General features: G+C 71.6%; 39 protein-coding genes, 3 tRNA genes and 1 pseudogene. 7 read left to right on the top strand and 36 right to left on the bottom strand.

The features are described 5' to 3' along the window. The first annotated feature begins 70 nt into the window (after positions 1-70). The gene (locus ACSNOK_RS02930; RefSeq protein ID WP_436778938.1) at positions 71-298 is read left to right on the top strand and encodes a hypothetical protein; all 228 of its coding nucleotides are present in this window, start codon (positions 71-73) and stop codon (positions 296-298) included. A gap of 79 nt (positions 299-377) precedes the next feature. Beyond that, positions 378-815: a DUF7674 family protein gene (locus ACSNOK_RS02925; protein WP_436778934.1), complete on the top strand. Its 438-nt coding sequence runs from the start codon at positions 378-380 to the stop codon at positions 813-815. Positions 816-895: 80 nt separating this feature from the next. On the opposite strand, the pseudogene ACSNOK_RS02920 reads toward ACSNOK_RS02925, so the two are convergent. The 10 genes and pseudogenes from ACSNOK_RS02920 to ACSNOK_RS02875 form a co-directional block, all read right to left on the bottom strand. Beyond that, positions 896-3,217: pseudogene (locus tag ACSNOK_RS02920) on the bottom strand (ComEC/Rec2 family competence protein); the annotation flags it as partial. A 716-nt stretch (positions 3,218-3,933) separates the two neighbouring features. Then, entirely contained in the window at positions 3,934-4,782 is an 849-nt protein-coding gene (locus ACSNOK_RS02915; protein WP_436778933.1) for a helix-hairpin-helix domain-containing protein, read from the bottom strand. A 591-nt stretch (positions 4,783-5,373) separates the two neighbouring features. Further along, entirely contained in the window at positions 5,374-6,219 is an 846-nt protein-coding gene (locus tag ACSNOK_RS02910) for a DegV family protein (protein WP_436778932.1), read from the bottom strand. A 96-nt stretch (positions 6,220-6,315) separates the two neighbouring features. After that, positions 6,316-7,101, bottom strand: coding sequence for a hypothetical protein (locus tag ACSNOK_RS02905; protein ID WP_436778931.1), 786 nt, complete (start codon positions 7,099-7,101; stop codon positions 6,316-6,318). A gap of 431 nt (positions 7,102-7,532) precedes the next feature. Beyond that, positions 7,533-10,409, bottom strand: coding sequence for a leucine--tRNA ligase (gene leuS, locus ACSNOK_RS02900; RefSeq protein ID WP_436778930.1), 2,877 nt, complete (start codon positions 10,407-10,409; stop codon positions 7,533-7,535). Between the two features lie 342 nt (positions 10,410-10,751). After that, a complete protein-coding gene (locus ACSNOK_RS02895) occupies positions 10,752-12,719 on the bottom strand; it encodes a S53 family peptidase (RefSeq protein ID WP_436778929.1) in 1,968 nt (655 codons plus the stop codon). A 245-nt stretch (positions 12,720-12,964) separates the two neighbouring features. After that, positions 12,965-13,037: transfer RNA gene (locus ACSNOK_RS02890), tRNA-Ala, on the bottom strand. Positions 13,038-13,231: 194 nt separating this feature from the next. Beyond that, on the bottom strand, positions 13,232-13,465 hold the full coding sequence (locus tag ACSNOK_RS02885) for a hypothetical protein (protein WP_004944425.1): 234 nt from the start codon (positions 13,463-13,465) through the stop codon (positions 13,232-13,234). 4 nt (positions 13,466-13,469) lie between these two features. Next, positions 13,470-13,667, bottom strand: a complete 198-nt coding sequence (locus ACSNOK_RS02880) for a hypothetical protein (RefSeq protein WP_436778928.1) — start codon at positions 13,665-13,667, stop codon at positions 13,470-13,472. A gap of 69 nt (positions 13,668-13,736) precedes the next feature. Continuing rightward, positions 13,737-15,227: an MFS transporter gene (locus ACSNOK_RS02875; RefSeq protein ID WP_436778927.1), complete on the bottom strand. Its 1,491-nt coding sequence runs from the start codon at positions 15,225-15,227 to the stop codon at positions 13,737-13,739. A gap of 111 nt (positions 15,228-15,338) precedes the next feature. Between ACSNOK_RS02875 and ACSNOK_RS02870 the strand changes: the two genes are divergently transcribed. Continuing rightward, the gene (locus ACSNOK_RS02870; protein WP_436778937.1) at positions 15,339-16,262 is read left to right on the top strand and encodes a helix-turn-helix transcriptional regulator; all 924 of its coding nucleotides are present in this window, start codon (positions 15,339-15,341) and stop codon (positions 16,260-16,262) included. Positions 16,263-16,394: 132 nt separating this feature from the next. On the opposite strand, the gene ACSNOK_RS02865 is transcribed toward ACSNOK_RS02870, so the two are convergent. The 7 genes from ACSNOK_RS02865 to ACSNOK_RS02835 form a co-directional block, all read right to left on the bottom strand. Further along, positions 16,395-16,467: transfer RNA gene (locus tag ACSNOK_RS02865), tRNA-Ala, on the bottom strand. 136 nt (positions 16,468-16,603) lie between these two features. Continuing rightward, positions 16,604-17,260, bottom strand: coding sequence for a histidine phosphatase family protein (locus ACSNOK_RS02860; protein ID WP_436778936.1), 657 nt, complete (start codon positions 17,258-17,260; stop codon positions 16,604-16,606). Further along, positions 17,257-17,697, bottom strand: a complete 441-nt coding sequence (gene rsfS / locus ACSNOK_RS02855; RefSeq protein WP_436778926.1) for a ribosome silencing factor — start codon at positions 17,695-17,697, stop codon at positions 17,257-17,259. Before rsfS ends, ACSNOK_RS02860 begins: the two co-directional genes overlap by 4 nt. 165 nt (positions 17,698-17,862) lie before the next feature. After that, a complete protein-coding gene (locus ACSNOK_RS02850; protein ID WP_436778925.1) occupies positions 17,863-19,794 on the bottom strand; it encodes a LytR C-terminal domain-containing protein in 1,932 nt (643 codons plus the stop codon). Between the two features lie 40 nt (positions 19,795-19,834). After that, complete coding sequence (gene nadD / locus ACSNOK_RS02845) at positions 19,835-20,446, bottom strand: nicotinate-nucleotide adenylyltransferase (RefSeq protein WP_436778924.1); 612 nt, start codon at positions 20,444-20,446, stop codon at positions 19,835-19,837. 62 nt (positions 20,447-20,508) lie between these two features. Further along, complete coding sequence (locus tag ACSNOK_RS02840; protein WP_436778923.1) at positions 20,509-20,670, bottom strand: hypothetical protein; 162 nt, start codon at positions 20,668-20,670, stop codon at positions 20,509-20,511. A gap of 133 nt (positions 20,671-20,803) precedes the next feature. Beyond that, positions 20,804-20,983, bottom strand: a complete 180-nt coding sequence (locus ACSNOK_RS02835) for a hypothetical protein (RefSeq protein ID WP_436778922.1) — start codon at positions 20,981-20,983, stop codon at positions 20,804-20,806. Between the two features lie 92 nt (positions 20,984-21,075). Between ACSNOK_RS02835 and ACSNOK_RS02830 the strand changes: the two genes are divergently transcribed. Continuing rightward, positions 21,076-22,206 (top strand): M48 family metallopeptidase, encoded by a 1,131-nt coding sequence (locus ACSNOK_RS02830; RefSeq protein ID WP_436778921.1) that lies wholly within the window; start codon positions 21,076-21,078, stop codon positions 22,204-22,206. An 18-nt stretch (positions 22,207-22,224) separates the two neighbouring features. Here ACSNOK_RS02830 and ACSNOK_RS02825 read toward each other — a convergent pair whose 3' ends face one another. The 5 genes from ACSNOK_RS02825 to proB form a co-directional block, all read right to left on the bottom strand. Continuing rightward, positions 22,225-23,313, bottom strand: a complete 1,089-nt coding sequence (locus tag ACSNOK_RS02825) for a hypothetical protein (protein WP_436778920.1) — start codon at positions 23,311-23,313, stop codon at positions 22,225-22,227. A gap of 166 nt (positions 23,314-23,479) precedes the next feature. Continuing rightward, entirely contained in the window at positions 23,480-24,118 is a 639-nt protein-coding gene (locus ACSNOK_RS02820) for a hypothetical protein (RefSeq protein WP_436778919.1), read from the bottom strand. A 101-nt stretch (positions 24,119-24,219) separates the two neighbouring features. Next, positions 24,220-25,515 carry a glutamate-5-semialdehyde dehydrogenase gene (locus tag ACSNOK_RS02815; protein WP_436778918.1) on the bottom strand — a complete coding sequence of 432 codons (1,296 nt, stop codon included), beginning with the start codon at positions 25,513-25,515 and terminating at the stop codon, positions 24,220-24,222. 72 nt (positions 25,516-25,587) lie between these two features. Then, a complete protein-coding gene (locus tag ACSNOK_RS02810) occupies positions 25,588-26,094 on the bottom strand; it encodes a hypothetical protein (protein ID WP_436778917.1) in 507 nt (168 codons plus the stop codon). A gap of 410 nt (positions 26,095-26,504) precedes the next feature. Continuing rightward, complete coding sequence (gene proB, locus ACSNOK_RS02805) at positions 26,505-27,674, bottom strand: glutamate 5-kinase (protein WP_436778916.1); 1,170 nt, start codon at positions 27,672-27,674, stop codon at positions 26,505-26,507. A gap of 294 nt (positions 27,675-27,968) precedes the next feature. Between proB and ACSNOK_RS02800 the strand changes: the two genes are divergently transcribed. After that, positions 27,969-30,017 carry a hypothetical protein gene (locus ACSNOK_RS02800; protein ID WP_436778935.1) on the top strand — a complete coding sequence of 683 codons (2,049 nt, stop codon included), beginning with the start codon at positions 27,969-27,971 and terminating at the stop codon, positions 30,015-30,017. Between the two features lie 241 nt (positions 30,018-30,258). Here ACSNOK_RS02800 and obgE read toward each other — a convergent pair whose 3' ends face one another. From obgE to ACSNOK_RS02730, 14 genes are all read right to left on the bottom strand, one after another. Further along, positions 30,259-31,698 carry a GTPase ObgE gene (gene obgE, locus ACSNOK_RS02795; protein WP_436778915.1) on the bottom strand — a complete coding sequence of 480 codons (1,440 nt, stop codon included), beginning with the start codon at positions 31,696-31,698 and terminating at the stop codon, positions 30,259-30,261. A 128-nt stretch (positions 31,699-31,826) separates the two neighbouring features. Next, complete coding sequence (gene rpmA, locus ACSNOK_RS02790) at positions 31,827-32,081, bottom strand: 50S ribosomal protein L27 (RefSeq protein WP_004950923.1); 255 nt, start codon at positions 32,079-32,081, stop codon at positions 31,827-31,829. Between the two features lie 14 nt (positions 32,082-32,095). Further along, positions 32,096-32,416, bottom strand: a complete 321-nt coding sequence (gene rplU, locus ACSNOK_RS02785) for a 50S ribosomal protein L21 (protein WP_004950921.1) — start codon at positions 32,414-32,416, stop codon at positions 32,096-32,098. Positions 32,417-32,778: 362 nt separating this feature from the next. After that, on the bottom strand, positions 32,779-36,678 hold the full coding sequence (locus ACSNOK_RS02780; RefSeq protein WP_436778914.1) for a DNA-directed RNA polymerase subunit beta': 3,900 nt from the start codon (positions 36,676-36,678) through the stop codon (positions 32,779-32,781). A 123-nt stretch (positions 36,679-36,801) separates the two neighbouring features. Further along, positions 36,802-40,284: a DNA-directed RNA polymerase subunit beta gene (gene rpoB / locus ACSNOK_RS02775; RefSeq protein ID WP_436778913.1), complete on the bottom strand. Its 3,483-nt coding sequence runs from the start codon at positions 40,282-40,284 to the stop codon at positions 36,802-36,804. Positions 40,285-40,989: 705 nt separating this feature from the next. Continuing rightward, positions 40,990-41,376, bottom strand: a complete 387-nt coding sequence (rplL, locus tag ACSNOK_RS02770; protein WP_436778912.1) for a 50S ribosomal protein L7/L12 — start codon at positions 41,374-41,376, stop codon at positions 40,990-40,992. A gap of 107 nt (positions 41,377-41,483) precedes the next feature. Continuing rightward, the gene (gene rplJ / locus ACSNOK_RS02765) at positions 41,484-42,014 is read right to left on the bottom strand and encodes a 50S ribosomal protein L10 (RefSeq protein WP_004950401.1); all 531 of its coding nucleotides are present in this window, start codon (positions 42,012-42,014) and stop codon (positions 41,484-41,486) included. A gap of 300 nt (positions 42,015-42,314) precedes the next feature. After that, entirely contained in the window at positions 42,315-43,211 is an 897-nt protein-coding gene (locus ACSNOK_RS02760; protein WP_436778911.1) for a DUF1396 domain-containing protein, read from the bottom strand. A gap of 157 nt (positions 43,212-43,368) precedes the next feature. After that, a complete protein-coding gene (locus ACSNOK_RS02755) occupies positions 43,369-44,337 on the bottom strand; it encodes a hypothetical protein (protein WP_436778910.1) in 969 nt (322 codons plus the stop codon). Positions 44,338-44,514: 177 nt separating this feature from the next. Beyond that, on the bottom strand, positions 44,515-45,231 hold the full coding sequence (rplA, locus tag ACSNOK_RS02750) for a 50S ribosomal protein L1 (protein ID WP_436778909.1): 717 nt from the start codon (positions 45,229-45,231) through the stop codon (positions 44,515-44,517). 80 nt (positions 45,232-45,311) lie between these two features. After that, positions 45,312-45,746 (bottom strand): 50S ribosomal protein L11, encoded by a 435-nt coding sequence (rplK, locus tag ACSNOK_RS02745; protein WP_004941595.1) that lies wholly within the window; start codon positions 45,744-45,746, stop codon positions 45,312-45,314. 159 nt (positions 45,747-45,905) lie between these two features. Further along, complete coding sequence (gene nusG, locus ACSNOK_RS02740) at positions 45,906-46,757, bottom strand: transcription termination/antitermination protein NusG (protein WP_436778908.1); 852 nt, start codon at positions 46,755-46,757, stop codon at positions 45,906-45,908. A 95-nt stretch (positions 46,758-46,852) separates the two neighbouring features. Continuing rightward, entirely contained in the window at positions 46,853-47,140 is a 288-nt protein-coding gene (gene secE, locus ACSNOK_RS02735; protein WP_004941601.1) for a preprotein translocase subunit SecE, read from the bottom strand. A 102-nt stretch (positions 47,141-47,242) separates the two neighbouring features. After that, positions 47,243-47,315: transfer RNA gene (locus tag ACSNOK_RS02730), tRNA-Trp, on the bottom strand. A gap of 249 nt (positions 47,316-47,564) precedes the next feature. Here ACSNOK_RS02730 and ACSNOK_RS02725 point away from each other — a divergent pair. Then, positions 47,565-48,812, top strand: coding sequence for a pyridoxal phosphate-dependent aminotransferase (locus ACSNOK_RS02725; protein WP_436778907.1), 1,248 nt, complete (start codon positions 47,565-47,567; stop codon positions 48,810-48,812). A 141-nt stretch (positions 48,813-48,953) separates the two neighbouring features. Then, positions 48,954-49,982 carry an adenosine deaminase gene (locus ACSNOK_RS02720; RefSeq protein ID WP_436778906.1) on the top strand — a complete coding sequence of 343 codons (1,029 nt, stop codon included), beginning with the start codon at positions 48,954-48,956 and terminating at the stop codon, positions 49,980-49,982. Positions 49,983-50,120: the final 138 nt, after the last annotated feature.

Below are 50,120 nucleotides of genomic sequence, written 5' to 3'. Positions count from 1 at the left end.
GTGTATAAGAGACACCTCCCCCGCCGCGCCCTCCGACTCGCCCACGGTCCCGGCGCGCCCGTCCCGCTTCCTGCTGGTGCTGCCGGACCGGGAGGCCGCCGAGGAGGCGGCCGAGCGGTGCGCCGCCGAACACCCGCTGGACGAATCGCCGCAGATCGTCCGCGAGGCGCTGGCCGGCGAGGACGACGCGGAGGACGCCCAGTGGCTGGTCGTACTGGAGGACCCGGACGGCGCGCTGGACCCGGCCGCGCTGCGAGCGCTCGCCGAGGAGTACGAGGGCTGGGTCGAGACGGACTGACCGTCCTCCCCGCCGGCGCCCGCCGCACGGAAGGACACCGCCGGAACCGGACGACGCGCTGAAGGGAAATGGGGACGGAATGTCGACACCCGCATGGTGGGAGGACTTCGTCGCGGCCAGTGCCGTGCTCGCGGTTCGCGACCGGACCCAGGTCGGAGAATGGCGCGGAGAACCGCCGACCGGCGAGTGGGGTCTCCCCGTGGAGGCCGACGAGGACGACGTTCCTCCGCTGACCACGCGCCTGGGCGGCCTCGCACGATCATTCGCCGAGCACGCTTCCCGCATGGACCCGCGGGAGCGGAGGCGGGCGCTCGACGTGCTGGAGGAGGTCCTGACGACCGGCGGTGAGAAGGACGCCACGGCCGTGGTCACCGGCTTCTTCGAGGCGCTGCTCATGGCGGCGGACCGCGGGTTCGACCTGCGGTCGGTGTGGGACGACCTGGGTCCCGAGTCCCGTTCGGCCTGCCTGACCCTCGACGAGTTCTGGGGCACCGAGTCCTCCGACCGGATGCGCTGATCACCGCACGGCCTCCTCTTCGGGTGGTTCGGTCGAGGGGTACGACGGCCCGGTCGGGACGGTCCGGTCCGCCTCCTCCCCCGCCCCGGCGGCCGGCTTCCCGAGTCCGTGCCGCCCAGAACGGCGTCGGCCGCGTCCGTCACCGCCACCGGCCCGTCCCGGTCCGTCCGGAGCACCACGGCCCCCTCCGTCCGGAGGGCGGTGAGCGTACGCCGCGCGGGGTGCCCGTACGGGTTGTCCGCTCCCGCCGAGACGACGGCCAGCCGAGGCCGCGCCCGGTGCAGCAGCTCGGGGTCCTGATGGGCCGAGCCGTGGTGTGCGACCTTCAGGACGTCCACCGCGGGCAGCTCCGGATGCCGTTCCAGGAGGGCGTGCTGGGCGGGTGGTTCCAGGTCGCCGAGCAGCAGGAGGGTCAGTTCCGCCGTGCGGACGAGCAGGGTGACGCTGGCGTCGTTGGCCCCGGCCTCCGCCTCGGCCGCCTCGCCCGGGGCCGGCGGCCACAGCACCTCCCAGGACAGCGGACCGAGACGGCCGCGTTCCCCGGGTGCCGCCGCGACGACCGGAACGCCCGCGCGGCGCGCCTCACGGCGGACGAACGCGGCCTGCCCGGGCGGCTCCTCGAACGGGGTGCCCTCGATCGTCCCCACCGTCCTGCCGCGCAGCACGCCGGGCAGCCCGTCCACGTGGTCGGCGTGGTAGTGCGTCAGCAGCAGGATCGGCACGGCCCGCACCCCCAGGACGCGCAGACAGCGGTCGACGGCGCTCGGTTCGGGTCCGGTGTCCACGACGACGGCCGCGCCGTCGCCCGCCGCCAGCACCAGGGCATCGCCTTGCCCCACGTCGCAGGCCACGAACCGCCAGTCGGGCGGCGGCCAGCCGGTGATGACGCGGGTCAGCGGAGCCGGCCGGAGGACTGCCACGGTGAGGAGCAGCGCGCAGAGCGCGCCGCACCATCGCCGTCGACGTCGGTGCCACTGCGGGTGCCGGTGCCGTCGCGACTGCCGGGCGGCCCGGCGGACCGCGTACCAGAGCGCCGCGACGGCCGCGGCCATCAGCGCCGCTCCCGGCACGCCACCCGGCCAGGCCGCCTCGGCTCCGGGCAGGGCCGCTCCGGTCCGGGCGACGGCGGCCGTCCAAGAGGCGGGCCAGCCCGCGAGCCAGGCGAGGGCGTGCGCCACGGCAGGGGCGAAGGGGGCGGTGGCGAGGGCCGCGAACCCCAGGACCGTGGCCGGTGCGACCGCGAGCTCGGCGAGCAGGTTGCAGGGGACGCCGACCAGGCTCACGCGTGACGACAGCAGCACGATCACCGGAGCGCAGACGGCCTGGGCCGCGGTGGTCGCCGCGAGCGCTTCCGCGAACCGGCCCGGCACGCCGCGCCGACGCAGCGCGGCGCTCCAATGCGGGGCGACCGTCAACAGCGCACCGGTGGCCAGCACGGACAGCAGGAACCCGTAACTCCGCGCCAGCCAGGGGTCGTAGAGAACCAGCGCCAGGACGGCCGCCGCGAGGGCGGGCAGCAGCCCGCGGCGGCGACCCGTGGCGAGGGCGAGCAGGGCGACCAGGCCACAGGCCGCGGCCCGGAGCACGCTCGGCTCCGGCCGGCACACCACGACGAACCCCAGCACGAGCAGCCCGCCCGCCACGGCCGTCACTCGCAGCGGAACGCCCAGCCGCCCCGCCAGTCCCCGCCGTTCGGCCCGCGCCGCCAAGTGGGCCGGTCCGATCAGCAAGGCGAGCAGGATGGTCAGGTTGCTTCCCGAGACGGCGAGAAGGTGGGTGAGGTCCGTCGCGTGGAAGGCCTCGTCGAGGTCGGGCGGGACGCGGGAGGTGTCCCCGACCACCAGCCCCGGCAGCAGCGCCCGCGCGTCCGGCGGCAGCCCGTCGGTGGCCTCGCGCAGACCGGCGCGGAGCCGCGCGGCCGCCCGCTGGAGCCCGGTCGGCCGCCCGATCACCTGGGGCGGGCCGTGCCGCACGCGGACGACGGCCGCGATCCTGTCGCCGTCGTGGGCGGGCGGCGCCAGCCGCCCGGTCACCCGTAGCCGAGTGGACGGCAGGACGCCCAGCCAGTCCGGCCGGACGAGGAGCAGGACGGGCGTCCGAACGGCGGTCGTGGTCACCCTTCCCCGCCGGGTGACCACAACTCGGGTCGCCTCGCCTTCCACGGTCACGGCAGGCACGGCCCGCGCCGCGCCGCGCACATGCGGCCGGACCGCCCGGGGGTCCTTGGTCACCGTGACGTCCAGCGTCGCCTCCGCGTACGCCGCCGCCAGCCCCGGCACCGGCCCCCGCCTGCCGTCCGCCGCCCGCAGCGCACCGACCACGGCACCGGCGACAGCGCAGAGCAGCGCGGCGGCGGTGGCCGCGGCGACCGCCGCACCCCATCGGCGCGCGACGGCGCGCAGCCGGGCGCGATGCGCGGGGCGGGACTGAGGCGGGGCGGCCACGGACCGCGCGCCCCGGTTCCGATACGCGCGCCTTCGCGGGCGCGCCGGGCCGTGGACGGCGACTGCCCCGGGGGCGACTCCCCTCAGGTGTGCTGGCCCGCAGGGGCAAGAGACCCCGTCCCCGCACGGCGCATGGTCGAGCGGCGTTGCCGTACCGGGTGATGTGGGCGCGTCCGGGTGCGTCGGGTCGTAGCGGCCCGCCGGTCCGTGCGGATCGCCGGATCCGTCGACGGGTGCGCGTCTGGAGGGGAGTCGGGGCTGATCCGGCCGCGCCGGCCCTTCGCTTGGTGTTCGGGGAGCGGCAGGGCGGGACGGCCGGTCCGGACGGGGCGTTGCCTGGCGAGGCCGGTCGTCGGTGCGGGGGGACGGAAGAGTGTGGTGTGAGAGGCGGGTGACGGTCGGAGGCCGGGGTGTGAGTGGCGGTGAGGGTGGGGGCGGGGCGCTCTCCTTTCGGTATTTCACGGCGATGCCGGCCGCCACGGCGGCGAGGAGCAGGGCCGCTGCGCACAGTGCGGTCACCGTGGCCGGATCCGCGGTCAGCGCGGCGGCGGCGCCGGCCCAGGCCGCGAGTGCCGGCACCATCAGCCGGAGGTCGGCGGGCACGGCGGCCGGGCTCCCGGCCCGGGACGGTGGCGCGTCCGGCGGGTCCGTTCCCCGGCGGCGCAGGGCTGCTTTCACGGCTGGACCAGCGGGCGGAGGTCGGTGAAGCGGCGGGCTCCGATGCCGTTGACCCGGCGGAGGTCGGCCACCGAGCGGAAACCGCCGTGCTCGGTGCGGTAGTCGACGATGTGCTGGGCCAGGACCGGGCCCACGCCTGGCAGCGCGTCCAGTTGTTCCACCGTCGCCGCGTTGAGGCTGAGCGGCACGTTCGCTCCCGTTCCCGCCGCGATCCCCGGTGTGCTGAGGCCCTTCGGCGGTCCCGAACCGGGGCGGCTCGACGATGGGCCGGGCGGCGGGCCGGCGCCCGGGGACGCTCCTACGAGGATCTGCTCGCCGTCCGCGAGCACCCGTGCCCGGTTGAGTCCGGTCATGTCGACGCCGGGGCTCGCGCCGCCCGCCGCTTCCAGCGCGTCGACGACGCGGGAGCCGGCCGGCAGTCGCTGGATGCCGGGGCGCCGCACCTTGCCGGAGACGTCCACGACCACTCCCCCGGGGCCCGGGCCGGCCGGAGGGACCTGCCGGGCGGCGGTCGCCGGGTCCGGCGGTGGCGCGCCCGGCCGGGCGCGCGCCGATGGCAGGGGTGCCGCCACGGGAGCTTCGCGGGTGGGCGCCGGGACGGTCTTCGGTCTGCCCGTCCAGAAGTGGAAGGCGGCGAAGAGGCCCGCGGCGGCGAGAACGACCGCGAGGGCGGCGACGGTTCTCGGCTCGATGCCGCATCGGAGCTGGACCCAGAGGGGCAGCCTTTCCTGGAGCGCGAGGCGCCAGCGGGTGGCGCGCGGGAGGGAGCCCGCAGCGGGCTCCTGCCCCGGCCGGGGTTCGGGGAGAGGGGTGCTGCCCGCCCTTGCCCGTGGCCGCTCCGTCACCCCGATGTGCGTTCCCCGCCCCGGGCCGACTCCCGCTCCCCACCCACCGCGGACGCGGTGGGAAGGGCGGCCCGGCGGACGGTCCGGGCGGGGGCGGAGAGTCGCCTTCCGGGAGGCGGCGGTCTGGGATGAGGCTACGGACCCCGACGAGAGCGCGGTCTCCGACGAGGGTGCCGACCGCACCGGGGGTGCCATTCCCGCATGGGGTGCTGTATCCACCCGAGATGCCGTTCCCAACGGCGTCGGCATCCCCGTCCCCGTCGGCGCCCCCGAATCCCTCGTCGCTGCGGTTGCCTCCGGCGCTACGCTCCCTCTCCGCGCCGCGGTCCCCATCAACGCCGAAACGCGGGAGCGCAGGGCGGCGTCCGGGGTGGGGGCGGCAGCGGGGGATGTCGTGGCCTCAAGCGTTGTCGTCGTCATGGCAGATGACGGTAGGGAGGTCGGCTCAATGCTGCTGATCTCGTCGGAAACCGGTGGACAAGCGGGGAGTTGTGGATAACTCCGTCACTCGATCGGCGGACACGGAAGCCGCCTTTCCATCGTTTCGGCCCGGTCGCTGATCGACCGCGTCCCCCCGAAGAGCCGTCCGCTCTACCTCGCCGACACCACCACGCCCAGCAACCCCGGCCCCGTGTGCGCCCCGATCACCGCGCCGACCTCGCTCACATGCAACTCGCCCAGGTTCGGGACCCGTTCGCGGAGGTGGTCCGCCAGCCGGGCCGCCCCGTCGGGGGCGGCGAGGTGGTGGACGGCGATGTCCACGGGGGTCGACCCGGCGTGGGTGAGGGCGATTTCCTCCAGGCGGGCCACGGCCCGGGAGGCGGTGCGGACTTTTTCGCGCAGGTCGATGCGGCCGTCGACAAGTTGCAGCAGGGGCTTGACGGCCAACGCCGAGCCCAGCAGGGCCTGAGCCGCACCGATGCGGCCGCCCCTGCGCAGATAGTCGAGGGTGTCGACGTAGAAGAAGGCGGCCGTGCCCGCCGCCCGCTTCTCGGCCGCGGCCACCGCCTCGTCGAGCGTGCCGCCGGCCGAGGCCGTGTCGGCGGCGGCCAGAGCGCAGAAGCCGAGGGCCATCGCCACCATGCCGGTGTCCACGACCCGGACGGGGACGGGCGCCTCCCGCGCCGCGAGCAGCGCGGCGTCGTAGGTTCCGGAGAACTCGGCGGAGAGGTGAAGGGAGACCACCCCGTCGGCACCGGACTCGGCCGCCGCGCGGTAGGCGGCGGCGAAGACCTCTGGTGTGGGCCGGGACGTCGTCACCGGCTTGCGTTTCTGCAGGGCGTGGGCGACCGAACGGGCGGAGATCTCGGTGCCCTCTTCGAGGGCCGTGTCGCCCAGCACCACCGTCAGCGGCACGGACGTGATGCCGTGTCGCTCCATCGCCTGTTGAGGCAGGTAGGCCGTGGAATCGGTGACGATCGCGACATGGCGGGACATGAACCGGAGGTTACCCGCCCGGCGGCGACGCAAGCAGCCCGGGCCGGGATGGTGATCGTTTCGGATCGCGGAGGCGGCCCTCCGCGCACCCGCGGGTCAGGTCGTGCTCTCGGGGTGTCCGTTCTTCTGCCACTTCTCCCAGGGGCGGGCGTCCTGCCGCCACACATCCCGCCCCGCTATCGCCGGCCGCTCGGCCGCGGACTCCGTCTGCCCCTCCTGCGCCTGCTTCCCTTCCTCCCCTACCTTCCCTTCCTTCCCCTCCGGCCCCCGCCCCGGTGCGGTTTCCGCCTCCGGCGCCGTGCGGCTCGGCCGCGCCCCGACAGCCTCGTCGGCGTCCACCGGCGCCCAGTGGCGCAGCGCGCCCGCCTCCATCCGGATCTGCTCGCTGAGATCCGCCAGGTCGTCGTCCGCGAACTGGCGCGCGCGGTCCTGGGCGGCCCAGCGCAGCGAGTCCGCCGCGTGCCGGATGCGCTCGGTCCGTTCGCGCATCTCGGGGAGGCTGGCGTCGATCCGGCTCCGGTTGGGCTCGGTCTCCAGCCGCCGGAGATCGTCGTCCAGCTCGTGGCCATGGGCGCTGAGGCGCTCGAAGAGGGCCAGCGACTCGGAGAGCGACGCGTCCTCGGGCGCGCGCAGGCGCAGCGCCTCCTGCGTGGCCCGCATCGTCGTCCGCAGGGAGAGCCGTAGCTGGGCCACCTCGCCCGCGGCACCCGGCGCGGTGTACTGGCGGGCCTTGAGGCGGGTGTCCTCCACCGTGCGGCGGGCCTGGGTCACCGTGCGGTCCACGCCGCGCTTGACCGCTTTCACGGTGCGGACGGTCGCGACCACGGCGAGCGCGACGAGGACCGCGAAGATCAGAGCGACGATCACGGCCGCGGCTTCCATGGGCGCTCCTCGACGGGCTGCTCGGCGACGGACCGGTGGACGGGGAGGCGGACGGACGCGACGGCAGGCCGGCCGACGGCTCCCTCCGACCGGTTCACGGGTTCATGAGGCACCTCTCCACGGTAAACGGCGCGGGCAGGCCGTGGGTTCCCTTGGAACCCCCAACCTGCCCGTAGGGGAAACCCCCGATACCGTTCGCCGGCGACCGTCCGGCCGACGCCCGCAGCCGCCCACGCCCGGGCCGGATTCACCCCGGCACACGGCCGGATCCCCCCGCACCCACGGTCGGATTCACCCCCGCCCGGGCCCGGAACCACCCGCATCCACAGCCGAATTCAGCCCCGCCCGGGCCCGGATCCCCCCGCACCCACGGCCGGATTCACCCCCGCCCGGGGCCGGACTCGCCCGCGCCCCGGACCGGGAGCCCTCCGCTACGCCGGAACGATGTTCACCAGCTTCGGCGCCCGCACGATCACCTTGCGGATCCCCGCCCCGCCCAGCGCCGCGACCACGGCCGGGTCGGCCAGCGCCACCCGCTCCAGCTCCTCGTCGGAGATGGACGGGGCGACCTCCAGCCGCGCCTTGACCTTGCCCTTGATCTGGACGACGCAGGTCACGGCCTCGTCGACCAGGTACGCCGGGTCGGCGACCGGGAAGTCCTGGTGCACCACCGAACCGTCGTGGCCCAGCCGGCGCCACAGCTCCTCCGCGATGTGCGGGGCCAGCGGCGCCATCAGCAGCACCAGCCGCTCCGCGACCGAGCGCGGCACCTCGGCCAGCTTCGTGACGTGGTTGTTCAGCTCGGTGATCTTGGCGATGGCGGTGTTGAACCGCAGGTTGGCCATGTCCTGGCCGACACCGTCGATCGTCTTGTGCAGGACGCGCAGCGTCGCCTCGTCCGGCTCGGCGTCGACGACGGTGACCTCACCGCTGTTCTCGTCGACGACGTTCCGCCACAGGCGCTGCAGCAGCCGGTACTGGCCGACGACGGCGCGGGTGTCCCAGGGGCGGGAGACGTCCAGCGGGCCCATCGCCATCTCGTACAGGCGCAGGGTGTCGGCGCCGTACTCGGCGCAGATCTCGTCCGGCGTGACGGCGTTCTTCAGGGACTTGCCCATCTTGCCCAGCAGCCGGGAGACCTTCTCGCCCTGGTACCAGTAGGCGCCGTCGCGCTCCTCGACCTCGGCGGCCGGCACGGCGATGCCCCGGGCGTCGCGGTAGACGTACGCCTGGATCATGCCCTGGTTGAACAGCTTGTGGAACGGCTCGGCCGAGGAGACGTGCCCCAGGTCGAACAGCACCTTGGACCAGAAGCGGGCGTACAGCAGGTGCAGCACGGCGTGCTCGGCGCCGCCGACGTACAGGTCGACGCCGCCGTGCGGCTTGTCCTCGCGCGGGCCCATCCAGTAGCGCTCGGCCTCGGGCGAGACCAGCCGCTCGCTGTTGTGCGGGTCCAGGTAGCGCAGCTCGTACCAGCAGGAACCGGCCCAGTTGGGCATGGTGTTGGTCTCGCGGCGGTAGCGCTTGACGCCGTCGCCCAGGTCCAGCTCGACGTTGACCCAGTCCGCGTTGCGGGACAGCGGGGTCTCCGGCTCGGTGTCCGCGTCATCCGGCTCGAAGGTGCGCGGGGCGTAGTCCTCGACCTCGGGCAGCTCCAGCGGCAGCATCGACTCGGGCAGCGCGTGGGCGACGCCGTCCTCGTCGTAGACGATCGGGAAGGGCTCGCCCCAGTAGCGCTGGCGGCTGAACAGCCAGTCGCGCAGGCGGAAGTTGACGGTGCCCTCGCCGATGCCCCGCTCGGTCAGCCAGGCGGCCATGCGGGTCTTGGCCTCGGGCACGACCAGCCCGTCCAGGGAGATCCCGGGCCCGGCAGAGTTGACGATCTCGGCGTCGTAGGAGTCGAAGGCGTCGGCCCACTGCGCCGGGTCGGTGCCCCGGTCGTCCGACGGCTTGACGACGCAGCGCATGGGCAGGTCGAAGGCGCGGGCGAAGGCAAAGTCGCGGCTGTCGTGCGCGGGGACGGCCATGATGGCGCCGGTGCCGTAGCCCATCAGGACGTAGTCGGCGACGAAGACGGGGATCCGCTCGCCGTTCGCCGGGTTGACGGCGTACGCCCCGGTGAAGACGCCGGTCTTCTCCTTGGCGTCGGCCTGCCGCTCGACGTCGGACTTGGCGGCGGCCTCCTTGCGGTAGGCGGCGACGGCCTCGGCCGGGGTGGCGTGCCCGCCGGTCCAGTCCTGGTGGGTGCCCTCGGGCCAGCTCGCCGGAACGACCGAGCCCTCGGTGACCAGCGGGTGTTCCGGGGCCAGCACCAGGTAGGTGGCGCCGAACAGGGTGTCGTGCCGGGTGGTGAAGACGGTCGCCTTCGCCTCCGGGCGGCCGTCGATGGCGAAGTCGACGTGGGCGCCCTCGCTGCGGCCGATCCAGTTGCGCTGCTGCAGCTTGATGGCCTCGGGCCAGTCCAGCGCGTCCAGGTCGTCCAGCAGGCGGTCCGCGTAGGCGGTGATCCGCATGTTCCACTGGCGCAGCTTGGACTTGAAGACGGGGAAGTTGCCGCGCTCGGAGCGGCCGTCGGCGGTGACCTCCTCGTTGGCCAGCACGGTGCCCAGGCCCGGGCACCAGTTGACGGGCGCGTCGGAGGCGTACGCCAGGCGGTGCTCGCCCAGCACGTCGGCGCGCTCGGCGGCGCTCAGCTCATTCCAGGAGCGCCCGTCGTCCAGGGAGCGCTCCCCGCTCTCGAACTGCGCCACCAGGTCCGCGATCGGCCGGGCCTTCTTGGCGTCCTCGTCGAACCACGCGTTGAAGATCTGCAGGAAGATCCACTGGGTCCACTTGTAGTACTCGGGGTCGATCGTCGCGAACGACCGCCGCTTGTCGTGGCCCAGGCCCAGCCGGCGCAGCTGGGCCTTCATGTTCTCCATGTTGGCCTCGGTGGACACCCGCGGGTGGGTGCCGGTCTGCACCGCGTACTGCTCGGCGGGCAGGCCGAAGGCGTCGAAGCCCAGGGTGTGCAGGACGTTGTGGCCGGTCATCCGGTGGTACCGGGCGGTGACGTCCGTGGCGATGTAGCCCAGCGGGTGGCCGACGTGCAGGCCCGCGCCCGACGGGTACGGGAACATGTCCATGATGAACTTGCGCGGCCGGGCCACGACCTCGGGGTCGCCGGCCAGCTCGCCGTCCGGGTTGGGCGCCTCGTACGTCCCGTTCGCGTCCCAGAAGTCCTGCCAGCGTGCCTCGATGTCGGCGGCCAGCGCGGCCGTGTAGCGGTGCGGGGCAGCCACCTCGGCGGCGGTAGTGGTCTCGCTCATCGTCCTCAAAGCTCCATCGATCGTCGTCTCTGCCTGCGGTCGCGTTGCGGTCCCCGGAATCCCCTAGGGGTCCGGAAACGAAAAATCCCCTCGCACAGGAGGGGACGCCGCGCCGATGCCGACCTGACCGGTCGGGATTGATCAGCGCGGCTCGCTAAGCAGGAGGCGTACGGCACGCATGGAGTCAGGTTACCGCAGGGGCCCCTGGCCCCGCACAGAGCCCGGGAGCCGGTGCGGCGGGCCCGGGGACCCTGCGGGCGGCCCGGGCCCTCGGCGCCCCGCCAACGGGCCGGAGCCGCCGCCCCCGGCGAGGAGCGACGGCGTCCGGCCGCGCGGCGCGCCCTAGCGCCGGTGCCCCGGCACGTACGACGTCACGTAGTCACGCCCCGGCGAGCCCACGCCCGTCACGTCGTCGTAGCCGACGGTCGCCGAGAGCGAGCCGTCGTCGCCCATGCTCCGCAGCGACACGGTGGTCCCGCCCTTGGCGTCGACGCCGTTGACGAAGTCGACCCGGACGTTGCCGATGCCACGCCCCTTGCCGAGCGGGTGGTCGGTGACGTCGTGGTACGCGGCGGTGCCGTAGCGGTCGTAGATGCCCGGGTTGGCGAAGCCGATCGGCACACCGTGCCGGGCCTGCTGGGCCAGCGCCTGCACGCCCGCGATCACCGGGGCGGCGAGCGAGGTCCCGCCGATGCGGTACTCGCCGTACTTCACGGACTTGTCCGGGAAGGTCTGGGTCTGGCCGACCAGGAAGCCGGTGGTGGAGTCGGCGACCGCCGCGATGTCCGGTCCGACGCGCATCGGCTTGGCCGCGCCGCCGGCCTTGGCGAGCGCGTCGGGGACGACGCCGCGCTGGTAGTACGGCTGCTCGAAGAGCTTGCTGGTCCCGCCGCCGGCCCCACCGGTGTACTCGCCCGGGAACCCGCTCCAGGTCCGCCCGTCCTTCGACAGCGGCGCCTTGTGGGTGCCCCAGCCGGTCTCCCACAGGTAGCGGTCGCCCTTGCCGACGGCCAGCGAGGTGCCGCCGACGGAGGTCACCCACGGCGAGTTGGCGGGGGTGTCGACCGTCTTCTCGCCGTGCTTGTGGCTGTTGTCGCCGTCGTCGCCTGAGGAGAAGTAGAAGCCGATGCCCTCGACGGCGCCCTGCTGGAAGACGTGGTCGTAGGCGGCGGCGATGTCCGGCGTCTCGTGGGTCTCGATGTCGCTCCAGGAGTTGGAGACGATGTCGGCCAGCCGGTTGTCGACGATCGTGTGCAGGGAGTCGATCAGGTCGTCGTCCTGGCAGGAGGCGCCGGCCACGTAGACGATGTCCGACTCCGGGGCCACCGCGTGCACGGCCTCGATGTCGAGGGTCTCCTCGCCGTACCAGCCGGCCGCGTCGCACTCGTCGGGCGAGCCGTGCTTCCAGTCGGCGGGCAGCACCTGGGAGAACTGGCCCTTGCGGTACGGCTTGTCGCCGTTGCGCTTGGCGTACCGCTCGATGTCCTTGACGATCGTCGGCGAGGCGTACGCGTCGGTGATCGCGACGGTGACGCCCTTGCCGGTGAACTTCCCGGCGCCGTACGCGGCCCGGAGCTGCTTGCCGGTGTAGCCCTTGATCGCGTACGGGGCGTGGCCGCCGTAGGCCGACGGCAGGCTCTTGTTCACGTTGGAGCCGTAGTACGTCGAGAAGGGGCCGGAGTTGACGAAGGCGGCGCTCGGGCCGGGCAGGGTCTCGTCGCGGTGGGCGCGGCGCGGGGCGTCGTTGAGGCCGACGACGGTGAGGACCGCGCCATGCAGGGAGGCGGGGACGGAGGCGGTCGAGGACGGCGCGTGGTACGTACGGCCGTCCTTGACATAGTCGTGCAGCCGGGTGCCGAACGCCTTCCCCACCGCGGCGGCGTCACCGGTGACGGTGACGTAGTGCTCGTTGGCGCCGGTCACCTTGAGGCCCGCGGACTTCAGCCATCCGGTGACCTCGGCTATCTGCCCCTTGGTCGGGCCGAAACGATCCTTCGCCTGGCGTGCCGTCAGGTACCGCCCGTACGAGGCGGACCGGGGGTCGGAGACGGCCCGGGCGTAGGCGGCGAGCCCCTTGGCGTCGCGGCCGGCGAGGTAGACGCGGGCGGTGACGGCCTTCTTCGCCGAGGTGGTGCCCCGGTCGGCGGCGACCGTGGCCCACTCGGGCTTGGTGCCGGCCAGCGATTGCCGGGCGGGCGGCCCGCTGTCGGCGCCGGCGGCGGGCGCGCCGAGTGCCAGCGCTCCGGCCACCAGGGGCAGCGCGGCGGCCAGGGCCAGGCCCGCGCGCGCTCCGGAACGGCGAGATCTCATAAAACCCCCTGCGAAGCGATGAGTCGCGTGTGGTCGTGTGTGACGGCCGGGTCGGAAGCGGCACGCACACGGGACGTCACTCTTTCGGCGAACAGTTCATGCAGGGGGCATGCGTTCGCCAACAAGCAGGCAAGGAAAGGTCATGAACATGCAAGAACGCGCACAAGCCAAGGAGGTACACGCACACACGGAGGGACGCACAACGACAAGCGGGCCGCCCTTTCGGACGACCCGCTCACCTTCTGTGGAGCTAAGGAGAATTGAACTCCTGACCTCCTGCATGCCATGCAGGCGCTCTACCAACTGAGCTATAGCCCCTTGTTCTCTTGTCCGCCGCCCGGGCTTTCCCGCCGTTTCCGGCCGGTTCCCCCTGGCGACATCGACTACATTACACGGACCCCCCTGCCATCTGCCAAATCGGTGGTTCCCCCGGTCGGTTTTGCCCGATTTGCCCGGGGATTCGGCTGCTCACCCACCCACCAGGCCGCCCCCGGGCACCTCTCCCACCGCTTTCACGCGGTGGCGAACGAGTAGAACCGCTTCAGGGCGCAGTGCTCGTCGAGCAGCCGCCCGTAGATCGGCTCCCCCTCCAGTTCCCGGTAGGTCTCGATGGGGTCGCCTTTTATGATCAGCGCCCGTGCGCACTCGACGCACCAGTACTGGTAGTCGGCGTTGATCGGTTCCATGTCGCGAACGATGGGCGTCCCGCTGCCGCACCAGTCGCATTTCCGGCTGTGTGCACCCATTCACTCAGCTCCAGCTGTGGCCGCAGGCCGTGCAGACGTACGAAACACCGCCGTTGTCGCCGAGCACCTGGGCCACATGAGCGGATCCACAAGCCGGGCACTGGAGGGCGGTCACTCCGGGAATCCGGGGGATCCCGGGAGGCCCGAACGGTCGGGCGGATCCGGGAAGGACGTCGGTCGTCGCGAACACGCACCCCGGCATGTCAGCTTCCCTCCCCTTCACCCCGTCCGCGCCCGGCCGTCCGATTCTGCCACGGGGAAGGGGCCCGGGTCAGCGCCCCCGGCGCGGCAAGGCCGTCCCCACCGCGGCCACCGCGGTCCCGGCCAGCGCCAGCGAGGTGATCCACACCCCGTGCGCAGAGGAGGTCACCGCCCCGCCGCCGGCCTCGGCGAGGTAGACGGCGCCGTAGACGGCCACCCCGGTGAGCAGGCCGAGCTGGCTGGTGGTGGTGAGCAGGCCGCTGGCGTCCGCGGCGTGCTCCGGCCGCACCCCGGCCAGCGTACGGCCGAGCGTCGGGCTGAAGGCGAGACCGAGCCCGCCACCGCCGCCGAACAGCACCGCGTACAGCCACAGGCCGCCGTCCCCGCCGTCGCGCAGGACGAGCCCGGTGCCCGCGAAGGAGACCGCCGCCAGCAGCAGCCCGGCCGTGGGCAGGGCGCCGTGCCAGCGCGCGGGCAGCCTGCGCCAGTTGAGGCCGACGCCGCCGAAGGCCACCGCCGTGGGCAGGAAGGTCAGTCCGGTGCGCAGCGGCCCGAAGCCCAGTCCGCTCTGCAAGTGGAGGGAGAGCGACAGGAGGACGCCGGCGTTCATCGCCATGGTGAGGCCGAGCCGGGCCACCGCCGGCGGCATCCCCGGCGCCCACAGCACCGCCGGAGCGATCAGCGGTGCCCCGCCGCGGCGGGCCAGCCGCGACTCGTACCCGGCGAAGACCGCCGCGAACGCGGCGCACAGCCCGAACGACAGCCAGGTCCACAGCGGCCAGCCCTGCTCCTCACCCAGCACCATCGGCACCGTGAAGCACATGACCGCCGCCGCGAGGAGCACCAGGCCGGGCAGGTCGAGCGCCCGCGTACGCTCCCCGGCGCGCGCCTCGTCGCGGGGCATCAGCCGGATGCCCAGCACGAGGAGGAGCAGTCCGATCGGCACGTTGACCAGGAAGACGGGCCGCCAGCTCCAGCCGAACAGGTCCGCGTCGACCAGCAGGCCGCCGACGATCATCCCGATCGCGGCGCCGGAGGCGATCACGGCCGAGAAGAGGCCGAGCGCCCGCGCTCGCGCGGGGCCGTCGTAGGTCCGCTGGATCAGGCTCAGCACCTGCGGCAGCATCACGGCCGCCCCGGCGCCCTGGACGAAGCGGAAGGCGATCAGCGCGCCGGTGCCGCCGGCCACTCCGCAGAGCAGCGAGGCCAGGGTGAACAGGGCCAGTCCGGCGAGGAACACCCGCCGGTGGCCGTGGCGGGCGCCGAGCCGGGCACCGGTGATCAGCAGCACCGCGTAGCCGATCGTGTAGCCGGCCACGACCAGTTGCAGCCCGGCTCCGGACGCGTGCAGTTCGGACCGGATGGTCGCGGTGGCGACATTGACCACGAACGAGTCGAGGATGGCCATGAACTGGCCGAGCAGCACGATCAGCAGCAGCCAGCCGGACCGTACGGGCCGGCCGGCACGGCTCTCGCCGGCGCCGTTGTCAGTGGGGTCCGCTTCACTGGGTGCGGGGACGGATGGCGTACGAGACGTACGGGGGGACGGGATCGTGGACATGCCATACAGGCTGGGTTCGGGCGGGTACGGGTGGCGAGAGCCCGCCGACGCTATTACCGACAGCACCTGGCGACGCTCCGCCACCGCGACGACCATGGGGGCGTGACGACGATGGCGACACTGAACGGACGCAGGCGAACGGAGCTGGCCGCCTTCCTGCGCGGTCGGCGGGCCAGGGTGAGACCGGCCGACGTGGGCTTCCCCGAGGGCCTCCGCCGGCGCACCCCCGGCCTCCGGCGCGAGGAGGTGGCCCAGCTCTCCGGGGTCGGCATCACCTGGTACACCTGGCTGGAGCAGGGCCGCCCCATCAACGCCAGCGTGCAGGTGCTCGACGCCATCGCGCGCACGCTGCGCCTGAACGAGAACGAGCGCGAGCACCTCTACCAGCTGGCCGAAGTCCCGTACGCGCCGCGGCGGGTGGCCGACGCGGACGCGGTCGACCCGGCGGTGCAGGCCGTCGTGGACGCCCTCGGCCCGAACCCGGCGGTCGTGTACAACGCCCGCTACGACGTGCTGGCCACCAACGCGCCCTACCGCACCCTCTTCCCGCTGGTGTACCTGACGGCGGACTGGAAGGCCAACGTCCTCTGGCAGCTCTTCACCCGTCCCGAGTGCTGCAGCCCGGTGGTGAACCGCGAGGAGGAACTGCCGCTGCTGGTGGCCACGTTCCGCGGCGCGTACGGGCGGCACGTCGGCGAGCCGGCGTGGGAGGACTTCCTGCGCCTGCTCACCACGTCGAGCGAGGAGTTCCGCCGGCTCTGGGAGGCCGGGGACGTCGTCCCGCCGGGCCGCAGGACGAAGGTCATGCGGCATCCCTCGGTGGGCGAGCTCCGGCTGGTCTCCACCTCGCTCGCGCCGGCCGAGGCCCCCGAGACGCGCGTCGTGGTCTACACCCCGGAGGACGCGGAGACCGCCCGCCTCCTGGCGTCCCTGGCGGCGCTGGAGGATCCGCTGGTCGGCTGCCCGGAGCACGGGATGCGGCTGTCGGAGATACGGGGCCGGCTGGCGGAGAAGGAGCCGCAGGCGGTGTCGTGAGCGCAGGGGCGCGATTTCGGCCGGGCACGCCGCCCACCCGCCGCCTCCCCCGGGGAAAGCCCCGCGCGAAAGGCGTCCGGACAAAGCAGAGATCCCGCCCGGTCTTGCCGACCGGACGGGATCCCTTTCCTGTGGAGCTAAGGAGAATTGAACTCCTGACCTCCTGCATGCCATGCAGGCGCTCTACCAACTGAGCTATAGCCCCGCTGTTCTCGGTTCCCCCAGAGGTTTTCCCCCGCGTTCCCCGCGAACAAGAAGAACTTTAGCCTGCCACCTGCCCGAATGGGAAATCGGGCCCGGTGGCGGGCCCACGCCTCCGGAATGGGCCCCCGCCGGACGCCTCAGTCGTCGTCGCCGAGGACCGGCTCCGGCAGGGTGCCCGCGTTGTGCTCCAGCAGCCGCCAGCCGCGCGCGCCCTCGCCCAGGACGGACCAGCAGCAGTTGCTGAGGCCGCCAAGCGCCTCCCAGGAGAGCGGGTCCAGCCCGAGCAGCCGCCCGATCGTGGTGCGGATGGTGCCGCCGTGGCTGACGACGACGAGCGTGCCGCCGTCCGGCAGCCGCTCCGCGTGGGACAGGACGACGGGGGCCGCCCGGTCGGCGACCTCGGTCTCCAGCTCGCCGCCGCCGCGCCGCACGGGCTCGCCGCGCTTCCAGGCCGCGTACTGCTCGCCGAACCGCTCGCTGATCTCCTCGTGCGTCAGGCCCTGCCAGGCCCCGGCGTACGTCTCGCGCAGCCCGGGGTCGCTGACGACCTCCAGGCCGGTCAGCACCGCCAGCTCGGCGGCGGTGCCGGCGGCGCGCCGGAGGTCGGAGGCGATGACGGCGTCCGGCTTCATCGCCGCCAGCAGCCGGGCCGCCCGGCGCGCCTGGGCGACGCCGGTCTCCGTCAGCTCGATGTCCGTGGTGCCCTGGAAGCGGCGCTCCACGTTCCAGGCCGTCTGGCCGTGCCGCCACAGGACGATGCGGCGGCCGCGGCCGCCTCCCCTGGTGCCGTTCAGCTCAGCTCACCGTCCCGCCCGTCGGCGGCCTCCTGGGCGCGGGCGTGCTCGGCGGCCTTGCCCCGGGTGGCCACCGCGTCGGCGGGCAGGTCCATCTCCGGGCAGTCCTTCCACAGCCGCTCCAGGGCGTAGAAGACGCGCTCCTCGCTGTGCTGGACGTGCACGACGATGTCCACGTAGTCCAGGAGCACCCAGCGCGCGTCACGGTCGCCCTCGCGCCGGACCGGCTTGGCGCCCAGCTCCTTGAGCAGCCGCTCCTCGATCTCGTCGACGATCGACTTGACCTGGCGGTCGTTGGGGGCCGAGGCCAGCAGGAAGGCGTCGGTGATCGACAGCACGTCGCTGACGTCGTAGGCGACGATGTCGTGCGCGAGCTTGTCGGCGGCAGCCTGCGCGGCGGCCTGGATGAGCTTCTCGGAGCGGTCCGTGGCGGTCACTGGCCATGCTTTCGATAGGGGGTGGGTACGCCCTCAAGGGTCTCACGACCGGCCGGGGCTCCTCCGGGCCTTTTCCGGCGCCCTCCCGCAGGCACCCCCGCCCGCACACCCCCGCGCGCACGCGGGCGCCCGCCCGGAAGCGGGCGCCGGGACCGCCCCGCGCGCTCAGCCCTTGTAGTTCCTGCCCAGCACCACGGTCACGTCCGCGTTGGCCGCGACGTCCGACGGCCGTCCCTTCCGTACCGCGCCGGCCGGCAGCCCCAGCGTCTTGGCGACCTCCTGGGCGTCCGCGGCCCGCTTGTCGTCCGCGTAGTACACGGCGGAGGAGCCCGCCGCGGCGGCCGTGCCCGCGTCGAGGTAGGTGTAGCCGCCGTTGACGAGGGCGACCCGGGCCGCCCCGGCGCCGGCGGTACCGCCTGTGGCGTTCTTCACGCTGACCCGCGGGGTCGTACCGGCGCCCGCGCTGCCCACGGCGCCGCCGAGCACCTCCTTGACCACGCCGTCCGCCTCCTCCCCGCCGAGCGTGCCGTCAGGCCGTACGGGCAGCACGGTGGTGCGGTACGCGCCCGCCTTGGCGCGCGCCGCAAGCTGGGCCAGGGAGGCGCCGAGCTGGGGGACGGAGAGCGAGGGGTCGGGGATCTGTGCCAGCGCCTCGACCGTGGCGGTCGCCGCCTTCGGGTCGGGGGACATCTTCTTCAGGACGGCCTGCATGACCTGTCCGAACCGGTTGAGCTGCCGGTCGGGGGCCTCGCCCGGCACCCGGTGGGTGGCGTAGGCGACGGCCGCCTGGCCGTTGAGACTCTGGCCGGCGCCCCGGCGGACCAGCGGGTCGTCGCCCGCCTTGGGCCCGGGGACGTCGGTGTCGACGTCCACGGTCACGCCGCCGACGAGCTGGACGAGGTTCTCCAGGTAGGGGGTGTCCAGCCGCCAGCTGCCCTTGATCCGCGAGCCGAGCAGGGTGTTCAGGGCGTCGCGGGTGCCCCCCGTCCCCGCCTCGCGGACGGACTTGCCGAGGGTCGTGGCCCCGCCGCCCTCGTCGGCGACGGCGAGCGAGTTGGGCAGCAGGACGGCGGTGGCCTTCCCGGTCGTCGCGTTGTCGACGAGCAGGGCCGTCGAGCTGCCGCCGCCCTTGGTCTGCCGCAGGTGGACGACGATCACGTCGCGCTTCTGGCCGGCGGCGGCCGTGGCGCCGCCCTTCCCGTCGCCGCCGGTGAGGAAGAGATAGCCGAGCACCCCGCCCAGGACCAGCACGAACGCCACGGCGAGCGCCACGTAGCGGTTGCGGCCTCGGCGCTTGCGCTCGTCCCGGCGCTCGGTGCGGCTCTCACTGAACTTCAGCCAGTCGATGACGTCCTCGGCGTCCTCGTCCGGCGCCTCGACGAAGGAGAACTGCTCGGTGTGGTACGCCGGGGCCGCCGGCTCGTCGTCGGGAGCCTGCCGCGGCTCGGGGACGGCCCTGGCCGGCGCCGCGCCCTCCGTGCCGCCGGAGCTCTCCGTACGTCCGGCGCGGTCGGCACGGCCGGCCTGCCGGGGGACCCGCTCCTGCGCGACGGCTTGGTCCTGGGGGGCGTGGGTCTCGGCCTGGACGGGAGCCTGGGTGCGGACGTACCCCTGCCCCTGGCCGTGTTCGTGCCCCTGCGCCCGGAAGGACGGCCCCTCGCCGAACGGCCCCTGAACGGGCTGCTCTTGGTAGCTCCCCGTCCCGTGACCCGGCTGCTGCTGCTCATGCGGCTGCGGGTACGAGGGGTACTCCTGCGCCTGCGGGTATCCGCCGGCCCCTGCGACCGCGTACGGGTCGTAGCCGTACCCCGGCTCGTACCCCTGCGGCCGCCCGGCGCCCTGCCCGAAGCCTCCCTGCTCAAGGCCGCCTTGGCCGAAGCCGTCCGTCCCGAGGCCGATCCCCTGTCCCCCACCGGTGTCCAGTCCGCCGAGCGGCCTGCCGTAGGCGTCGTACGCCATCCGCGGATCGTCCGGGCTGTGGACCGGGCCGCCGTAGGCGTCGTAGCCGTACACCTGCGGCTGCTGTCCGTACGGATCCCGGGCGTGGGGGGCGTGCCCGTGGGGATCGTGCGCGTACGGGTCCTGGCGGTCGTTCAACGGTGCCCCTCGGTGGCGCTGGAGCCGGTTCGGCCGGATGTCAGCCGTCGTGACGGTACAGCTTGCGCTTGGCGATATAGCGCACGACACCGTCCGGCACCAGATACCAGACGGGCTCGCCCTCCGCCACGCGCGCGCGGCAGTCGGACGAGGAGATGGCGAGGGCCGGGACCTCGACGAAGGAGACCCGGTCGTCCGGCAGCCCCGGGTTGGCCAGTATGTGCCCGGGGCGGGTGACGCCGATGAAGTGGGCGAGCGAGAACAACTCGTCCGTGTTGTGCCAGGTGAGGATCTGCGCGAGCGCGTCCGCGCCGGTGATGAAGAACAGGTCCGCGTCGTCGTTGAGGGCGCGCAGGTCCCGGAGCGTGTCGACGGTGTACGTCGGCCCCCCGCGGTCGATGTCGATCCTGCTGACCGAGAACTGCGGGTTGGACGCCGTGGCGATGACCGTCATCAGGTAGCGGTCCTCGGCCGGGGACACCGCCTTGTGGCTCTTCTGCCAGGGGCGCCCGGTCGGGACGAACACCACCTCGTCCAGGTGGAACTGCGAAGCGACCTCACTCGCGGCGACCAGGTGGCCGTGGTGGACCGGATCGAACGTCCCGCCCATGACGCCGAGCCGCCGCTTCGCGGGCTCTGTCTGCTCTTCCATGCGTGCAGACCCTACTGGGCACGGCGGTACGCCGGCCCTGCGGGGAGTGCGCTCCGGTCCGGTCAGCGGTCCCGGTTGAAGCGGGTGGTCACGTAGAGCAGGAGGAGCAGGATGAGGAGCGCGGAGCCGCCGGTGACGTAGGGGCTCAGGCTCTCGTGGGTGTCGACGTGCTCGCTCTCGGAAGCGAACGTGACCAGGGCCGAGTGGGCTGAGGTGAGGGACATCGTCGGCAGGACCTCTCCGGAGGCGATCGGTTGGAGACTTCCGCCACATCGTATGCGGACGTGGTCGTCGCGCTCACGCCGACTCCGCGCGGCGGCCGGGACGGAGCCCGGGGCGGGGGCCGGCCGGCGGGGGTCAGCCCTTCTTGCGGTACCCGCGCAGGAGCAGCCACGCGGTGAGCGGCACGCCGATCAGGGCGACGATGACGACCGTGCGCAGCACCGGCCCCGGCCCCTGGTCGTGGGCGGAGACGGCCAGCGGCCCGGTGAACGCCGGGGAGGCCGCGAGGTGGGTGAAACCCTGGAGAGCGGACATGCCTCCACGGTAGCCCTGTCGGTGGCACCGCCTAGGGTGGGGTCCGTCAGCCGGGGGACGGGCCACGATCGAGCCCAGTTGAGGGGGTCGCCATGAGTGACAGCAACGCCGCGAACGGCTCCGGCCGCGCGGAGGGGGGCGGGGAAGGACGCGTACCGGGCCGCGACCGGAGGCGCTTCCCGGACATCTCGTCCCGGGCGTACGAGCATCCCGCGGACCGTTCCGCCCTGGTCGCGCTGCGCAAGCTGAGCGGTTTCGACACCGTCTTCAAGGCCCTGAGCGGCCTGCTGCCGGAGCGCAGCCTGCGGTTGCTGTTCCTGTCCGACTCGGTGCGGGTGAGCGAGCAGCAGTTCCCGCACCTGCACACGATGCTCCTGGACGCCTGTTACATCCTTGACCTGCCCAAGGTCCCGCCGATGTACGTCACGCAGGACCCGCAGCCCAACGCCATGTGCGTCGGCCTGGACGAGCCGGTCATCGTGGTGACGACGGGCCTGGTCGAGCTGCTGGACGAGGAGGAGATGCGGGCGGTCGTGGGCCACGAGGTGGGCCACGCCCTGTCGGGCCACTCGGTCTACCGGACGGTCCTGCTGTTCCTGACGAACTTCGCGCTGAAGGTGGCCTGGATCCCGCTGGGCGGCATAGCCGTCACCGCGATCGTGACGGCCCTGCGCGAGTGGTTCCGCAAGTCGGAGCTGTCGGCGGACCGGGCCGGGCTGCTGGTGGGCCAGGACCTCCGGGCCTCGCTGCGCGGCCTGATGAAGCTGGCGGGCGGCAACCACCTGCACGAGATGAACGTGGACGCCTTCCTCGCCCAGGCCGAGGAGTACGAGGCGGGCGGCGATCTGCGGGACTCCGTCCTGAAGATCATGAACGTGCTGCCGCGCAGCCACCCGTTCGCCACCGTCCGGGCGGCCGAGCTCAAGCGCTGGGCGGAGAGCCGGGACTTCCAGCGCCTCATGGACGGCCATTACCCGCGGCGCGCGGAGGACAAGGACGCCTCCGTGTCCGACTCCTTCCGCGAGTCGGCCAACCACTACGCGGAGACGGTGCGGTCCAGCAAGGACCCGCTCATGGGGCTCGTGCGGGACATCGCGGGCGGCGCCAACGACCTGGGCGGCCGGCTGCGGGACACCTTCACCGGCCGTGCCGCCGGCCGCCCGAAGAACGAACCGCGCGACGAACCGCGGGACGAGCCGCGCGGCGGGGGTCCGCAGGGCTGACGGATCGGGTCCGGCGGATCACCGTCCCGCCGGGGCCAGGGCGCCCGGCGCCAGCACGCCGCAGAGCCCGCCCGCCGGCCGGCCCGTCGCGTACGGGTCGGTGACGGGCTGGCGGCCGGCGTCGGCCGTCCGGCCGGCCAGGACGGGCCGCAGGTAGGCGGCGTCGTCCGCGCCGCAGGACTCCGGCCCCGCCTCCACCGTGCTCTGCAGCACCTGCAGGTGGTGGTCCTGGAGGTCGTCCCGGTCGAAACGGAAGCGGATGATCCGGCGGACGGTGAACAGCGAGGTGTCCTCCGACCCGGCCTTCGCCGGACCGGCCGCCGCCGGGCGGACCGCGTAGACGAAGGTGTGGTCGGCGGAGACCTCCAGCGCGGCCGGCGAGACCTCGGTGAGGGAGAAGGCGCCCTGCACCCGGGCGGGCGCGTCGTCCACGGCCACCTGGGCGGGGTCGAAGCGCACCAGCCAGCCGGTGATCGCGTGCCGCCCGTCGGCCGCCGGCCGCGCGAGGCTGCGGTCGTACTGGTCCTGCTGCGCGGGCGCGAGCAGCGGGCGCACCGCCCGGCCGTCGCCGCCGCCGAGCACCTCCCGGTCCAGCGCGGACTTGACGGTGTACTCCTTGGCGGTGGCCAGGGCGGCCATCACCAGCCCCTCGGAGAAGTTCTGCGTGCGCCGCACGGCGGGCAGCGTGACGCCGTCGGCGCCCTCCCCGAAGTGCCGGGCCGGGCTGGCGGCGAAGAGCCGCGCCGCGGAACCGCCGGGCACCGTCCCGCGCGGGGCGAGCGGTATCACGGTGGTCTGCAGCGGCTCGGCGGACGGCGGCCTGGGCTCTTTGTAGGGGTGGCGCAGCCCCATGTAGACGGCCGTGCCGAAGGCCAGCGCGATCAGCAGGACGAGGAGCAGCAGTTGGCGGGAGGCGCCGAGCCGGGCCCAGGCGTGCCGGGTGCGCACGGCCGGGGCGTGGTCGCCCAGCCGCTCCCTGGCCGAGAACTCCTGGAGGCGGGCAGCCCGGACGAACGATTCGTCGAAGACGACCGACCGGTACTCTTCGTCACCACCTCCCGGGGCACCCTCGGGCGGCCCCTCAGGCGGGTCTCCAGGCCCTTCCATACCTTCAGGGTAGGTCGCCGGGCCCGTCCGTAAACGCGCCGGTACACGACAACTTCCGGCGGCGGCCCAGGGGCGCGCCGACCGGGCGCGTGAGGCCCGGGCCAAGGATGTCGCCGCAGGCCACCCCGGCCATGATCACTCAGGGTGACGGAGGGCGGGCCGGCGGTCAGCCGTGCCGCAGGGCCGCCGGGGCCGTGGCCGCCGACGCCGCGGAGGCGGCGGGAGCCCGGGGGTCCGCCGCGGCGTCCGGCCGGCCCGCGTGCGGCAGGGACCCCTGCCGCCGCGGTGGCGCGTCGACGCCGGTGGTGGCGGGCGGCGGCGCGGGGTTCCTGCGGTCGCCGGAGGACGCCCCCCGGTAGACCGCCGCGAACGCCAGGGCCACCGCGCCGATGCCCAGCAGGACGCAGAGCACCCAGGCCACCGGCCGGTACCAGCGCGGGCGGCCCCGGTAGGGCCCGCGGCGGCTGCCGTAGCGGCCGTAGGGCCCGTAGGCGTCGTCCGGGTCGAGGTCGTGGGTGAGCGTCCGCCAGGCGCCCGGTCCGCCGCCGGTGCGGCGGCGGGTCCGCCCGTCGGCACGCCGCCCGTACGCGTCGTACCCCTCGTACCCGTCGTCCTCGCCCGGTCCGCCGCCCGAGCGGGCCCGGGCGGCGAGCACGCGCTCGGCCGCGCTGGGCTCGTGCACCACGGCGGCCCGCACGAACTCCTCGTCGAAGACCACCGCGGCGAACTCGTCCTCGCCTCCGCGGTGGTGGCTGTCGGGCTCCTCGCCGTCCGGGAACGGCTTGCCCCCCACGTCGTCCGGCACGCCCCCAGCGTAGACCCGAAGCGGTCAATCCGCGCGGGCGGTACGGGAATTAGGGCCGCCGCACCCGCCCGGAACCCGGCCCGTCGCCGCCCCGCCGCAGGTCAGCCCCGGATGTGTCCGTCACCCGTGACGATGTACTTGGTCGAGGTGAGCTCGGGCAGCCCCATCGGTCCGCGCGCGTGCAGCTTCTGGGTGGAGATGCCGATCTCCGCGCCGAAGCCGAACTGACCGCCGTCCGTGAACCGCGTCGACGCGTTGACCGCGACCGTCGTGGAATCCACCAATCGGGTGAACCGGCGGGCCGCCTGCTGCGAGGTGGTGACGATCGCCTCCGTGTGTCCGGAGGACCACTGCCGGATGTGCCGCACGGCGTCGTCCAGCGAGTCCACCACCGCGGCCGCGATGTCGTAGGAGAGGTACTCGGTCGCCCAGTCCTCCTCGGTGGCGGGCACCACGGTCGCCTTCGTCCCGCCGGCCAGCTCCCGCACCCGCTCGTCGGCGTGGACCGTCACCCCGGCCTCCGCCAGGGCGTCCAGCGCGGCCGGCAACAGGCGCTCGGCGATGTCCCGGTGGACGAGGAGGGTCTCGGCCGCGTTGCACACGCTGACGCGGTGCGCCTTGGAGTTGACGAGCACCCGGACCGCCGTGTCGAGGTCGGCGTCGGCGTCCACGTACACATGGCAGTTGCCGGTGCCCGTCTCGATCACCGGGACCGTGGACTCCTCGACGACGGTCCGGATCAGCGAGGCGCCGCCGCGCGGGATCAGCACGTCGACCAGGCCGCGGGCGCGCATCAGCTCCTTCACGGACTCCCGGCTCTCCCCCGGCACCAGCTGCACGGCGTCCGCGGGCAGCCCCGCGCCCGCCACGGCCTCGCGCACGACGGCCACCAGGGCGGTGTTCGACGCGTACGCCGAGGAGGAGCCGCGCAGCAGGACCGCGTTGCCGGACTTCAGGCAGAGCGCGGCGGCGTCCACCGTCACGTTCGGCCGGGCCTCGTAGACGATGCCGACGACACCGAGCGGCACCCGGACCTGCCGCAGGTCGATGCCGTTGGGCAGAGTGGAGCCGCGCACCACCTCGCCGACCGGATCGGGCAGGCCCGCCACACTGCGCACGTCGGCGGCGATGGCCAGGACGCGCTCGGGAGTGAGGGTCAGCCGGTCGACGACGCCCTCGGCGGTGCCGGCGGCGCGGGCCCGGGCGACGTCCTCGGCGTTGGCGGCGACGATCTCGTCGGTCCGGGCCTCCAGGGCGTCGGCGACGGCGAGCAGCGCCGCGTCCTTGGCCGCGCGTGGCAGCGGCGCGAGCTCGGCGGCGGCGGTACGGGCACGGACCGCGGCACGGAGCACAGGGGACTCGGGGAGGGTGCTGGAGGTGGGGGTGTCGCTGCTCATGGGCACGCAGCTTAGTTGCGGCGGGCCCCGTCCCGCGCGGACCGTTCGCCCCTCGGACGGGCGCCCGCCGCGTCAGAACGGGTGCACCCCCACCGGCGCGGCCGGCAGCGGGCCGCAGCCCTCGGCCACCCGCTGGTGGTACGTCTCGCGGTCGATGACCTCCAGCCCGACGATCTCCCACGGCGGGAGGCGGGCCGTCGAGCGGTGCTCGCCCCAGAGCCGCAGGGCGACGGCGGCCGCGTCGTGCAGGTCGCGGGCCTCCTCCCAGTACCGGATCTCGGCGTGGTCGTTGGCGTAGCGGCTGGTCAGCAGGAAGGGGTGGTCGTGGGCGAGCTGCTCCAGCGCCCGCCGCACCTCGCCCAGCGGCGCCTCGGCCCCCGAGACGCTGAGGGTGACGTGCCACAGCCGGGACCCGCCGCTCGCGCCCGCCGCGGCGCCGTCCGGGCGGTCCGTGCCGGTGTCCTCCCCCGTGCCGTGTGCCCCGACGCTGGTCAGGACGGGCTCCTCCCCCGCAGCCCTCGGGATGCGGGAGACCGATCCCCCACCTCGGGGCGAGGCCCCTGGGCGCCCTCGTCTCACCGGCGGCCTCCCTGTCTGGCCGGCCCCGTGCGCGTCCGCGACGGAGCCGAGTCGTGCTGGTTCTCCCGCGCGCCGGATCCCCGTCCGGGACGCCGCCCGCCCGCGGCGGCCCCCTCCGGTTCGGACCCGGCCCCGGATCCGGATACGGCCCCTGAGCCCGGCGCGGACCCGGCCCTTAAGAGTTGACCAGCCCACGGACGGCCGCGGGGTGGTTTTACGGAAAGGCCGGAGGAAAGGCTGGACTTACCTCGGGACGGCCCTCCGCGCGGGCCCGGATGCCGTACCTTTCCCCGCTACTGCCCGCGACATCCTCTCCCATGCCTCCGCTTCGCCGGCCGCTTCCGTCCGAAGCCCTGACGCCCGTCAGGGAAAGGGGACGGCTCAAGGTGGCCGTGAGGGAAACGGACGGCTCAGGGCCGCAGGACGACCAGATCGTCGCGGTGCACGACCTCGCGCTCGTAGCCGGGTCCGAGCTCGCGGGCCAGGTCGCGGGTGGAGCGGCCGAGCAGCTGCGGGATCTCCCCCGCGTCGTAGGCGACCAGCCCGCGGGCCACCGCGCGGCCCGCGCCGTCCCGCAGCTCGACCGGGTCGCCCGCGCTGAACTCGCCCTCGACGGCCGCGATGCCCGCCGGCAGCAGCGAGCCGGTGCCCTGGACCACCGCGCGCACCGCGCCGTCGTCCAGGGTGAGCGCGCCGCGCGGGGTGGAGGCGTGCGCCAGCCACAGCAGCCGGTCGGCGGAGCGGCGGCCGGTGCGGTGGAAGAGGGTGCCGGTGGGGCGGCCGAGGAGGGCGTCGGCGGCGTGGCTGGCGGAGGTGAGGACGACGGGGATGCCCGCGGCGGCGGCGATCCGGGCGGCCTCGACCTTCGTCACCATGCCGCCGGTGCCGACGCCGGCCTTGCCGGCGCTGCCGATGGAGATCCCCTCCAGGTCCCGCGGCCCGGCGACCTCGGCGATCCGCGAGGTGCCCGGGGTGCTGGGGTCGCCGTCGTAGAGGCCGTCCACGTCGGAGAGGAGGACGAGCAGGTCGGCGCGGACGAGGTGGGCGACGAGCGCGGCGAGCCGGTCGTTGTCGCCGAACCGGATCTCGTCCGTGGCCACGGTGTCGTTCTCGTTGACGACCGGGACCGCGCCCAGGGCCAGCAGCTCGTCCAGCGTCCGGCGGGCGTTGCGGTAGTGCGCGCGGCGGCTGGTGTCGTCGGCGGTCAGCAGCACCTGCCCGACGCGGCGGCCGTAGCGGGCGAACGACGCGGTGTAGCGGGCGACCAGCAGCCCCTGGCCGACGCTGGCGGCGGCCTGCTGGCGGGCCAGGTCCTTCGGCCGCCGGTCGAGGCCGAGCGGCGCGAGGCCGGCGGCGATGGCGCCGGAGGAGACGAGGACGATCTCCTTGCCCGCCGTGTCGCCGAGCACCCGGGCCAGGACGTCGACGAGCGCGTCAACCCGGTCGGCGTCCAGTCCCCCGCCCGCGGTGGTGAGAGAGGACGAGCCCACCTTGACCACGATCCTGCGGGCGCCGGTGACGTCCGGCCGGATCCCCCCGTCCGTCCCGGTCTCCGTCTCCTCCGCAGTCCCTGCCCGCACTGTGCTCCGCACCTCTGCTCTCGCCCGTCGGCCCTGCCGTCTCCACTGGAAACGGCCAATCTACCGTCTGACGATTGTGGTCGTTCGACCCTATTTTGTGCCGGTTGCCATGACCGAAGATTGCTCCTGGCCCAGCGGCCGTCATACGGTCGGTTGCGGCCGTTGTCCCGACCGTTGTCCCATGACGTGTCCGACCCGGTCCATCCCGATCCTTCAGTTCTCCTGCCAGGAGCCCGCCCAGTGCCTGCCGGAACAGTCCCCCGCCGAGCCGTACAGGCCGCGGCGCTACTCGCGATGCTGGTGTCGTTCGTACTCCAGCTCGTGGGCGCGCTGCTGCCCAACGTGCCGCTCTTGATCGCCACCTCGGCGGCGGGCCTCGCGCTCGATCTCTATCTGCAGCACCGCGACCCCGGTCTGCTCGCCCTGCTCGGCAAGGTCCGGTTCGACGTCATGGTGCGGCAGCTGCTGCGCGACATGGTGATCATGCTGGGGCTGCTGCGGCTGCACGACGACGGCTCGCTGCGCGACTACGCGCCGGTCTTCGTCGGCGTCGTCCTCTTCTACGCGGCCCACCTCGGCTGCCAGGCGGTCGCCATCCTGGTCCGCCGCTCGCGCACCCTGCCGTTCGTCACGCGCAACATCGACGCGTCGGGTCTGCACCTGACCGCCGCCCCGCCGCGCATCCTGGCCCGCCAGCACGGCCGCCGCCTGGTCCGCTTCGCCGTCCCGGCGACGCTGGGCCTGCTGGTCACCGTGGGCACCGGCAAGGCCGCGGGTGCCATGGCCGGCGTCGGCGTGGCCCTGCTGCTGGCCCTCGGCGGGCTGCTCTACCTCGCGAGCTGGCTGCGTCCGGCCAAGCGGATCGCCACCGAGGAGCAGGCCATAGAGTGGCTCGACCGCTGGCTGGCCGACTACCGGCCGACCGTCGGCATGTACTTCTCCGGCGGCACCAGCTCCGCGTACCAGGCGAACATGTGGCTCTCCACGCTCGCCCAGCTCGACGGCAACCCGATCATCGTGCTGCGCGAGCGCTTCATGGTGAAGAAGATCGACGCCACGGACATCCCGATCGTGTGCATCCCCAAGGTCCACCACCTGATGGCCCTGGAGAAGTCGACCCTCAAGGTGCTGCTGCACCCGTCGAACTCCGGCAAGACCTCCCAGGTCCTGCGGATGCCGTCGATCAAGCACGCGTTCATCAACCACGGCGAGAGCGACAAGCTCTCCAGCTGCAACCCGTACTCCAAGGCGTACGACGAGATCTGGGTCGCCGGCCCGGCCGCGCGCGAGCGCTACCAGCTCGCCGACATCGGCGTGGACGACCGGGACGTGGTCGAGGTCGGCCGCCCGCAGCTGTCCCCGATCCGGCCGTACGCGGGCCCGCCGGTCCGCCCGTACACCACCGTGCTGTACGCCCCCACCTGGGAGGGCTGGGACGGCAACCCGGGCAACACCTCGGTCATGCTGGCCGGCGAGAACATCGTCCGCGAGCTGCTCGCCGACCCCGCCGTCCGGCTGCTCTACAAGCCGCACCCGATGACCGGCTCCGTCGACCCGCGCGCGGGCGAGGCGAACCGGCGCATCAAGGAGATGATCCGCGAGGCCAACGAGCGGCGCGAGGGCCCGCGCCCCGGCCCGGAGGCCGCCGCCGAACTGGAGCGGCTGACGGCCGAGCTCCAGGCGCTCACCACCAGCACCTTCCGTCCCAGCGTGGACGAGACGGAGCGGATGCTCGTCCAGACCGCCCCCGAGCCGGGCCGGGCCGCGGCGGTCGAGGCCGCCACGGCCGCCTGGGAGGCGGCGTACTGGGCCTCGCTGCCCGAGTGGGAGCACCAGATCGTCACCGGCCCGCGGCCGGCGCTGTACAGCTGCTTCAACCAGGCCGACGTCCTGATCAGCGACGTCTCCAGCGTCGTCTCGGACTACCTGATCAGCGAGAAGCCGTACGCCGTGGCCAACACCAGCGGGATGAGCGAGGAGGAGTTCCTCGCGAACTTCCCGACCGTCACCGCGGCCACGATCCTGACGCCCGACGGCTCCGGCGTCCGCGCGCTGCTCGCCGCGGTCCGCGACCCGCGCCTGGACCGCCTCGCCGAGGCGCGCGCCCAGCTCAAGGTCCAGCTGCTCGGCCCGTCCGACCCGCCGTCCCTGGTCCGCTTCAACCAGGCGGCCCTGGACCTGGCCCGCGCGGCCGACGAGCGCGCGGCGCGGGTCGCGGCGCGGGCGGCGGCTTCGGAGATTCCGGGCCAGCGGGAGGGCGCGGGCGCCCTTCTCCCGGGCGAGGAGCCGTCCCCGGCCGCCGGGGGCGGGGGCGACTGGTTCAGCCCCGCACAGGGCCGCTGACGCGGTTCTCACGTGCGTGAGGGCGGGACCGGGGTGTGGTTGCCCCGGTCCCGCCCTTTCTCCGTTTCTCGCGGGGGGGCGAGCCCCCGCACACCCCCGGGCGGACTGATTCAGCCCGTCCGGCGTTTGAGGACGAGCGGCGAAGCCGCGAAAGCGGGGTCTGGGGCGCAGCCCCAGGAAACGGCGAAGGGGCGGGCCCGGGGCACAAACCCCCGACCCACCCCACAGAGCGCCGCACCCGCTACGCGAACGGATCGAACCCCCGATACTCCTGCTCCGCCTCGTCCCGCTCCGCCTGCCGATCCCGCCGCCGCTGCGCCGCGGGCCGCGGCGCCTCAAGCCGGTGGTCCTCGCCACGACGACCGAGCATCTCCGCACCGGCGGCCATCGTCGGCTCCCAGTCGAAGACGACCGCGTCCTCCTCGGAGCCGATGGCGACGCCGTCGCCCGCGCGGGCCCCGGCCTTCATCAGCTCGTCCTCGACTCCGAGGCGGTTGAGGCGGTCGGCCAGGTAGCCGACGGCCTCGTCGTTGTTGAAGTCGGTCTGCCGCACCCAGCGCTCCGGCTTCTCGCCGCGCACCCGGTAGATGCCGTCGTCCTCCAGCGTGACGGTGAAGCCCGCGTCGTCCACGGCCTTCGGCCGGATGACGATCCGCGTCGCCTCCTCCTTCGGCTTGGCGGCGCGCGCCTCGGCGACGATGCCGGCCAGGGCGAACGACAGCTCCTTGAGGCCCTGCCGGGAGACCGCCGACACCTCGAAGACGCGCAGGCCGCGCGCCTCCAGGTCGGGGCGGATCATGTCGGCGAGGTCCTGGCCGTCGGGGATGTCGACCTTGTTGAGGACGACGATCCGCGGCCGGTTCTCCAGGCCGCCGTACTCCTTGAGCTCGGCCTCGATGACGTCGAGGTCGCTCAGCGGGTCGCGCTCGGACTCCAGCGTGGCCGTGTCCAGCACGTGCACCAGCACCGAGCAGCGCTCGACGTGCCGCAGGAACTCCAGGCCCAGCCCCTTGCCCTGGCTGGCGCCGGGGATCAGGCCGGGGACGTCGGCGATGGTGTAGACGGTCGAGCCGGCCGTCACGACGCCGAGGTTCGGGACGAGCGTGGTGAACGGGTAGTCGGCGATCTTCGGCTTCGCGGCGGAGAGCACGGAGATCAGCGAGGACTTGCCTGCGCTCGGGTAGCCGACGAGCGCCACGTCGGCGACGGTCTTGAGCTCCAGGACGATGTCCTGGAGGTCGCCGGGCTCGCCGAGCAGCGCGAAACCGGGCGCCTTGCGGCGGGCCGAGGCCAGCGCCGCGTTGCCGAGGCCGCCGCGGCCGCCCTGGGCGGCGATGTAGGTGGTGCCCTGGCCGACGAGGTCGGCGAGGACATTGCCGCGCTTGTCGAGCACGACGGTGCCGTCCGGCACCGGCAGGACCAGGTCCTGGCCGTCCTTGCCGGAGCGGTTGCCGCCCTCGCCGGGCTTGCCGTTGGTGGCCTTGCGGTGCGGGCTGTGGTGGTAGTCCAGGAGCGTCGTGACGGACTGGTCGACGACCAGGATCACGTCGCCGCCACGGCCGCCGTTGCCGCCGTCCGGGCCGCCGAGCGGCTTGAACTTCTCACGGTGCACGGAGGCGCAGCCATGGCCTCCGTTACCCGCGGCGACATGCAGCTCGACGCGGTCCACGAAGGTGGTCATAGCGGGTTGCCTCCGATACGTAGGTGGGGGTGTGTCTGTTGTAACGCGGCGAGGGCGGCCCCGCTTCCCCACAGGGGAAGGGAGGTCCGCCCTCGCTGTATCGCTCTACGGAAGCCGTGATCGGAAGATCAGGCGACCGGAACGATGTTGACGACCTTGCGGCCACGGTGGGTGCCGAACTGCACCGCACCGGCGTTCAGCGCGAACAGGGTGTCGTCGCCACCGCGACCGACACCGGCACCCGGGTGGAAGTGGGTGCCGCGCTGGCGGACCAGGATCTCACCGGCGCTGACGACCTGACCGCCGAAGCGCTTCACGCCGAGCCGCTGAGCGTTGGAGTCGCGACCGTTCCGGGTGGACGATGCGCCCTTCTTGTGTGCCATGTCTCCTCAGTCCCTTACTTCGCGGCCGTCGGGATGCCGGTGATCTTCAGCGCGGTGTACTGCTGGCGGTGACCAATCCGCTTGCGGTAACCGGTCTTGTTCTTGTACTTCAGGATGTCGATCTTGGCACCCTTGTGGTGGTCCACGATCTCGGCCTGAACCTTGATGCCCGCCAGGACCCACGGGTCGCTGGTGACGGACTCGCCGTCGACGACGAGCAGCGTCGAGAGCTCGACCTGGTCGCCCACCTTGCCGTCGGAAATCTTGTCAACCTCGACGATGTCGCCGACAGCAACCTTGTGCTGACGACCACCGCTACGCACGACTGCGTACACGCGGATCTCACTCTCGCTAGTAATCGGGACCTCTGATGCCAGCCGCTCAGACGGGCGGAGCCCGTGCTGTCCGAGTGGACGAGCGGCCTCTCCCGGCGGACCGGGAGGGATTTGCTCAGGGGTAGGCGTACAGACGCCGAATGGCAAGGTTACGGGGCCCAAAGCAGGGGGTCAAACCGGGCCCCACCCCCAGCCCGTCCGGCGTTTGAGGACAGCGCGCGAAGCGCGCTTCGGGGGTGCGGGGGCGTAGCCCCTGCGAGAAACGGCGAAAGGGCGGGACCGGGGCACCCAACGCCGCAGGGCGGCCACCCCGTGAGGGATGACCGCCCTGCGAAACCGCGAACCGCGAACCGCGAACCGAATTACTGGTTGTACGGCCCGTAGTCGTAGTCCTCCAGCGGAACCGCCTGACCCGACCCCGTCCCGAAGGGCGAGTAGTCGATGTCGTCGTACCCGACGGCCGAGTACATGGCGGCCTTAGCCTCCTCGGTCGGCTCGACCCGGATGTTCCGGTAACGGGACAGACCCGTACCGGCCGGGATGAGCTTACCGATGATCACGTTCTCCTTGAGGCCGATGAGCGAGTCGGACTTGGCGTTGATCGCCGCGTCCGTCAGCACTCGGGTCGTCTCCTGGAAGGAGGCGGCCGACAGCCAGGACTCCGTGGCCAGCGAGGCCTTGGTGATACCCATCAGCTGCGGACGGCCGGAGGCCGGGTGGCCGCCTTCCTGGACCACACGACGGTTCTCCGCCTCGAAGCGCGAGCGCTCCACGAGCTCGCCCGGCAGCAGCTCCGCGTCGCCGGACTCGATGATCGTCACGCGGCGCAGCATCTGCCGGATGATGATCTCGATGTGCTTGTCGTGGATCGACACGCCCTGCGAGTTGTAGACCTTCTGGACTTCGCCGACCAGGTGGACCTGGACCGCGCGCTGACCGAGGATCCGCAGCACGTCGTGCGGATTGGTGGCACCCACGGTGAGCTTCTGGCCCACCTCGACGTGGTCGCCCTCGGACACCAGCAGACGGGCACGCTTCGAGATCGCGTAGGCGGTCTCGTCGGAGCCGTCGTCCGGCGTGACGACGATCTTCTTGGTCTTCTCGGTCTCCTCGATGCGGACGCGGCCGGCCGCCTCCGAAATCGGGGCGACACCCTTGGGCGTACGGGCCTCGAAGAGCTCGACGACACGGGGCAGACCCTGGGTGATGTCGTCACCGGCCACACCACCGGTGTGGAAGGTACGCATCGTCAGCTGGGTACCGGGCTCACCGATCGACTGGGCGGCGATGATGCCCGCCGCCTCGCCGATGTCCACCAGCTTGCCGGTCGCCAGCGAGCGGCCGTAGCAGTAGGCACAGGTGCCGACCGCGGACTCACAGGTGAGGACCGAGCGGGTCTTGACCGTCTCGACGCCGTGGGCGACGAGCTGGTCGATGAGCACGTCACCGAGGTCGACGTTGGCCGGCGCGATGACCTTGCCGTCGACGACGACGTCCTCGGCCAGCATGCGGGCGTACACCGAGGTCTCGACGTCGTCGGCCTTGCGCAGCACGCCGTTGGCGTCCTTGGTCGCGATCGTCAGCTTGAGGCCGCGGTCGGTGCCACAGTCCTCCTCACGGATGATCACGTCCTGGGAGACGTCCACGAGACGACGGGTCAGGTAACCCGAGTCGGCGGTACGGAGGGCGGTGTCCGCGAGACCCTTACGGGCACCGTGGGTGGAGATGAAGTACTCCAGCACGGAGAGACCCTCACGGAACGACGCCTTAATGGGCCGCGGAATGGTCTCGTTCTTCGCGTTCGACACCAGACCACGCATACCGGCGATCTGCCGCATCTGCATCATGTTTCCTCGGGCACCCGAGTCAACCATCATGAAGATGGGGTTCGTCTTGGGGAAGTTCGCGTTCATCGCCTCGGCGACCTCGTTGGTCGCCTTGGTCCAGATCGCGATGAGCTCCTGCGTGCGCTCGTCCTTGGTGATCAGACCGCGCTCGTACTGCTTCTGGACCTTCTCGTCCAGCGCCTCGTAGCCCGCGACGATCTCCTTCTTCGCCTCAGGCACGACGACGTCGGAGATGGCCACGGTGACGCCGGAACGGGTCGCCCAGTGGAAGCCGGCCGCCTTCAGGTTGTCGAGCGTCGCCGCCACGATGACCTTGGGGTAGCGCTCGGCCAGGTCGTTGACGATCTCGGAGAGCTGCTTCTTGCCCACCGAGTAGTCGACGAACGGGTAGTCCTCGGGCAGCAGCTCGTTGAAGAGCGCGCGGCCCAGGGTGGTGCGCAGACGGAACGAGTCCCCCTGCTGCCACTCCGGCTCGCCCTCCTCCGCGGCCGGCGGGGTCCAGCCACGCGGCGGGACGGTGCCGATCGGGAAGCGGATGTCGACCTTCGCCTGGAGCGAGAGCTCCCGGGCGTCGAACGCCATGATCGCCTCGGCGACGGACGCGAACGAGCGGCCCTCGCCCTTGACCTCGCGCTCCTCTTCGTCCGTGGTGAGGAAGAAGAGGCCCAGCACCATGTCCTGGGTCGGCATGGTGACCGGACGGCCGTCGGCCGGCTTGAGGATGTTGTTCGAGGACAGCATCAGGATGCGGGCCTCGGCCTGCGCCTCCGCGGAGAGCGGCAGGTGGACGGCCATCTGGTCACCGTCGAAGTCCGCGTTGAACGCGGTGCAGACGAGCGGGTGGATCTGGATGGCCTTGCCCTCGACCAGCTGCGGCTCGAAGGCCTGGATGCCGAGGCGGTGCAGGGTGGGCGCACGGTTCAGCAGAACCGGGTGCTCCGCGATGACCTCTTCGAGGACGTCGTACACGACCGTGCGGCCGCGCTCGACCATGCGCTTCGCGCTCTTGATGTTCTGCGCGTGGTTCAGGTCGACCAGGCGCTTCATCACGAACGGCTTGAAGAGCTCCAGCGCCATGGCCTTGGGCAGACCACACTGGTGCAGCTTCAGCTGCGGGCCGACGACGATGACGGAACGCGCGGAGTAGTCCACACGCTTACCGAGCAGGTTCTGACGGAAACGGCCCTGCTTACCCTTCAGCATGTCGCTGAGGGACTTCAGCGGACGGTTGCCGGGGCCCGTGACCGGGCGACCACGACGGCCGTTGTCGAAGAGCGCGTCGACGGCCTCCTGAAGCATGCGCTTCTCGTTGTTCACGATGATCTCGGGGGCACCGAGGTCAAGGAGTCGCTTGAGGCGGTTGTTGCGGTTGATGACGCGGCGGTACAGGTCGTTCAGGTCGGAGGTCGCGAAGCGGCCACCGTCCAGCTGCACCATCGGACGCAGGTCCGGCGGGATCACCGGGATGCAGTCCAGCACCATGCCGCTGGGGCTGTTGCGGGTCTGCAGGAAGGCGGAGACGACCTTGAGGCGCTTGAGCGCACGGGTCTTCTTCTGGCCCTTGCCGGTACGGATGATCTCGCGGAGGCGCTCGGCCTCCTCGTCGAGGTCGAAGGACTCCAGGCGCTTCTGCAGCGCGGCGGCGCCCATCGCACCCATGAAGTAGGTGCCGAAGCGGTCGCGCAGCTCGCGGTAGAGCAGCTCGTCGCCCTCAAGGTCCTGGACCTTGAGGTTCTTGAAGCGGTTCCAGACCTCGTCGAGACGGTCGATCTCGCGCTGCGCACGGTCGCGCAGCTGCTTCATCTCACGCTCGGCACCCTCGCGCACCTTGCGGCGCACGTCGGCCTTGGCACCCTCGGCCTCCAGCTCGGCCAGGTCGGACTCGAGCTTCTTGGCCCGGGCCTCCAGGTCGGCGTCGCGGCGCTGCTCGATCTGCTGGCGCTCGACGGAGACGTGGGCCTCCAGCGAGGGCAGGTCGCGCGTACGGCGCTCCTCGTCCACCCACGTGATCATGTAGGCGGCGAAGTAGATGACCTTCTCGAGGTCCTTCGGGGCGAGGTCGAGCAGGTAGCCCAGCCGCGACGGAACGCCCTTGAAGTACCAGATGTGGGTGACGGGGGCGGCGAGCTCGATGTGGCCCATCCGCTCACGGCGCACCTTGGCGCGCGTGACCTCGACGCCACAGCGCTCACAGATGATGCCCTTGAAGCGGACACGCTTGTACTTGCCGCAGTAGCACTCCCAGTCCCGGGTGGGGCCGAAGATCTTCTCGCAGAAGAGCCCGTCCTTTTCCGGCTTCAGGGTGCGGTAGTTGATGGTCTCCGGCTTCTTGACCTCGCCGTGGGACCAGGTTCGGATGTCGTCCGCGGTCGCCAGGCCGATCCGCAGCTCGTCGAAGAAGTTGACGTCGAGCACTTTGTCGTCAATCCCTCTTTCAGGGTTCGTGCCCTCTCGCACTAGCGAGGTGTGGGCTCTACATCAGTGGTCTGGGGGTCCGGGGACGACCGGGGCCTCACAGGGAGGCCCCGGTCAGACCCGTCAGACCTCTTCGACGCTGCTCGGCTCGCGCCGGGACAGGTCGATACCGAGCTCCTCCGCCGCGCGGAAGACGTCCTCGTCGGTGTCCCGCATCTCGATGGACATGCCGTCCGAGGACAGCACCTCCACGTTGAGGCAGAGGGACTGCATCTCCTTGATGAGCACCTTGAAGGACTCGGGGATGCCGGGCTCGGGGATGTTCTCGCCCTTGACGATCGCCTCGTAGACCTTCACTCGGCCGGTGACGTCGTCGGACTTGATGGTCAGCAGCTCCTGGAGGGCGTACGCGGCGCCGTATGCCTCCAGCGCCCACACCTCCATCTCACCGAAGCGCTGGCCACCGAACTGAGCCTTACCACCCAGCGGCTGCTGGGTGATCATGGAGTACGGACCGGTCGAACGGGCGTGCAGCTTGTCGTCGACCAGGTGGTGGAGCTTGAGGATGTACATGTACCCGACCGAGATCGGGTCCGGGAACGGCTCGCCGGAGCGGCCGTCGAACAGCCGGGCCTTGCCGGACGGGAGCACCATGCGCTCGCCGTCGCGGTTGGGCACGGTGTGCTCGAACAGGCCGGCCAGCTCGTCCTCGCGGGCACCGTCGAAGACCGGGGTCGCGACGTTGGTGCCCGGGGCGACCTCGTCGGCGCCGATCGCCTTGAGGCGCTCCATCCACTCCTCGCTGCCCTGGACGTTCCAGCCCTGGCTGGCGAGCCAGCCGAGGTGGATCTCCAGGACCTGTCCCGGGTTCATTCGGGACGGGACACCCAGCGGGTTGAGGATGATGTCGACCGGGGTGCCGTCCTCCAGGAACGGCATGTCCTCGACCGGCAGGATCTTGGAGATGACGCCCTTGTTGCCGTGACGGCCGGCGAGCTTGTCACCGTCGGTGATCTTGCGCTTCTGGGCCACGTAGACGCGGACCAGCTGGTTCACGCCCGGAGGAAGCTCGTCGCCCTCCTCGCGGTCGAAGACGCGGACGCCGATGACCTTGCCGATCTCGCCGTGCGGGACCTTCAGCGAGGTGTCACGGACCTCACGCGCCTTCTCACCGAAGATCGCGCGGAGCAGGCGCTCCTCGGGGGTCAGCTCGGTCTCACCCTTCGGGGTGACCTTGCCGACGAGGATGTCGCCGCCGATGACCTCGGCACCGATGCGGATGATGCCGCGCTCGTCGAGGTCGGAGAGGACCTCCTCGGAGACGTTCGGGATGTCCCGGGTGATCTCCTCGGGGCCGAGCTTGGTGTCACGGGCGTCGACCTCGTGCTCCTCGATGTGGATCGAGGAGAGGACGTCGTCCTGCACGAGGCGCTGCGACAGGATGATCGCGTCCTCGTAGTTGTGACCCTCCCACGGCATGAACGCCACGAGCAGGTTCTTGCCGAGCGCCATCTCACCGTTCTCGGTGGACGGACCGTCGGCGAGCACCTGGCCGGCGACCACGCGGGCGCCCTCGTCCACGACGACCTTCTGGTTGAAGGACGTGCCCTGGTTCGAGCGGGAGAACTTGGCGACCCGGTACGTGTTGTACGTGCCGTCGTCGTTGGCGACCGTGACGTAGTCCGCGGAGATCTCCTGGACCACGCCGTCCTTCTCGGCCTTGATGACGTCGCCGGCGTCGACCGCGCAGCGGTACTCCATGCCGGTGCCGACCAGCGGCGCCTCCGCCTTGATCAGCGGAACGGCCTGGCGCATCATGTTCGATCCCATGAGCGCGCGGTTGGCGTCGTCGTGCTCGAGGAACGGGATCATGGCGGTCGCGACCGACACCATCTGGCGCGGCGAGACGTCCATGTAGTCGACCTCGGCCGGCGCGATGTAGTCGATCTCGCCGCCACGGCGGCGGACCAGCACACGGGCCTCGGCGAACCGCAGCTCGTCGGTGAGCGGGGCGTTCGCCTGCGCGATGACGAAGCGGTCTTCCTCGTCGGCGGTCAGGTAGTGCACCTCGTCGGTGACCTGGCCGTCGACGACCTTGCGGTACGGGGTCTCGACGAAACCGAACGCGTTGACGCGGCCGTAGGACGCGAGCGAGCCGATCAGACCGATGTTCGGGCCTTCGGGGGTCTCGATCGGGCACATGCGGCCGTAGTGCGACGGGTGGACGTCTCGGACCTCGAAGCCGGCCCGCTCACGCGAGAGACCGCCCGGACCCAGCGCCGACAGACGGCGCTTGTGGGTCAGACCCGACAGCGGGTTGGTCTGGTCCATGAACTGGGACAGCTGGCTGGTGCCGAAGAACTCCTTGATGGAGGCGACGACCGGCCGGATGTTGATCAGGGTCTGCGGCGTGATCGCCTCGACGTCCTGGGTGGTCATCCGCTCGCGGACGACGCGCTCCATACGAGCCAGACCCGTGCGGACCTGGTTCTGGATGAGCTCGCCGACGTTGCGCAGACGACGGTTGCCGAAGTGGTCGATGTCGTCGGTCTCGACGACGATCGAGGTGCCGTTCTCACCGACGGTCTCGGTCTCACCGGCGTGCAGCTTGACCAGGTACTTGATCGTCGCGATGACGTCGTCGACGGTGAGCACACCGGCGTCGAGCGGGGCGTCGGCGCCCAGCTTCTTGTTGACCTTGTAGCGGCCGACCTTGGCCAGGTCGTAGCGCTTCGGGTTGAAGTACAGGTTCTCCAGCAGCGTCTGCGCGGCCTCACGCGTGGGCGGCTCGCCCGGACGCAGCTTGCGGTAGATGTCGAGCAGCGCGTCGTCCTGGCCCTGGGTGTGGTCCTTCTCCAGGGTGGCGCGCATGGACTCGTACTCGCCGAACTCCTCGAGGATCTGCTCGGTGGTCCAGCCGAGAGCCTTGAGCAGCACGGTGACGGACTGCTTGCGCTTGCGGTCGATGCGGACGCCGACCATGTCGCGCTTGTCGACCTCCATCTCCAGCCAGGCACCCCGGGACGGGATGATCTTGGCGGTGAAGATGTCCTTGTCGGACGTCTTGTCGATGGAGGAGTCGAAGTAGACACCGGGAGAACGGACCAGCTGCGAGACGACGACACGCTCGGTGCCGTTGATGCAGAAGGTGCCCTTGGGCGTCATGAGCGGGAAGTCGCCCATGAAGACCGTCTGGGACTTGATCTCACCGGTCTCGTTGTTGGTGAACTCGGCCGTGACGAAGAGCGGGGCCGCGTACGTGAAGTCGCGCTCCTTGCACTCGTCGATCGAGTTCTTCGGGGGCTCGAAACGGTGATCACGGAACGTCAGCGACATCGACCCGGAGAAGTCCTCGATCGGGGAGATCTCCTCGAAGATCTCCTCCAGACCGGACTTGGTGGGGACGTCCTGACCAGACTCCAGCGCAGCCTCGACGCGAGCCTTCCAGGCGGCGTTGCCGAGCAGCCAGTCGAAGCTCTCGGTCTGCAGCGCAAGGAGGTTCGGAACCTCGAGAGGCTCCTTGATCTTCGCAAATGAGATGCGCAGCGGGGCAGTGCTGGCGCCGTTGTTCGTATTGGCGGTCGAGGCGTTGCGCGAGGCGGCCAAGAGGGGGTCCTTCCGAGGGCTCGGACTCACTACGCGCGTACCGGTCCCACCGCGTGCTCCGATAGAAAATCCCAGGTCAAAGGGGTTCTATTGAGGATGCTCGGCAGTGGGCATGCCCCTGGTGACGGGCAGGGAGCAGCTAACAGGCAGCGCAAAGGGTCAGTGTAGCCACTTGGCCCACTGATGTCCAGAGCGGATATCCCGAGACCGGTGCGATACCAATCTCTCCCTCCGGGATCCTGTTGTCCTCGCCTGCCTGAGCCCGTACGAGCCCTCTGAGCCTGCCCGACGCGCCCGGTGGGCCGGGGACTCCGCCCGCCGACCGCGCCCGGAAGCGCAGGACGATACTTCCCTCTCCGCCGGCGTTCCATGCCTCGGACGGTGCCTCGAATGGAACTTCGGTCCGAACCGGCCACCGACCGGCAGTAAACCGGCCGGACCCCGAAAGTCATCGCGTCCCGAGAATTGCGCGCGGCGTCCCGTTCGTCAAGGCCCTCCGGCTCCCGGGCGGCCCCGACCGGCCCTGAACAGCCGCGGGCGGGCCGCTCCTGCGGGGCAACAAAGATCACCATACTCGCCTCCGGGAGGAGGTGTCGCAGCCCTCCCGGGTACGCCGAAGGGCGACCACCCGCATGGGTGATCGCCCTTGGCGTCGAGAGGTACGTCAGACGTACGTCAGAGCGGAGCCCAGAGGACCCCGTGAGATCACTTGACCTCGACGGAGGCGCCGGCGCCCTTGAGGGCCTCGGCGGCCTTCTCCGCGGCGTCCTTGGCGACCTTCTCGAGGACCGGCTTCGGGGTGCCGTCGACGAGGTCCTTGGCCTCCTTCAGACCCAGGGAGGTCAGCTCACGCACGACCTTGATGACCTGGATCTTCTTGTCACCGGCGGCGGTGAGGATGACGTCGAACTCGTCCTTCTCCTCGACGGCCTCGGCGGCGCCACCGGCGGCACCACCGGCGACGACGACCGGCGCGGCAGCGGCGGCGGTGACGTCGAACTTCTCCTCGAAGGCCTTCACGAAGCCCGCGAGCTCGATGAGGGTCATCTCCTCGAACTGCGCGAGCAGCTCGTCCTGGGTGAGCTTCGCCATGATGGCGGGTCCTTCCACTAAATCGGCAGGTGCCGGATGTACATGTCGGCGGGCGTACGGCCCGCTACGACCGGTGCCGGGTGGCGCCGGTCAATGCGCGAGCCGAATTACTCGGCACCGCCCTGCTCGTCCTGCTTGGCGCGCAGCGCGTCCACGGTGCGGACGAGCTTCGTCGGCAGCGCCTGGAAGAGCGAGGCAGCCTGCGACTGCTTGCCCTTCATGGCACCGGCCAGCTTGGAGAGCAGAACCTCGCGGGACTCGAGGTCCGCAAGCTTCTTGATCTCATCGGCGGACAGCGCCTTGCCGTCAAGGACACCGCCCTTGATGATGAGATTCGGGTTGTCCTTGGCGAAGTCACGCAGACCCTTCGCCGACTCCACCGGGTCACCGGTGATGAAGGCGACGGCCGTCGGGCCAGCGAAGAGCTGGTCCTCGAGCGTGATCCCGGCCTCTCCGGCCGCGATCTTGGTCAGCGTGTTCTTCACCACGGCGTACTGCGCGTTCTCACCGAGCGAACGGCGCAGCGTCTTGAGCTGCGCCACGGTGAGACCGCGGTACTCGGTCAGCACGGCGGCGTTGGAGCTGCGGAACTTGTCCGTCAGCTCGGCAACCGCGGCGGACTTGTCGGGCCTCGCCATGAGCCTCGGCCTCCTTCCGGGTGAATAGGACCGCATAGACGCGAGAAGGGACCTGGGCAAAACGAAACGCCCCGGCGCGGGCGCACGGGGCGTGACTCGACCATACGGAGCTGATGTCCATACGGGAGTTCAACCACAGTCACCTGCGCAGGTCGCCCGCAGCTAGCGGATCCTTCGGCCACCACGCCTTCGGATGAAGGCACAGCAACGACCAGCGGTCTTTGGCTTCTGCCAGAGCATACGCGACCGGGTCGCCGTCGAACAAATCGGGCCGACGGCGCCCCGGCCCCGGTCGGGAAATCAGGCCCCGGAGCCCTTCTTGGCCTCCGCCATCGGGTCCATGACCTCGCCGGCCGGCGGCGCCTTGATCTCGACCGGCTTGTTGTAGTCGAGGAACTTCATGGTCAGGTCCATCGGACCCTTCTGCGTGGCGGACCGCATCCGGAACTGCTTGGTGTGGTCCTGGCCGTCGATCCACATGTCCATGGTGAACTTGTCGACGCCCAGCTTCTCGAAGCCCTTGAGCTTGGCCTCGCGGCGGTCCTTGGCGGAGGCGTCCTTCTCCTTCGCCAGGGCCTCGCGCATCTGGGCCAGGGTGACGGTGCCCTGGTAGTGGGTCGTCTTCACCCCGTCGACGGTCTCCTCGCCGACCTTCCGCAGGTCCTTCGCGGCGTTCAGGGACGCGGAGTCGTCCATGGGGTTCTGCTGCGCCTGGCCGCGCATGCCGAACGGGTTGTCGGCGCCGCCGGGACCCTTCCCCGCGCCCGCGTCCGAGAACTTGATCCAGCTCTTGCCGTCCATTCCGGCGGCGGCCTTCGCACCCCCGTTGAGGTACATGGCGCCGTCGACGAGACGGATCTCCATTTCCCCGCTCTCCTCCGCGGAGGCGCCCTTGGCCTTCATCTTCATCTGCATGGCCAGGGGCTTCATGCTCATCGCGGCCGTGGCCTCGACGTGCCCGCTCTCGGGCATGTCACCGCTCATGGTGTAACGCAGCGACGTGAGCTGTTCGTTCTTCTTCGAGGCCCGTTCCACGGCCGCCGCGAAGGACGCGTCCACCGGCTTCTGCGCGGACGTGTCGGCCGCCTTGGAGCTGTTCTTGTCAGCGTCCTTGGAATCCGAGTCGCAGGCGGCCGTACCGCACAGCAGGGCGCCGGCGAGCAGGACGCCGGCGGCCTTCCGGTGCATGGAGTTCATGATCATTTCCCCAATGGGTATCGCGATTTTTTCGCGAAACTTTGCAAACAGCGGTGACACTACAGCCGGTGATCCGAAAAGAAAACGAAAATATGGCCCCCACCCCTCTCCGAGAGGGGGTGGAGGCCATTTCGTGATCTGCGGGAGCCGCCCGGCTTTACGCGCCGGCGCCCGCGCTCGCGCCCGAGCCGCCCTTCAGACCCTTCATCATCTCCATGAGGTCGAGGGTCTCACCGGCCGGCGGCGCCTGGACGTCGGCCTTGGCGCCGTAGTCCTTGTAGTCCGCCGTGAGCTTCATCTTGCCCTCCGGGCTGTCCATGCCCATGAGCATCCGGACCGGCAGGTCCTGGTCGTTGAGCCAGAACTCCAGGTCGTAGCCCTTGACGCCGGACTTCTTGATGCTGTCGAGCAGCTGCTGACGGTCCTTGGGCTCCAGGAGCTTGGTGGACTCGTTGCCCTTCATCATCTCGTCGACGGTCAGCGTGCCCTTGTAGTGCTGGGCGTCGACGCCGTTGACCTTCTCCGAGCCGAGGCGCTTGAGGTTGGGCGAGTCGAGCAGGACGGCCATCTGCTTGGCCGGGTCCTGGTTCATGTTGTCCATGTTCGCCGTGAGCTGCTTCTGCAGGGCGGGGTTGCCGGACTCCTTCGCGGCCGCGGCGAGGTCGATCTTCATCCACTTCTTGCCGCGCATTTCGGCGGGAGCGGAATCCATGGCCTTCGCCGGCATCTGCATGTACATCACGTTGTTCAGCATGACCATGCGGGTGGCGCCCGGGCCGTCCTTGCCCTCCATCGCGGCACCGCTCACGGTCATGTCGGCCACCGTGGGGTTCCAGCCGGTGACACCGTCGATCACCATCGGCCCGGCGGGGGCGTCCTTCATCGCCGCGGCCGGCATTTCCATGGTCATGTGGACCTTGGCCGACTTCGCCGCGCTGGTCTTCTTGAAGGCCGCCTGGAGGGCCTGGACGGGGCTCCGGCCGTCGTTCTTCGCCTCGCTCTTCGACTGGCTCTGCGAAGCGCTCTTGTCGTCCTTCTTGTCATCGGAGTCGCACGCGACGGCTCCGACGAGAATCGCAGCGGCGGAAAGCGAGATACCGACACGACGGACCGTGGACTTGGACATATCCCCCACCTTTTTTGGAGACCTCTTGCACGTTCGTTCGCACGACGATAACGCAGCGGTCCGACAAGAAGACAACGGGAAAGGGGCCACGCGAAAGAGGCCGGCCCCCGCACCCGGAACGGATGCGGGGGCCGGCCCCTGGAACACTCGCGGTCACACGCGGTGCGAGAACGTCTCTCAGACGGTCTCGTCCTCGACGAGGAGGTTGCGGGTGCGGTTCGGGTCCAGCGGGATGCCGGGGCCCATGGTGGTGGTGAGGGTCGCCTTCTTGACGTAGCGGCCCTTGGCGGCGGACGGCTTCAGACGGAGGATCTCCTCCAGCGCCGCGCTGTAGTTCTCGATCAGCGCCTTCTCGTCGAACGAGACCTTGCCGATGATGAAGTGCAGGTTCGAGTGCTTGTCGACGCGGAACTCGATCTTGCCGCCCTTGATGTCGGTCACGGCCTTGGCCGTGTCCGGGGTGACCGTGCCGGTCTTCGGGTTCGGCATCAGACCACGGGGACCGAGCACGCGGCCGAGGCGGCCGACCTTGCCCATGAGGTCCGGGGTGGCGACGACGGCGTCGAAGTCCAGACGGCCCTTCGCGACCTCGTCGATGAGCTCGTCGGCACCGACGATGTCGGCGCCCGCGGCACGCGCGGCCTCGGCACGGTCGCCGGTCGCGAAGACCAGGACCCGGGCGGTCTTACCGGTGCCGTGCGGAAGGTTCACGGTGCCACGGACCATCTGGTCCGCCTTGCGCGGGTCGACGCCCAGACGCAGGGCGACCTCGACGGTGCCGTCGAACTTGGTGCCGGAGGTGTCCTTCGCCAGACGGACGGCCTCGAGCGGGGCGTACAGGCGCTCCCGGTCGATCTTCGCGTCCGCGTTGCGAAGAGTCTTGCTGCGCTTCACTGAAACTCCTCAGTGGTGATTGGAGTCGTGGTACGGGCCAGCGCTGGCCCTCCCACGTGGTGCCTGATGGGCGGGGACGATCAGCCCTCGACCGTGATGCCCATGGAACGGGCGGTGCCGGCGATGATCTTCTCGGCGGCGTCCAGGTCGTTGGCGTTCAGGTCGGGCATCTTGGTGGTGGCGATGTCACGGACCTGGTCACGCGTGATCTTGGCGACCTTGGTCTTGTGCGGCTCGCCGGAGCCCTTGTCCACGCCCGCGGCCTTGAGGATCAGCTTCGCGGCCGGCGGAGTCTTGGTCACGAAGGTGAAGGAACGGTCCTCGTAGACCGTGATCTCCACCGGCACGACCATGCCACGCTGCGACTCGGTCGCGGCGTTGTAGGCCTTGCAGAACTCCATGATGTTGACGCCGTGCTGACCCAGCGCGGGGCCGACCGGCGGAGCCGGGTTGGCGGCACCGGCCTGGATCTGGAGCTTGATAAGCCCCGTGACCTTCTTCTTCTTGGGAGGCATTGCTCTCTCCGGGTCCTAGTGAGAGTTTTCTGCCCACGACACACTGCGCGCAGGCATACCGCACCACGATAACGGGTAACGTGGCCGGCCCAAAAACCGAGAGGTCAGGACACCCCTCGCGGGGCGCCCCGACCCGGTCGGAAGCGTACGGCCAGAAGATCAGTTCTTCTGGATCTGGTCGAAGCTCAGCTCGACCGGGGTCTCGCGGCCGAAGATCTCGACGAGGCCCTTGACCTTCTTCGAGTCGGCGTTGATCTCGTTGATCGTCGCCTGGAGGGTGGCGAACGGGCCGTCGGTGACGGTGACCGAGTCGCCGACCTCGAAGTCCAGCACCTGGACCTCGACCTTGCGGGACGGGGCCGGGCGGCCCTCGGCCTCGGCGGCCTCCTTGGCGGCCTTCTCCTCGGCCTCCGGGGCGAGCATCTTGACGATCTCGTCCAGGGTCAGCGGGTACGGGTCGTAGGCGTTGCCCACGAAGCCGGTGACGCCCGGGGTGTTGCGGACGACGCCCCACGACTCGTTCGTCAGGTCCATGCGCACCAGCACGTAGCCGGGGAGCTTGTTCTGGCGGACGGTGCGGCGGTCGCCGTTCTTGATCTGGACGACCTCTTCCTGCGGCACCTCGGCCTGGAAGATGTAGTCCTCGACGTTCAGCGAGACGGCGCGCTGCTCGAGGTTGGTCTTCACGCGGTTCTCGTAACCGGCGTAGGTGTGGATGACGTACCACTCGCCGGGCAGCCCGCGAAGCTCCTCGCGGAGGGCGGCGACCGGGTCCACCGGAGCGGCCTCCTCCGCCTCCTCGACGGCGGTGTCGGCGGCCTCGGCGGCCTCAGCCTCGTCGGCGGCCTCCGGCTCCTCGGCCGCGGCCTCCTCGGCGCCTTCGGCGAGCTCGCGCCCGGCCTCGTCCGCGGTCGCAGCGTCGCCCTCGACCTCGGCCGAGACAGCCGCGTCCACGTCGGCCTCTGCCGCCTCGACGGGCTCGACGGCGTCGTTCAGGTTCGGGTCAGACACGTGGCTGCTTCTTCCTGGCTACAAGGGGTGGAACGTGCGAAAAGGCGGCTCTCCGGAAACCCTTCCGGAGGCGACCGCCTTGCGCGCGGGCGGGCTCAGCCGAAGACGTACTTGACGGCGTTGCTGAACCCATAGTCAATCACGGTCACGAGACCAATGACGATGACGACGAAGACGATCACCACGGAGGTGTACGTCGAGAGCTGGCCGCGCGTGGGCCAGACGACCTTGCGGAGCTCCGCCACGACCTGGCGGTAGAACAGCGCCATGCGCCCGAGCGGGCCCTTCTTGCCACGCTTGCCGCCGCGGCGCTTCTTGACGGCGACCTCGTCCTCGGGACGACCGCTCTCAGGCGTCGCGGTGGAGCCAAGGGCTTCCGTCACTACGTCCTCACCTGAATCCGGGTCGTGGCCGTGCCGCGCCCGGTGGAGCCGCACGGCGGTGCATCAGTGCGTACGCACGCACCTCGGTGACGATGCGTGTAGCAGGGCCGAAGGGACTTGAACCCCCAACCGCTGGTTTTGGAGACCAGTGCTCTACCAATTGAGCTACGACCCTTTGTGGTTCCCCCAACGTACCGCATCCGCTCGACCGCACGATGTGTCCGGTACGGATTCGCCTGTGAGGGGCCAACGACGCATGAGTGTACGTGGTTCGGGGGCCGCCGTCGAACAGATACCGCCGCGGTCGCCGGAAAAGCCTCCGGAATGCAAGATTCCGCAGCGGGTCCGACCGGGTCGCGGACCACCCGTACCGGTCTGTGGAACCTGCGCGCCCCGCGCGTGCCGGTTCTGCGACGATGCCTGTATGACCGATGCCACCGCTCCCTTCCCCGCCGCTCAGGCACCCACCGACCGCCGGGTCTCCACCCGCATCGGGTCGATCTCCGAGTCCGCGACGCTCGCCGTGGACGCCAAGGCCAAGGCCCTCAAGGCGGCCGGGCGCCCGGTGATCGGCTTCGGCGCGGGCGAGCCGGACTTCCCCACTCCGGACTACATCGTCGAAGCCGCCGTCGAAGCGTGCCGCGACCCGAAGAACCACCGCTACACGCCGGCCGGCGGGCTCCCCGAGCTGAAGGCCGCCATCGCCGCCAAGACGCTGCGCGACTCGGGCTACGAGGTCGAGGCGTCCCAGGTGCTCGTCACCAACGGCGGCAAGCAGGCCATCTACGAGGCGTTCGCCGCGATCCTCGACCCGGGCGACGAGGTCATCGTCCCGGCGCCGTACTGGACCACGTACCCGGAGTCCATCCGCCTCGCGGGCGGCGTCCCGGTGCCCGTCGTGGCCGACGAGACGACCGGCTACCGGGTCTCGGTGGAGCAGCTGGAGGCGGCCCGCACCGCGCACACCAAGGTGCTGCTGTTCGTCTCCCCGTCCAACCCGACCGGCGCGGTCTACTCGCGCGCCCAGGTCGAGGAGATCGGCCGCTGGGCGGCGGAGCACGGGCTGTGGGTGCTGACGGACGAGATCTACGAGCACCTGGTCTACGGGGACGCCGAGTTCTCGTCGCTGCCGGTCGTGGTGCCGGAGCTGCGGGACAAGTGCATCGTCGTCAACGGCGTCGCCAAGACCTACGCGATGACGGGCTGGCGCGTGGGGTGGGTCATCGGCCCCCAGGACGTGGTGAAGGCCGCGGCCAACCTCCAGTCGCACGCCACGTCCAACGTGAGCAACGTCGCCCAGCGCGCGGCGCTGGCCGCCGTCGCCGGTGACCTCACGGCCGTCGAGGAGATGAAGACCTCCTTCGACCGCCGCCGCCGGACGATCGTGCGCATGCTCAACGAGATCGACGGCGTCGTCTGCCCGGAGCCGGAGGGCGCGTTCTACGCGTACCCGTCGGTCAAGGGGCTGCTCGGCAAGGAGATCCGCGGCAAGCGCCCGGCCACCTCGGTCGAGCTCGCGGCGCTGATCCTGGAGGAGGCCGAGGTCGCGGTCGTCCCGGGCGAGGCGTTCGGCACGCCGGGCTACCTGCGGCTGTCCTACGCGCTGGGCGACGAGGACCTGGCGGAGGGCGTCTCCCGGATGCAGAAGCTGCTGGCGGAGGCGCGCGACTGACGCGGCGGGAACGGGGAAGGGGCCGTACCGGAACGCTCCGGTACGGCCCCTTCCTCGTTCTCGCTTTCGGACGGTTCCCCGATCAGGGACGATCACCGGAACGCCTTCCGGTTCGCGGGGTCGATGCGGCAGGATCCGGGAATGGAGAACGTACGCGACGTCCGCCTGCTGCCGAAGGCCCATCTGCACCTGCACTTCACCGGTTCCATGCGCCCCTCGACGCTGCTGGAGCTGGCCGACAAGTACGGGGTGCACCTGCCGGAGGCCCTCAGCGGCGGCGAGCCCCCGAGGCTGCGGGCCACGGACGAGCGCGGCTGGTTCCGTTTCCAGCGGCTGTACGACATCGCGCGCTCCTGCCTGCGCTCCCCCGACGACATCCGGCGGCTGGTGCGCGAGGCCGCCGAGGAAGACGTCAGGGACGGCTCGGGGTGGCTGGAGATCCAGGTCGACCCCACTTCGTACGCGCCCCGGCTGGGCGGGCTGATCCCCGCGATGGAGATCATCCTGGACGCGGTGGAGACGGCGTCCAGGGACACCGGCCTGGGGATACGGGTGCTGGTCGCCGCGAACCGGATGAGGCACCCCTTGGACGCCCGCACGCTCGCCCGGCTGGCGGTGCGCTACGCGGACCGGGGCGTGGTGGGTTTCGGTCTCTCCAACGACGAGCGGCGCGGCTTCGCCCGGGACTTCGACCGGGCCTTCCAGATCGCCCGGGAGGGCGGCCTGCTGGCCGCGCCGCACGGCGGTGAGCTCTCCGGCCCGGCGAGCGTCCGCGACTGCCTGGACGACCTGCACGCGGGCCGCGTCGGCCACGGCGTCCGGGCCGCGGAGGACCCCCGGCTGCTGCGCAAGCTCGCCGAGCGGGGGGTGACGTGCGAGGTCTGTCCGTCGTCGAACGTCGCCCTCGGCGTCTACGAGAAACCGGCGGACGTTCCGCTCCGCACCCTCTTCGACGCCGGCGTCCCGATGGCCCTGGGCGCCGACGACCCCCTCCTCTTCGGCTCCCGCCTGGCCGCCCAGTACCAACTGGCCCGCGAACACCACGGCTTCACGGACGAGGAACTGGCCGAACTGGCCCGCCAGTCGATCCGCGGCTCGGTGGCACCGGGGGATGTGAAGGGGCGGCTACTGGCGGGGGTGGAGGCATGGCTGGGCGCCCCGCCGGCCTGACGACACCCGGCGCGCCCCTTGAGGGCCGGCCCGCACCCAGCCCCGCCCCCACTCAGCCCGTCCGGCATGTCGCGGCGGCACGCGAAGCACGTACGCACCCGGCCCCGCCCCCACCCAGCCCGTCCGGCGTTTGAGGAC

Origin of the sequence: Streptomyces sp. URMC 126, assembly GCF_051386555.1 — a bacterium.
Lineage (GTDB): Bacteria > Actinomycetota > Actinomycetes > Streptomycetales > Streptomycetaceae > Streptomyces.
Note: the sequence above shows the minus strand (reverse complement) of the source record. Positions and strands in the feature narration are given on the sequence as shown.

Bases quoted from the DNA above. Each gene is read 5' to 3' on its own strand.
- ACSNOK_RS02925 (WP_436778934.1), top strand. From the start codon at position 378: ATGTCGACACCCGCATGGTGGGAGGACTTCGTCGCGGCCAGTGCCGTG.
- ACSNOK_RS02910 (WP_436778932.1), bottom strand. From the start codon at position 6,219: ATGTCCCGCCATGTCGCGATCGTCACCGATTCCACGGCCTACCTGCCT.
- ACSNOK_RS02905 (WP_436778931.1), bottom strand. From the start codon at position 7,101: ATGGAAGCCGCGGCCGTGATCGTCGCTCTGATCTTCGCGGTCCTCGTC.
- leuS (WP_436778930.1), bottom strand. From the start codon at position 10,409: ATGAGCGAGACCACTACCGCCGCCGAGGTGGCTGCCCCGCACCGCTAC.
- ACSNOK_RS02895 (WP_436778929.1), bottom strand. From the start codon at position 12,719: ATGAGATCTCGCCGTTCCGGAGCGCGCGCGGGCCTGGCCCTGGCCGCC.
- ACSNOK_RS02885 (WP_004944425.1), bottom strand. From the start codon at position 13,465: ATGGGTGCACACAGCCGGAAATGCGACTGGTGCGGCAGCGGGACGCCC.
- ACSNOK_RS02880 (WP_436778928.1), bottom strand. From the start codon at position 13,667: ATGCCGGGGTGCGTGTTCGCGACGACCGACGTCCTTCCCGGATCCGCC.
- ACSNOK_RS02875 (WP_436778927.1), bottom strand. From the start codon at position 15,227: ATGTCCACGATCCCGTCCCCCCGTACGTCTCGTACGCCATCCGTCCCC.
- ACSNOK_RS02870 (WP_436778937.1), top strand. From the start codon at position 15,339: ATGGCGACACTGAACGGACGCAGGCGAACGGAGCTGGCCGCCTTCCTG.
- nadD (WP_436778924.1), bottom strand. From the start codon at position 20,446: ATGGAAGAGCAGACAGAGCCCGCGAAGCGGCGGCTCGGCGTCATGGGC.
- ACSNOK_RS02840 (WP_436778923.1), bottom strand. From the start codon at position 20,670: ATGTCCCTCACCTCAGCCCACTCGGCCCTGGTCACGTTCGCTTCCGAG.
- ACSNOK_RS02835 (WP_436778922.1), bottom strand. From the start codon at position 20,983: ATGTCCGCTCTCCAGGGTTTCACCCACCTCGCGGCCTCCCCGGCGTTC.
- ACSNOK_RS02830 (WP_436778921.1), top strand. From the start codon at position 21,076: ATGAGTGACAGCAACGCCGCGAACGGCTCCGGCCGCGCGGAGGGGGGC.
- ACSNOK_RS02825 (WP_436778920.1), bottom strand. From the start codon at position 23,313: ATGGAAGGGCCTGGAGACCCGCCTGAGGGGCCGCCCGAGGGTGCCCCG.
- ACSNOK_RS02815 (WP_436778918.1), bottom strand. From the start codon at position 25,515: ATGAGCAGCGACACCCCCACCTCCAGCACCCTCCCCGAGTCCCCTGTG.
- ACSNOK_RS02800 (WP_436778935.1), top strand. From the start codon at position 27,969: ATGCTGGTGTCGTTCGTACTCCAGCTCGTGGGCGCGCTGCTGCCCAAC.
- obgE (WP_436778915.1), bottom strand. From the start codon at position 31,698: ATGACCACCTTCGTGGACCGCGTCGAGCTGCATGTCGCCGCGGGTAAC.
- rpmA (WP_004950923.1), bottom strand. From the start codon at position 32,081: ATGGCACACAAGAAGGGCGCATCGTCCACCCGGAACGGTCGCGACTCC.
- rplL (WP_436778912.1), bottom strand. From the start codon at position 41,376: ATGGCGAAGCTCACCCAGGACGAGCTGCTCGCGCAGTTCGAGGAGATG.
- rplJ (WP_004950401.1), bottom strand. From the start codon at position 42,014: ATGGCGAGGCCCGACAAGTCCGCCGCGGTTGCCGAGCTGACGGACAAG.
- ACSNOK_RS02760 (WP_436778911.1), bottom strand. From the start codon at position 43,211: ATGAACTCCATGCACCGGAAGGCCGCCGGCGTCCTGCTCGCCGGCGCC.
- ACSNOK_RS02755 (WP_436778910.1), bottom strand. From the start codon at position 44,337: ATGTCCAAGTCCACGGTCCGTCGTGTCGGTATCTCGCTTTCCGCCGCT.
- rplK (WP_004941595.1), bottom strand. From the start codon at position 45,746: ATGCCTCCCAAGAAGAAGAAGGTCACGGGGCTTATCAAGCTCCAGATC.
- ACSNOK_RS02725 (WP_436778907.1), top strand. From the start codon at position 47,565: ATGACCGATGCCACCGCTCCCTTCCCCGCCGCTCAGGCACCCACCGAC.
- ACSNOK_RS02720 (WP_436778906.1), top strand. From the start codon at position 48,954: ATGGAGAACGTACGCGACGTCCGCCTGCTGCCGAAGGCCCATCTGCAC.